This window comes from Streptomyces sp. NPDC055506 (genome assembly GCF_053643595.1).
The window spans coordinates 1-44921 of the sequence record NZ_JBSHKH010000064.1; the positions used below are offsets into that span (position 1 = coordinate 1).

At 71.2% G+C, this 44921-nt stretch carries 48 protein-coding genes and 2 pseudogenes; 28 read left to right on the forward strand and 22 right to left on the reverse strand.

The genetic code is table 11. From position 1 onward, the window contains the following. Window positions 1-52 precede the first annotated feature (52 nt). The 3 genes from ACWIF2_RS23435 to ACWIF2_RS23445 form a co-directional block, all read right to left on the reverse strand. On the reverse strand, window positions 53-841 hold the full coding sequence (locus ACWIF2_RS23435) for a pectate lyase (RefSeq protein ID WP_454362587.1): 789 nt from the start codon (window positions 839-841) through the stop codon (window positions 53-55). Between the two features lie 45 nt (window positions 842-886). Continuing rightward, the gene (locus tag ACWIF2_RS23440) at window positions 887-1864 is read right to left on the reverse strand and encodes a pectate lyase family protein (RefSeq protein ID WP_454362588.1); all 978 of its coding nucleotides are present in this window, start codon (window positions 1862-1864) and stop codon (window positions 887-889) included. Window positions 1865-2114: 250 nt separating this feature from the next. Further along, a complete protein-coding gene (locus tag ACWIF2_RS23445; RefSeq protein ID WP_454362589.1) occupies window positions 2115-2366 on the reverse strand; it encodes a hypothetical protein in 252 nt (83 codons plus the stop codon). Between ACWIF2_RS23445 and ACWIF2_RS23450 the strand changes: the two are divergent. From ACWIF2_RS23450 to ACWIF2_RS23460, 3 genes and pseudogenes are all read left to right on the forward strand, one after another. Then, window positions 2323-2454: pseudogene (locus tag ACWIF2_RS23450) on the forward strand (non-reducing end alpha-L-arabinofuranosidase family hydrolase); the annotation flags it as partial. The gene ACWIF2_RS23445 and the pseudogene ACWIF2_RS23450 overlap by 44 nt on opposite strands. Before the next feature lie 50 nt (window positions 2455-2504). Then, a complete protein-coding gene (locus tag ACWIF2_RS23455; protein ID WP_454362590.1) occupies window positions 2505-2822 on the forward strand; it encodes a non-reducing end alpha-L-arabinofuranosidase family hydrolase in 318 nt (105 codons plus the stop codon). Window positions 2823-2951: 129 nt separating this feature from the next. Beyond that, window positions 2952-4223, forward strand: a complete 1272-nt coding sequence (locus ACWIF2_RS23460) for an extracellular catalytic domain type 1 short-chain-length polyhydroxyalkanoate depolymerase (protein WP_454362628.1) — start codon at window positions 2952-2954, stop codon at window positions 4221-4223. Window positions 4224-4254: 31 nt separating this feature from the next. On the opposite strand, the gene ACWIF2_RS23465 is transcribed toward ACWIF2_RS23460, so the two are convergent. Continuing rightward, a complete protein-coding gene (locus ACWIF2_RS23465; protein WP_454362591.1) occupies window positions 4255-5334 on the reverse strand; it encodes an NADH:flavin oxidoreductase/NADH oxidase in 1080 nt (359 codons plus the stop codon). 123 nt (window positions 5335-5457) lie between these two features. Between ACWIF2_RS23465 and ACWIF2_RS23470 the strand changes: the two genes are divergently transcribed. After that, on the forward strand, window positions 5458-5808 hold the full coding sequence (locus ACWIF2_RS23470; protein WP_454362592.1) for an ArsR/SmtB family transcription factor: 351 nt from the start codon (window positions 5458-5460) through the stop codon (window positions 5806-5808). A gap of 80 nt (window positions 5809-5888) precedes the next feature. Here ACWIF2_RS23470 and ACWIF2_RS23475 read toward each other — a convergent pair whose 3' ends face one another. Beyond that, entirely contained in the window at window positions 5889-7232 is a 1344-nt protein-coding gene (locus tag ACWIF2_RS23475) for an FAD-dependent oxidoreductase (RefSeq protein WP_454362593.1), read from the reverse strand. A 198-nt stretch (window positions 7233-7430) separates the two neighbouring features. On the opposite strand from ACWIF2_RS23475, the gene ACWIF2_RS23480 reads away from it, so the two are divergent. Next, on the forward strand, window positions 7431-7907 hold the full coding sequence (locus tag ACWIF2_RS23480) for a DUF6214 family protein (RefSeq protein ID WP_454362594.1): 477 nt from the start codon (window positions 7431-7433) through the stop codon (window positions 7905-7907). 181 nt (window positions 7908-8088) lie between these two features. Here ACWIF2_RS23480 and ACWIF2_RS23485 read toward each other — a convergent pair whose 3' ends face one another. Together ACWIF2_RS23485 and ACWIF2_RS23490 are read right to left on the reverse strand one after the other, a co-directional pair. After that, the gene (locus ACWIF2_RS23485) at window positions 8089-8460 is read right to left on the reverse strand and encodes a VOC family protein (RefSeq protein WP_454362595.1); all 372 of its coding nucleotides are present in this window, start codon (window positions 8458-8460) and stop codon (window positions 8089-8091) included. Window positions 8461-8530: 70 nt separating this feature from the next. Next, window positions 8531-9184: a DUF305 domain-containing protein gene (locus ACWIF2_RS23490; protein WP_454362596.1), complete on the reverse strand. Its 654-nt coding sequence runs from the start codon at window positions 9182-9184 to the stop codon at window positions 8531-8533. 190 nt (window positions 9185-9374) lie between these two features. Here ACWIF2_RS23490 and ACWIF2_RS23495 point away from each other — a divergent pair, with 190 nt between their 5' ends. After that, window positions 9375-10877 carry an LVIVD repeat-containing protein gene (locus tag ACWIF2_RS23495; protein ID WP_454362597.1) on the forward strand — a complete coding sequence of 501 codons (1503 nt, stop codon included), beginning with the start codon at window positions 9375-9377 and terminating at the stop codon, window positions 10875-10877. Here the strand turns inward: ACWIF2_RS23495 and ACWIF2_RS23500 are convergent. The 5 genes from ACWIF2_RS23500 to ACWIF2_RS23520 form a co-directional block, all read right to left on the reverse strand. After that, complete coding sequence (locus ACWIF2_RS23500; protein ID WP_454362598.1) at window positions 10865-11551, reverse strand: TetR/AcrR family transcriptional regulator; 687 nt, start codon at window positions 11549-11551, stop codon at window positions 10865-10867. The genes ACWIF2_RS23495 and ACWIF2_RS23500 overlap by 13 nt on opposite strands. 174 nt (window positions 11552-11725) lie before the next feature. Further along, window positions 11726-12415 carry an HAD family hydrolase gene (locus tag ACWIF2_RS23505; protein WP_454362599.1) on the reverse strand — a complete coding sequence of 230 codons (690 nt, stop codon included), beginning with the start codon at window positions 12413-12415 and terminating at the stop codon, window positions 11726-11728. A gap of 9 nt (window positions 12416-12424) precedes the next feature. Then, the gene (locus ACWIF2_RS23510; protein ID WP_454362600.1) at window positions 12425-13126 is read right to left on the reverse strand and encodes a phosphatase PAP2 family protein; all 702 of its coding nucleotides are present in this window, start codon (window positions 13124-13126) and stop codon (window positions 12425-12427) included. Between the two features lie 114 nt (window positions 13127-13240). Next, window positions 13241-14176: a M56 family metallopeptidase gene (locus ACWIF2_RS23515; RefSeq protein ID WP_454362601.1), complete on the reverse strand. Its 936-nt coding sequence runs from the start codon at window positions 14174-14176 to the stop codon at window positions 13241-13243. Window positions 14177-14287: 111 nt separating this feature from the next. Next, on the reverse strand, window positions 14288-14821 hold the full coding sequence (locus tag ACWIF2_RS23520) for a DUF5134 domain-containing protein (protein WP_454362602.1): 534 nt from the start codon (window positions 14819-14821) through the stop codon (window positions 14288-14290). A 159-nt stretch (window positions 14822-14980) separates the two neighbouring features. Here ACWIF2_RS23520 and ACWIF2_RS23525 point away from each other — a divergent pair, with 159 nt between their 5' ends. Then, a complete protein-coding gene (locus ACWIF2_RS23525) occupies window positions 14981-16648 on the forward strand; it encodes an FUSC family protein (protein ID WP_454362603.1) in 1668 nt (555 codons plus the stop codon). Between the two features lie 446 nt (window positions 16649-17094). Continuing rightward, complete coding sequence (locus tag ACWIF2_RS23530; protein ID WP_454362629.1) at window positions 17095-17643, forward strand: MarR family winged helix-turn-helix transcriptional regulator; 549 nt, start codon at window positions 17095-17097, stop codon at window positions 17641-17643. Between the two features lie 112 nt (window positions 17644-17755). Here the strand turns inward: ACWIF2_RS23530 and ACWIF2_RS23535 are convergent, their stop codons facing one another. Next, a complete protein-coding gene (locus tag ACWIF2_RS23535; RefSeq protein ID WP_454362604.1) occupies window positions 17756-18808 on the reverse strand; it encodes an aldo/keto reductase in 1053 nt (350 codons plus the stop codon). A gap of 82 nt (window positions 18809-18890) precedes the next feature. Next, a complete protein-coding gene (locus tag ACWIF2_RS23540) occupies window positions 18891-19667 on the reverse strand; it encodes a VOC family protein (RefSeq protein WP_454362605.1) in 777 nt (258 codons plus the stop codon). 172 nt (window positions 19668-19839) lie between these two features. On the opposite strand from ACWIF2_RS23540, the gene ACWIF2_RS23545 reads away from it, so the two are divergent. Further along, window positions 19840-20754 (forward strand): N-acetyltransferase family protein, encoded by a 915-nt coding sequence (locus ACWIF2_RS23545; protein WP_454362606.1) that lies wholly within the window; start codon window positions 19840-19842, stop codon window positions 20752-20754. A gap of 2 nt (window positions 20755-20756) precedes the next feature. Here ACWIF2_RS23545 and ACWIF2_RS23550 read toward each other — a convergent pair whose 3' ends face one another. Continuing rightward, a complete protein-coding gene (locus ACWIF2_RS23550; protein ID WP_454362607.1) occupies window positions 20757-21149 on the reverse strand; it encodes a VOC family protein in 393 nt (130 codons plus the stop codon). A 71-nt stretch (window positions 21150-21220) separates the two neighbouring features. Here ACWIF2_RS23550 and ACWIF2_RS23555 point away from each other — a divergent pair, with 71 nt between their 5' ends. Then, the gene (locus ACWIF2_RS23555; RefSeq protein ID WP_454362608.1) at window positions 21221-21778 is read left to right on the forward strand and encodes a GNAT family N-acetyltransferase; all 558 of its coding nucleotides are present in this window, start codon (window positions 21221-21223) and stop codon (window positions 21776-21778) included. On the opposite strand, the gene ACWIF2_RS23560 is transcribed toward ACWIF2_RS23555, so the two are convergent. Beyond that, window positions 21775-22458, reverse strand: coding sequence for a glycerophosphodiester phosphodiesterase (locus tag ACWIF2_RS23560; RefSeq protein ID WP_454362609.1), 684 nt, complete (start codon window positions 22456-22458; stop codon window positions 21775-21777). The two genes, ACWIF2_RS23555 and ACWIF2_RS23560, sit on opposite strands and share 4 nt — an antisense overlap. 250 nt (window positions 22459-22708) lie before the next feature. Here ACWIF2_RS23560 and ACWIF2_RS23565 point away from each other — a divergent pair, with 250 nt between their 5' ends. The 3 genes from ACWIF2_RS23565 to ACWIF2_RS23575 are packed head-to-tail and all read left to right on the forward strand — an operon-like array spanning window position 22709 to window position 25973. Then, the gene (locus ACWIF2_RS23565) at window positions 22709-24106 is read left to right on the forward strand and encodes a DUF6421 family protein (protein ID WP_454362610.1); all 1398 of its coding nucleotides are present in this window, start codon (window positions 22709-22711) and stop codon (window positions 24104-24106) included. 50 nt (window positions 24107-24156) lie between these two features. Next, on the forward strand, window positions 24157-24906 hold the full coding sequence (locus tag ACWIF2_RS23570; RefSeq protein WP_454362611.1) for an SDR family NAD(P)-dependent oxidoreductase: 750 nt from the start codon (window positions 24157-24159) through the stop codon (window positions 24904-24906). Then, the gene (locus ACWIF2_RS23575) at window positions 24903-25973 is read left to right on the forward strand and encodes a threonine aldolase family protein (RefSeq protein ID WP_454362612.1); all 1071 of its coding nucleotides are present in this window, start codon (window positions 24903-24905) and stop codon (window positions 25971-25973) included. Before ACWIF2_RS23570 ends, ACWIF2_RS23575 begins: the two co-directional genes overlap by 4 nt. Before the next feature lie 10 nt (window positions 25974-25983). Here the strand turns inward: ACWIF2_RS23575 and ACWIF2_RS23580 are convergent, their stop codons facing one another. Continuing rightward, a complete protein-coding gene (locus ACWIF2_RS23580; RefSeq protein WP_454362613.1) occupies window positions 25984-27366 on the reverse strand; it encodes a hypothetical protein in 1383 nt (460 codons plus the stop codon). Window positions 27367-27540: 174 nt separating this feature from the next. Between ACWIF2_RS23580 and ACWIF2_RS23585 the strand changes: the two genes are divergently transcribed. Then, window positions 27541-28113, forward strand: a complete 573-nt coding sequence (locus ACWIF2_RS23585; RefSeq protein WP_454362614.1) for a transglutaminase domain-containing protein — start codon at window positions 27541-27543, stop codon at window positions 28111-28113. Window positions 28114-28122: 9 nt separating this feature from the next. Here the strand turns inward: ACWIF2_RS23585 and ACWIF2_RS23590 are convergent, their stop codons facing one another. Together ACWIF2_RS23590 and ACWIF2_RS23595 are read right to left on the reverse strand one after the other, a co-directional pair. Further along, window positions 28123-28851 carry a lysophospholipid acyltransferase family protein gene (locus ACWIF2_RS23590; RefSeq protein WP_391105485.1) on the reverse strand — a complete coding sequence of 243 codons (729 nt, stop codon included), beginning with the start codon at window positions 28849-28851 and terminating at the stop codon, window positions 28123-28125. Between the two features lie 185 nt (window positions 28852-29036). After that, a complete protein-coding gene (locus ACWIF2_RS23595; protein ID WP_454362615.1) occupies window positions 29037-29453 on the reverse strand; it encodes a DUF4395 domain-containing protein in 417 nt (138 codons plus the stop codon). 78 nt (window positions 29454-29531) lie between these two features. Here ACWIF2_RS23595 and ACWIF2_RS23600 point away from each other — a divergent pair, with 78 nt between their 5' ends. The 4 genes from ACWIF2_RS23600 to ACWIF2_RS23615 all read left to right on the forward strand — a co-directional run bounded on the left by ACWIF2_RS23600 (window position 29532) and on the right by ACWIF2_RS23615 (window position 32732). Next, the gene (locus tag ACWIF2_RS23600) at window positions 29532-29945 is read left to right on the forward strand and encodes a thioredoxin family protein (protein ID WP_454362630.1); all 414 of its coding nucleotides are present in this window, start codon (window positions 29532-29534) and stop codon (window positions 29943-29945) included. Between the two features lie 94 nt (window positions 29946-30039). After that, on the forward strand, window positions 30040-30531 hold the full coding sequence (locus tag ACWIF2_RS23605) for a flavin reductase family protein (protein ID WP_454362616.1): 492 nt from the start codon (window positions 30040-30042) through the stop codon (window positions 30529-30531). 218 nt (window positions 30532-30749) lie between these two features. Beyond that, the gene (locus tag ACWIF2_RS23610) at window positions 30750-31538 is read left to right on the forward strand and encodes an electron transfer flavoprotein subunit beta/FixA family protein (RefSeq protein WP_184595137.1); all 789 of its coding nucleotides are present in this window, start codon (window positions 30750-30752) and stop codon (window positions 31536-31538) included. Between the two features lie 231 nt (window positions 31539-31769). Continuing rightward, window positions 31770-32732, forward strand: coding sequence for an electron transfer flavoprotein subunit alpha/FixB family protein (locus tag ACWIF2_RS23615; RefSeq protein ID WP_454362617.1), 963 nt, complete (start codon window positions 31770-31772; stop codon window positions 32730-32732). A 57-nt stretch (window positions 32733-32789) separates the two neighbouring features. Here ACWIF2_RS23615 and ACWIF2_RS23620 read toward each other — a convergent pair whose 3' ends face one another. Then, a complete protein-coding gene (locus ACWIF2_RS23620) occupies window positions 32790-33695 on the reverse strand; it encodes an endonuclease/exonuclease/phosphatase family protein (protein WP_454362618.1) in 906 nt (301 codons plus the stop codon). A gap of 194 nt (window positions 33696-33889) precedes the next feature. Between ACWIF2_RS23620 and ACWIF2_RS23625 the strand changes: the two genes are divergently transcribed. Together ACWIF2_RS23625 and ACWIF2_RS23630 are read left to right on the forward strand one after the other, a co-directional pair. Then, on the forward strand, window positions 33890-35191 hold the full coding sequence (locus ACWIF2_RS23625) for a DUF6986 family protein (RefSeq protein WP_454362619.1): 1302 nt from the start codon (window positions 33890-33892) through the stop codon (window positions 35189-35191). A 146-nt stretch (window positions 35192-35337) separates the two neighbouring features. Continuing rightward, window positions 35338-37218 (forward strand): serine/threonine-protein kinase, encoded by a 1881-nt coding sequence (locus tag ACWIF2_RS23630; protein ID WP_454362620.1) that lies wholly within the window; start codon window positions 35338-35340, stop codon window positions 37216-37218. Here ACWIF2_RS23630 and ACWIF2_RS23635 read toward each other — a convergent pair. Further along, window positions 37164-37982: a hypothetical protein gene (locus ACWIF2_RS23635; protein ID WP_454362621.1), complete on the reverse strand. Its 819-nt coding sequence runs from the start codon at window positions 37980-37982 to the stop codon at window positions 37164-37166. The two genes, ACWIF2_RS23630 and ACWIF2_RS23635, sit on opposite strands and share 55 nt — an antisense overlap. 8 nt (window positions 37983-37990) lie before the next feature. Further along, window positions 37991-38977, reverse strand: a complete 987-nt coding sequence (locus ACWIF2_RS23640) for a LacI family DNA-binding transcriptional regulator (RefSeq protein ID WP_454362631.1) — start codon at window positions 38975-38977, stop codon at window positions 37991-37993. 271 nt (window positions 38978-39248) lie between these two features. On the opposite strand from ACWIF2_RS23640, the gene ACWIF2_RS23645 reads away from it, so the two are divergent. The 8 genes and pseudogenes from ACWIF2_RS23645 to ACWIF2_RS23680 all read left to right on the forward strand — a co-directional run. Continuing rightward, window positions 39249-40202, forward strand: a complete 954-nt coding sequence (locus ACWIF2_RS23645; protein ID WP_454362622.1) for an ROK family protein — start codon at window positions 39249-39251, stop codon at window positions 40200-40202. Window positions 40203-40233: 31 nt separating this feature from the next. Further along, window positions 40234-40701, forward strand: coding sequence for a hypothetical protein (locus tag ACWIF2_RS23650; RefSeq protein ID WP_454362623.1), 468 nt, complete (start codon window positions 40234-40236; stop codon window positions 40699-40701). 45 nt (window positions 40702-40746) lie between these two features. Then, window positions 40747-41220 carry a helix-turn-helix transcriptional regulator gene (locus tag ACWIF2_RS23655; protein ID WP_454362624.1) on the forward strand — a complete coding sequence of 158 codons (474 nt, stop codon included), beginning with the start codon at window positions 40747-40749 and terminating at the stop codon, window positions 41218-41220. A 10-nt stretch (window positions 41221-41230) separates the two neighbouring features. Then, window positions 41231-41644, forward strand: coding sequence for a VOC family protein (locus ACWIF2_RS23660; RefSeq protein ID WP_215123247.1), 414 nt, complete (start codon window positions 41231-41233; stop codon window positions 41642-41644). A 98-nt stretch (window positions 41645-41742) separates the two neighbouring features. Beyond that, window positions 41743-44160, forward strand: coding sequence for an ATP-binding cassette domain-containing protein (locus ACWIF2_RS23665; RefSeq protein WP_454362625.1), 2418 nt, complete (start codon window positions 41743-41745; stop codon window positions 44158-44160). A 50-nt stretch (window positions 44161-44210) separates the two neighbouring features. Next, entirely contained in the window at window positions 44211-44435 is a 225-nt protein-coding gene (locus tag ACWIF2_RS23670; RefSeq protein ID WP_454362626.1) for a hypothetical protein, read from the forward strand. 66 nt (window positions 44436-44501) lie between these two features. Next, window positions 44502-44744: a hypothetical protein gene (locus ACWIF2_RS23675; RefSeq protein WP_454362627.1), complete on the forward strand. Its 243-nt coding sequence runs from the start codon at window positions 44502-44504 to the stop codon at window positions 44742-44744. 88 nt (window positions 44745-44832) lie between these two features. Then, window positions 44833-44921: pseudogene (locus tag ACWIF2_RS23680) on the forward strand (inositol monophosphatase family protein); the annotation flags it as partial.

Sequence of the window (44921 nt, forward strand, 5' to 3'; positions counted from 1 at the left end):
CGCCGGGACGCTGCGCACGGCCGCCTTCACCGTGGGGGGAGCTACTTGAGGGCTACCTGTAGGTGACGTCCGAGGTGGAGTACAGGCAGTTCTTGCTGTCGGGGCCCGACCCGACAGCGGTGTTGTTGTTGTACTTCTGGCAGGGGACGACCTTGCGGCCTGAGTCATTGCGGATCGTGACGTTGCGCAGCGTTGCCGCGTCGTTGCGGTTGACGTTGATGCCGACGATCCGGGCGGTGGAGCCCGTGCCGGTCACGTCGATGGTGTTGAGGTTGACCTTGCGCGTGTACTGCGTGGAGCAGTCGCCGCAGGAGCGGTACAGCGTCTTGAACTCCTGCACCGCGAAGTTGGAGATGTTCAGCGTGCCGCCGCCGTTGTGCTGGAAGACCTTGTCCGCCGCCTTCTTGGCGCCACCGCCGATCACCTGGTACGTGGCGCCGTTGCCCCCGCGGAAGGTGGCGGCGTCCTCGCCGACGTCCTCCCACCAGACGTTCTGCAGCGTGCAGCTGCCCTCGCAGTGGATGCCGTCGGCCGCGGGCGCGCCGAGGATGACGTTCTTCAGCACCGCGCCGTCCGCGAGCTTGAAGATCGGGTCCTGGCCCTCCTCCTGGCCGTCACCGGCCAGGTCCCCGGTCCCGTAGTACCGCTTCATCCCGTAGTCCTTGGTGCCGGACACGGAGATGGTGGCTGAGGTCCCCTGGCTGCCGTTGGGGGTCGGCCAGGTGGCGGCGCTCGCTGTGGGCGCATTGGTGGTCATGATCATGCCAACCGAGAGGCCGAGGGTGGCCAGTGCGCCGGTCAGTGCGCGCCCCCGGGCGCGCGGGCGTGTCGCAGAAGTCATGTCCCGATTCCTTCTGTCGTCTCGATGAGTGAGGGAGGTGAGGTGTCAGAGCCTTCCGGCGCCCGCACCCGACGTCACCGAGGTGACGACGGACGAGGCCGGCTCCGCCGCATAGCCGTACGGCGGGCTGGTGAAGCTGCCGACGCGCGAGACCTCGGTGGCGGCTCCACCGAGATCGTTGCCGCGCAGGTTGGCGTATCCGTCGACGTCGCTGCTGCGGTTCGTGGTGACCGCGATCTTCGTCGAGCGGAAGACGTTGTTCTCGACCAGCATCTGGGCGCCCATACGCGAGTGGCAGGCGGTGTCGGCGCCCTCGACGTAGTTGTTGTAGAAGTGCCCGGTGCCGAAGCGCAGGCTGGGGATGCGCGAGTACACGTTGGCGAAGTGGTTGTGGTGGTACGTCACCTTCAGCTTGCCGGTGTCCTCGCTCGCGTTGTTGTCGCTGTGGCCGACGAGCGAGCCCTTGAAGTGGTTCTTGAAGGTGTTCCAGGACACCGTGACGTTGTCCGCGCCGTGGTTGACGTCCAGCAGGCCGTCGTAGAAGTCCTTGTCGTGATCGCGGTCGGCCGAGAAGGAGTTGTGGTCGATCCAGACCTTGGTGGACGCCTCGACGGTGATGCCGTCGGCGGGTGCGACGGGCTTGCTGATGTTCAGGTTGCGGACGACGACGTTCGAGACCTTTTTCAGCCGCAGTCCGCCACCGGTGAACCCGGATGCCGAACCCACGCCCAGAACGGTCGTGTTGGACCCGATGTCGACCTGACCGCTCAGCGGGATCAGGCCGTTGACCCGGACGACCTTGGCCGTGTTGCCGGTCACCGCCGACTTGAAGGCGCTCAGCGTGGAGACGGTGACCGCCGAGGCGCTGCCGCCGCCGGTCGTCCCCGCGCCGAACCCGATCGGCGAGGTCTCGGCGGCCCCGGCCGGCTGGGGAACGGCCAGGACCGCCACGGTCGCCAACGCGGACGCGGCGGCGACGGTCAGAGTGGTTCTGTGTACACGTGTACGTGGGGGAGTACGCATGTGGGGTGCGTCCCTTCGTGGTGCCGTCATGGTGCAAGTCGGTCATGTACATGAATGACGTTCGCCATGCTGTTCACCGCACGCGCTGCGTACGACCGGCCCGAAGGCCTCGGTCACACTGCTGAACGGAACGTAGGGGGCAAGCGCTTTCTAGTCAACGCCTCGCGCAGAACACATTCGGCCGGTCCTGGTCAGGGTGGGGGTGTCTCGGGGGTGGTGTGGGAGCGCTTCCATGAAAGCCATGTGCATGTCACCATGCCGACGGACGCTTCCCTTCACGAGAGGGCGGGTCGATGAGGACTCCGCGCATGCGTACGTTCGTCAGTGGACTGGTGTTCCTGCTGGTGGCCGTCGGCGCCCTGGCCGTGGCGCCGGGACCGGCGGCCGCCGGCACCTCGCGGCCCGGCCACGAGAGATCGCTGCCGGGTTCGTTCACGTGGACGTCGAGCGGCCCGCTGATCAGCCCCAAGTCGGACGCGGCCCACCCGATCCTCTCGGTCAAGGACCCTACGGTCTTCCGCTACCGGGACCGCTGGCACGTCTACTTCACGACTGCCGACATCGCCGGACGCTGGAGCCTGGGACACACGAGCTTCACCGACTGGTCGGAGGCCGGTTCGGCGCCCTCGGACACGCTCAGTTGGAGCGCGCCGCGGAACTTGGCGGCAACGTCTACCGGCTCGGCGACGGCTCCGGCTACCTCATGCTCGTCGAGGCGCTCGCGACCGGATCCGACTGGCGGCGCTACTTCCGGTCCTGGCGCGCCGACAGCCCGGGCGGCGCCTGGACACCGCTCGCCGACACCGAGGCCAATTCCTTCGCCCGCTCGAACAACGTCACCTTCGAGTCCGGACAACCGGCCTGGGCCAGGGACTTCAGCCATGGCGAGATGATCCGCTCCGGTGTCGACCAGACCCTCACGATCGACCCGTTGACCCAGACGGACACCACCTGCTGAACCGCCGTACGACGTCCTGCGTGCCGCACTCACAACGGAAGGGACACGGACGTGCCTGCCACCCCCCGCCCCACGGCGAGGAGACCGCTGCGGTCGTTACTCCTCGCGCTCGTCGCCGCGCTGCTGCCGATGCTCGCGGCCACCATGCTCACCGCACCCGCGGCCGCCGCCCGCGAGCCGGCCGGGCCCGCCCGCGAGTCTGCCCGCGAGAGGGCGGTGCCCGCCGCGGCCCTCACCGAGGTCACGAACTTCGGTACGAACCCCAGCAACCTGCGGATGTACCTGTACGTGCCGGAGAGCGTCACGCCGAACCCGGCGGTCGTGGTCGCCGTGCACTGGTGCACCGGCTCCGGCCCGGACATGTACAACGGCACCGAGTACGACACCCTGGCCGACCAGTACGGGTTCATCGTGCTCTACCCGTCCGTCACCCGCAGCAGCAAGTGCTTCGACGTCTCCTCGCCCCAGGCGCTGCGCCGCGGCGGCGGCAGCGACCCCGTCGGCATCAAGTCGATGATCGACTGGGTCACCCGCACCTACGACGCCGACACCGGCCGGGTGTTCGCCACGGGTATCTCCTCCGGCGCGATGATGACGAACGTCCTGCTCGGCGACTACCCCGACGTGTTCGCGGCGGGCGCGGCCTTCTCGGGCGTCCCGTTCGCCTGCTTCGCCACCACCGACGGCTCCGAGTGGAACAGCAACTGCTCGGGCGGCACGCTCACCCGCACCCCGAAGGAGTGGGGCGACCTGGTCCGGGGCGCCTACCCCGGCTACACCGGTCCCCGCCCGCGGATGCAGATCTGGCACGGCACCCAGGACGACGTCCTGCGCTACCCCAACTTCGGGGAACAGATCAAGCAGTGGACGAACGTGCACGGTGCCGGCCAGACGCCGACCGCCACGGACACACCGCAGTCCGGCTGGACCCGCACCCGCTACGGCTCCACGGGTGACCGGGCCCCCGTGGAGGCCATCAGCCTCCAGGGTGTCGGCCACAACCTGTACGCCAACGGCATGGCTTCCCGCGTGCTCACCTTCTTCGGCCTGGACAGGTCGGGCCCGGCGCCGCAGCCCCAGCCCGGAGCCTGCAAGGTGACGTCCACGGTGAACGCCTGGAACACCGGCCTGACCGCGTCCGTGACCCTCACCAACACCGGTACGACGACCGTCAACGGCTGGAAACTCGGCTTCACGCTCCCCGCCGGCCAGACCGTCACGGGCGGCTGGGGCGCCACCTACGCGCCGTCGTCCGGGACGGTCACCGCCACCAACGTGTCGTACAACGGCACGATCGCACCCGGCGCGAGTGTCGGCATCGGCTACCAGGCGAGCCATGGCGGCAACAGCGCCGCTCCGACCGCCTTCACGCTCAACGGGACGGCGTGCACGGCAGGTTGACGCAGCGGATGCTCCGAGATCCGGGTGCCGGTCAGACCGACCGGTGGTACTGGTCCGGCACCCGGACCTCACCGCCGAGTTCCCGCGCCGCGTGCCGGGCCCAGGAGGGGTTGCGCAGCAGTTCCCGGCCCAGCAGGACCGCGTCGGCCTCGCCGTTGGCCAGGATCTTCTCGGCCTGCTCGACGTCCGTGATCAGTCCCACCGCGGCGACCGGCAGGGGCGTCTCCGCCTTGACCCGGGCGGCGAAGGGCACCTGGTAGCCGGGGCCCCTGGGGATCCGGGCGCCGGAGGCGTTGCCGCCGCTGGAGACGTCCAGCAGGTCGATGCCGTGGGCCCGCAGGTCGGCGGCGAAGCGGACGGTGTCGTCAGCGGTCCAGCCGCCGTCCTCGAGCCAGTCGGTCGCCGAGATACGGAAGAACAGCGGCTTGTCGTCCGGCCACACCTCCCGTACGGCGTCCACCACTTCGAGGGCGAAGCGGACGCGGTTCTCGTACGAGCCGCCGTAGGCGTCGGTGCGGTGGTTGGAGTACGGGGAGAGGAACTCATTGATCAGGTAGCCGTGGGCGCCGTGGATCTCGGCGATCTCGAAACCGGCGGCGAGGGCACGGCGGGCCGCGGCGGCGAACTGCTCGACGATGTCCTTGATCTGGTCGGCGGTCAGCTCTGCCGGGACCGGGTGCTGCTCGTCGAACGCGAGGGGGCTCGGCGCCACGGAGTCCCACCCGTACGCGTCCGGGCCGACCGGGGCGCCGCCCTTCCAGGGCTGGTCCGTCGAGGCCTTGCGCCCGGCGTGTGCGAGCTGGATCGCGGGCACCGTGCCCTGCTCGGCGAGGAAGCGGGTGACGCGGCGGAAGGCCTCCACCTGCGTGTCGTTCCAGATGCCGAGGTCGTACGGGGAGATGCGGCCCTCCGGGGAGACAGCCGTGGCCTCGACGATGATCAGGCCTGTGCCGCCGGCCGCGCGGGCGGCGTAGTGCGCGAAGTGCCAGTCGTTCGGGACGCCGGCCTCCGGGCCCTCCGGTGCAGCCGAGTACTGGCACATCGGGGGCATCCACACGCGGTTCGGGATCGTCACATCGCGCAGGGTGAAGGGCTCGAAGAGCGCGGTCACGGCGGACTCCATTCATTACGGGACCGGTGTCGACTCGTACGATAGGCATCGTAGTACGGTGGATGTCAAACTACGAGGGTTCTCGTACTATGGAGTCCCCGAGGAAGAGGAAGTGGAGCCGCCGTGACGTCCCCCGCCGTGAGCAGCCGCGCCCTGCCGCATCCCGAGCGCGACGAGATCCGGCTGGAGGATGTGCTGCACGCGCTCTCCGATCCCATGCGGTCGCGGATCGTGCGGGAGCTTGCCGCGGCGAGCGGGGAGTTGTCCTGTTCGCACTTCGACCTGCCGGTGACGAAGTCCACGACCACGCATCACTTCCGGGTGCTGCGGGAGAGTGGGGTGATCTGCCAGGTCTATCGCGGGACGGCGAAGATGAACGGGCTGCGGCGGGACGATCTGGAGGGGCTGTTTCCGGGGCTGCTGGATGCGCTGCTCGACGCCGCGGGGAGGCAGGCCGGGAGGCTCGGAGGGTGATCGTTCGTGGTTCGCTGCGGGCCGCCGGTGGCTTGTCGCGCCCACGCGGCGGAGCCGCAAATCGACACAGCCCCGCGCCCCTAAACCACTTTGCCCTGCGCGGCGGTCATCAGGGACTGCCAATCCGGAAGCTTCACCACGCCCCTGCCGAGTGACGCTCCCAGCTCCGCCTCCGCCCGTTCGATCGACTGCCAGCCTGTCCATTCGACCGGGTCGATTCCCTCCGCTCGCAGGGCCGTGAGCGTGTCCTCGGGGACGTCCTTGGCGGCGAGGAGCGGGGCGTCCTCCAGCAGGGACATCGCCGTCTCCTTCGCGCAGGGGCGGTTCGTGCCGATCACACCCGTCGGGCCGCGCTTGATCCAGCCGGCCACGTACTCGCCCGGCGTGACGACGCCCTCGCGCAGGACCCGTCCGGCCAGGTTCGGCACGGTGCCGGTCTTGGCGTCGAACGGCAGGCCCTCCATCGGCACTCCGAGGTAGCCCACCGAACGCAGCACCAACTGCGCCTCGATGTCCTCGTACCGGCCCGTGCCCGTCACGCCGCCATGCCCGTCCGGTGCCGTCCGCTCGAACCGCACCGCGCCCACATGGCCCTGCTCCGAGAGCAGTTCGACCGGGCGGAGGAAGAAGCGGAGTCGGATCCGGTGCGGGGCGCCGGCCGGCGGGGACTCGGCCCAGCCGCGCAGCACCTCCACGTTGCGCCGCTGCGGGGCCGGCAGCCCGGACGGGTCCGTGTACCCCGGGTCCGCCGCCAGCTCCGCCGGGTCCGCGACGACGTCCGTCCCCGGCAGGGTGCCCAGCTCGCGCAGTTCCTTGGTGGTGAAGCGGGCCTGGGACGGGCCGCGCCGGCCCACCATGTGGATCTCGGACACCCGGCTCGCCGCCAACGCGGTCAGCGCCCGCTGCGGCATGTCGGTGGGGCTGAGCTCGGCCAGCCCCCGGGCCAGCATCCGGGTGACGTCCACGGCGACGTTCCCCACGCCGATGACCACGGCCGACCGCGCGTCCCGCAGGAAACCGCCGTCCACGGCGTCCGGGTGGGCGCTGTACCAGGACACGAACTGCGTCGCCGACCAGCTCCCCGGCAGGTCCTCCCCGGGAATGCCCAGATGCCGGTCCGTGGCGGCTCCCACGCAGTACACCACCGCGTGGTAGAGCTCCCGCAGCCGGGCGGCAGGCACCCCGCCGGGGCCCGCCTGCACACCGCCGAGGAACCGGACCCGGTCGTGCTCCAGGACCGTGCGCAGATTGTTCTGCAGCGACTTGATCTTCTCGTGGTCGGGCGCCACGCCGTAGCGGACCAGGCCGTAGGGGCACGGCAGCCGGTCCAGGACGTCGACGCGCACCTCGGAGTCGAGCTGGACGAGGCTCTGGGCGGTGTAGCACCCGCTCGGCCCGGAGCCTACGACGGCGACTCGCAGCACGGCGGAACTCCTTACCCGTCAGATCCCGGGGGATCTCAGGAGAGCGCTGATGTCTCCAGCATCGCACCGGCCGGGCTCCGCTGACAGGGTGCTGTGCTCCGACCGGGGCGCGTGTCGGATCTATAGCGAATGTGATCATGCGGTTACGTTCCGTGTGTGCTGGAAGCATCCTTTCTTAATCTTTCCGATCGCTCTCCGGTGGACGGCGCGGTATCCGTGCGGCCCGCGTGGGAAGTGCGGGAGAACGAGGACGCCACGCGGTGGTTCGACGTCCGGCTCGCCTTCACGGACGGCGCCCACGTCGACGCGCTGGCGGTCGTGGCCGGCGGCTGCGTCGGGGTCGAGGAGGTACGCGCCCAGCCCGCGCTGTCCCTCGACGACCTGGCGGTGCTCGCCGACTGGTTCGAGGAATCGCTGGCCGAGGCGTGCGGCGCCGGTGCGGGCGCGGCTCCCGAGGGCTGCGCGGGCCCGGGGCGCCGGGCCCGGGCCGTCTGGCCGCGCGGCGCCGAGGGGCGGTGGCTGGTGGCGCAGGAGTACCGCGCGGCCCAGCAGGGCGGTGCCGACCCGGTCCTCGCCGTGATGTGCGCGACCGGGCACAGCCGCCGCAAGTCGCTGAGGCTGATCGGCCAGGCCCGGGACGCGGGCCTACTGACACCACGCCGCGCACGGCGCTGAGCGGGCCGCGGCGCGACCGCGACCGCGACACTCAGCCTGTCGGTGCGGTGCGGTGCGGTGCGGTGCGGCCTCTCCCAGGGGTGCCGCAGGTCGCGGACGAAGGCCGCCTCAGCGTCCGGCGAATGCCCAGGTCAGCGACCCAGTTCGGGTCGTTCTCGAAGCCGGATCCCGAATGGCAGGGTCAGGCTCCCTCGGGAGTGATCAGGCAGAAGGGATGGCCGACGGGGTCCTCGTAGACGCGGTAACCGATCGGCTTGTCCGAACCATCCAGCAGCGTCGCGCCGAGGGCGAGCACCTGAGCCTCAGCCGTATCGAGGTCCGTGACCATCACGTCGAGGTGCATCTGCTGAGGACGCGCGGAATCCGTCCACCGCGGCGCGCGAAAGTCGTCCACCCGCTGGAAGGCGACCACCGGGGTACCCGCCGCGTTCTGGAGCACGACGAAGTCGCCCGTGTCCGCCTGCCGTGAGAGGGACAGCAGCTTCTCGTAGAAACCGGCGAGGTCATCCGGGTCGGGGCAGTCGATGACAACGGTGTACAGGCGTCCGATCACCGGCACACTCTGCCACCGGCCCCCGAGCGGGCCAAACTGCGGGGGCCCAACCCAAGGTTGAAGAACAAGCTCAGAGCATGTCCCGCATCCGCGTGATCTCGCTGGTCTGCTGAGCGATCACCTCGTCGGCCATCTCCTCGACGCGGATGTTGTTGCCCTGCCCCTTCACGTCCGTCGCCATGGTGATCGCGCCCTGGTGATGGGTCGTCATCAGGGTGAGGAAGAGGTGGTCGAAGGCCTTGCCGTCGGCTGCCCGGAGCTTGTTGAGTTGGGCCTCGGTCGCCATGCCGGGCATCGTGGCGTGCTCGTGCCGCTCGGCCTTCAGTGGCTTGCCGTACGACTTCAGCCAGCCCTTCATGGCCTCGATCTCGGGCTTCTGGCCGGCCGCGACGCGCTCGGCGATCCGCTTCACGTCCTTCGACTCGGCGCGCCTCGGGACGAGTTCGGTCATCACCAGGGCCTGGGCGTGGTGCTCGATCATCATCCGGGCGTAGGAGACGTCCGCCGCGTTGGGGGAGTCGTTCTCCGGATTCTGCTCGGCGGCCTCTTCGGCGGACAGGGTGCGGTTCGCCTCACCCGGCTCACCCGGCGCGATCACGGCGGGCCCGTCGGCGGCGGCCTGCTTCCGGTCCGGACCGGAGTCACAGCCCCCGGCCGCGAGCACGGCCAGGGCGACCAGCCCCGTCGTGACGACGGACGCACGAGACACGCGGCGGAAGAGCACAACGACCTCCTGTGACGGGCGGGTTGGGGCGCACCTCGTGTTGCGGACGGCGTACTGGCACGCTTCCGCGGGTCATTGATCGCAAAACTTCATTGCGATTCTGTTGCCCCCTATTGGTATGTGCATGGCGAAGACGATACTGCGTGGTGCGTGAACCGTTCCGCAGTGAACGGAACCAGGGAGGAAAACAGTGATCCTGTTGAACGACCGCAGAACACGCCGCAGACGCCTGGGCGTCCTCGCCGCCGCCGGTGGACTGCTGGCCGCGCTCCTCACAGCGGCACCGGCAGGGGCCACCCCCGACCCCGGGGACGCGCCGCCCGCGCCGAAGAAGGTCTCCAAGAGCGCCCAGGCCGAGGTCCGTGATGCCATCGAGAAGGGCGAGATACCCGCCCAGGACGAGATCGTCCACTCCGACAACATCCAGCACCTGGCATTCGTCCCCAAGGACGTGCTCCAGGGCACGAACTCGGACCTCGCCTTCCAGGGCAGGTACGCGTTCGCGGGCAACTACGACGGCTTCCGCATCTTCGACATCAGCAACCCCAAGGCACCGAAGACCGTCGCCCAGGTGCTGTGCCCCGGCTCGCAGAACGACATCTCCGTCTCCGGCAACCTGCTGTTCCTGTCCACCGACTCCTCGCGCAGCGACAGCAGTTGCACCAGCACCACCCAGCCGGCGACCGAGAAGTCCTCGTGGGAGGGCATGAAGGTCTTCGACATCAGCGACAAGCGCAACCCGAGGTACGTCGCCGCCGTCGAGACCGCCTGCGGCTCGCACACCCACACGCTGGTGCCCGAGCGCCGGAACGTCTACGTGTACGTCTCCTCGTACTCGCCGAACGCCACGTACCCCGACTGTCAGCCGCCTCACGACGGCATCTCCGTCATCAAGGTGCCGCGCGACGCCCCCGAGAAGGCGAAGGTCGTGGGCTTCCCCGTGCTGTTCCCCGGTGAGGGGCCGGACGGCGGCGGCAACCCGGGCGGACCCACCAACCCGGGCGTCTCCAAGACCACCGGCTGCCACGACATCACCGTGCTGCCCTCGAAGGACCTGGCCGCGGGCGCCTGCATGGGCGACGGCATCCTGTTCTCCATCAGGGACCCAGAGCGTCCGAAGGTCATCGACCGCGTGCAGGACAACGTCAACTTCGCGTTCTGGCACTCGGCGACCTTCAACCAGAAGGCGAACAAGGTCGTCTTCGCCGATGAGCTGGGCGGCGGCGGAGCGGCCACGTGCAACGCGGAGATCGGACCGAACCGCGGCGCCGACGGCATCTACGACATCGTCGGCAAGGGCGACAAGCGCAAGCTCGTCTTCCGCAGCTACTTCAAGATCCCGCGCCACCAGGCGGACACCGAGAACTGCGTGGCCCACAACGCCTCGCTGATCCCGGTCAAGGGCAAGGACCTGATGGTCCAGGCCTGGTACCAGGGCGGTGTCTCCGTCTGGGACTTCACCGACTCGAGCAACCCGAAGGAGATCGCCTACTTCGACCGCGGTCCGCTGACCACGGACACGATCAAGTCGGGCGGTTCGTGGTCGGCGTACTACTACAACGGCTACATCTGGTCGAACGAGTACGCCAGGGGCTTCGACGTCCTGAAGATCGACGACCGGCGCACGGACCCGGCCCGCAAGGTCCACATGCGCGAACTCAACGTGCAGACGCAGCCGGACTACTTCGACTGACCCTCCGGGCCGTGCCCCGGTGCGGCCCCGGTCGCGAAGAACCGTGACAGATCCCTGTCACCCGTCCCGTCGGAGGCTCCGGTCTCCGGCGGGACACCCAGCTCCCAGTCGAGCCGGTAGCGCTCGAACAACTCGGCCCGCAGCACCGGGACCGGCATCGGCACCCCGGGCACCAGCGCCGCGTACACGGCACCCATCAACAGGGCGCGCAGCATCGGGTAGTCGCTCTCGACGTCCCGCGAGCCCAGCCGGGCGACGGTGTCCCGCAGCAGTTCGGCCAGCCGCCGCTGCTCCGGGCAGGGCACGAAGCCCTCGGCCTGCAGCAGCCCGGCCATGTGCTGGCGCATCAGTACGGGCCGGTCCCCGGCCAGGCCCAGGATCGCGTCGATGGCCCGCGCCATCCGCTCCCGGCCGTCCTCGGTGCGCGGCTCGCGCTCCAGGGCCTCCTCCAGCGTGCGGTGCATCAGCCGGTGCACGGCGGACTGCACGAGCTGGCGCTTGCCGGGGAAGTAGTACGAGACCAGACCGCGCGCCGAACCCGCCCGGTCGGCGATGTCGCCGAGCGTCGTCGCCTCGAACCCGCGCTCGTCCACCAGCTCGACCGCCGCCTGCAGAAGCCGCTCCTTCGAACGTCTCCGCAACTCTTCATTGACCGAGGCGCTGCGCGGGGACATGCTGAAACTCCTGCGTTGGCTGGCTGCCAGCCAACTATACTCGGAGCATCCGGCCGGGCCGCGCGGTCCCAGCCGGGGATGCCGTCTGCCTCGGGCGACACGGGGGATCGTCCGAGGCGGGCGAGCTGAAGACCGGATGGTCGCCTCGGGCTGCTTGTTCCGGCGGTGCGACCCTCAGCTCACCAGGTCGAGGACCGGCCGCAGTCCGTCCGGCCGGTCGGTCACCGGCAGATGGTCCACGAAGTGCACCCCGCAGCCCAGAGCCGTGGCACCACCGTCCGCCCTGCGGTCGTCGCCGACCATCAGCGTCCGGCGCGGATCGGCGCCCAGCGCCTCGCAGGCGGCGGCGAACAGCCGCGGGTCGGGCTTCTGGATGCCGTGCTCGTACGACAGGACGTATGCGCCGATGTAGGGGTCCAGGCCGTGCGCGCGGAAGACCGGACGCAGGTCCCAGCCGATGTTGCTGACCACCCCGACCGGGATGCCCCGCTCGCGCAGAGTACGGAGCACCTCGACGGCGTCCGGGTACGGGGCCCACGCGGCCGGGTCCATATGGCGCTCGTACAGCGCGTCGTGCAACGCCGGGTCGGGCAGCGTGACTTGGCGGGAGACACCGGTGTACGCGGCCCGGTGCAGCTCGGCGCTCTGGTCCCGGATCTGCCAGGCCTCGGCCAGCTCCTCCGGGACCCGGGCGGGATCGCCACCGCCCGGCAGTGCCCCCGCCGCCTCCAGAGCACGCGCCGCGGCGGCCATCTCCGCCTCCGCGAGCCGGATCGCGGTGCCGGCCAGGGTGCCGCGCAGCCAGGAGTCGGTGGACTCGACACGGAAGAGGGTCCCGGAGAAGTCGAACAGCACGGCGGTCATGGGGTGATCCTACGAGGGCGCGCCCGGCTCCCGCGGGTGTTCACGGATGCCGGCACGCTGGTGCACCCACACCGCCACGGCGACCACTGTCGCGCCCAGCAGCCAGCCGCCCACCACGTCCGACGGCCAGTGGACACCCAGCCAGACGCGGGTCAGCCCGACCCCGATCACGGAGACGACGGCCACGACCAGGGCGGTACGCCACACGGCACGGCTCACACCATGACGGTGCAGGAGCCACAGCAGGAGACCGCACACGACCGTGGCGGTCATGGCGTGGCCCGAGGGGTAGGCCGAGTAGTGGGCCGAGTCGACCGGGTCGGGCCAGACCGGACGGGGACGGTCCACGGCTGCCTTGAGGCCCTGCTGAAGCAGCGTGCCCAGCGTGACGGCCAGTGCCAGCCACACGGCCGTCCAGCGCGCCGCGAGCCGTACGACGAGCCAGACGACGACCGCCGCGCACAGCAGACGCATGGTCCACGGGTCCCACACCCAGTCCGTCAGGATGCGGAACGCCTGGGTGATGCCGGCCTCGTCGACCGCCCAGCGGTGGGTGGTGCCGGAGATGTCCTTGTCCGTGGTGATCAACGGGCTCCATCTGACCGCGACCAGGGTCAGCAGCAGAGCCGAGCACAGGGCCAGGACACCGGCGGAACCGGCGGCGGTGCGGTGCTCGGGACGGGGCGGGGAGTCCACGGACGAGGTGTGCATGATGCGATCCTCGCCGAACCGGGGGCTCCGGATCCAGTGCGGTGGTGATCTTCGGATCCCAAACCCCGGACTTCGGCCACATCGAAAGCCCCGCGCCCGTGTCCCGTGCGCCGGCTATCCCAGCGCCCGCAGCCCCGGTATGAACGCCAGCAACACCGGCACCACGGGCACCAGCGCGGCCGCCGCCGTCAGCCGCAGACGGTGTGCGGCGGTCAGCCGGTCCGGGGGAGTGAGCAAGCGGTGCACCCGCGCCGGGACATGGGCCTGCGGCGTCGGGCAGGGGCCGAACACACCACGGTGGTCGTTCAGTTCGACCAGGGCCAGGGCAGTGGTCAGCCGGCCGAAGCGGCGGGAGGCCGTGTCGTCGGCGGCGAGTTCGACCAGGCGGTGCATCTCGTCGCGGAAAGCGGCGAACACCGGCACCTGCGGAAAGCCGCCCGCCAGGGCGGAGGAACAGTTCAGCAGCCAGTCGTGCCGGGCCCGCGCGTGCCCCTGCTCATGGGCGAGCACGGCATCCAGCTGCCGTCCCTTCAGCCGGCGCAACGCGGCCGTGGTGACGACCAGTCGAGGCGGAGTGCCGGGCAGCCACCAGGCGTCGGGCCGCTCGCTCTCCAGGACGACGAGCCGACCGGACACGGCCACCTCGCCCGGCAGCAGCGGCGCCCGGACCAGCAGATCGGCGCGCCGGCTGCGGCGCCGGGCGCGCGCCCGGCCGACCTCGCGGACCAGCATCGCCGCGCTCCACAGACCCCCGCAGGCCAGCGCCACCGCCGTGGTCGCCGCCCAAGGGCCCGCCGTACCGAGGGCATAGGCCTCGACGGCCGCGCTCGGCGCCGTCGCGAAGACATGCCCGCCCACCGCGTGCCAGGCCGCCGCCGCGCTGAGCGTCATCGACAGCGCACAGCACACGAGCACGGCCGCCACCGCGCACTGCCACACCCACAGCGCCACCACCGGCTCCCGATCGGGCCAGTCCGCCCGGGCGAGCAGCCGGGGAGCCACCACGGCGGTCAGGGCGCCGAGCAGCAACAGTGCCGCGGGGAGCATCATGGGAGGCAGCCTATGAGCGCGGCGCCGCCCAGCGGTACGACTTGTGCCGCCGAAGTGACGCAGGCAACGGATCCGTACGGCGATCCGCACGGTGCCACGAGGCGTCCCGGCTCACAGCGTCAGCAGCATCGCCACCATCGCGATCCCCATGGACAGCCGGCAGGCCCGTGCCAGCTCCGGCCGGTCGCCCCACCCGGCGGACCCGCCGCTCGCGGCCCCGCTCCCGGCCACGGCGGGCACCGGCACCAGCCGGACGCCGGCCAGCAGCACGTATCCGGCGAAGTACAGCAGCAACGCCCCCGTCAGCAGCGGAACTCCCGACCCGCCCTGACCATGCGCGTGTGCGGGGGAGCCGGCCATGACGACGGACATGTAGACCATCGCAGCGGCTCCCGCCAAGTGATGCAGATGGTGTGCCCCGGCCCGCGCCGCCCACAGCGCGTGGACCGCGGCCGCGCCGAACACGAACGCGTACGCGAGCCAGGCCCACGAAGGCGGGGAGAACACCGCCGCCGGAACGGCCATCGCGGCCATCCCGAACCCCATCAGCGCCTCACCGCCGCTGCGCATCCGCACCAGGCAGTAGGCGCCGGTCACCGCGCAGAGCGCCACCAGCAGCCAGCCGGACGAAGCCGGTCCGTGCACCCGTACCTCCCCGCTCGACAGTCGGTCATTCGATGCCCGGGCCATGCGGCGCGCACGCGAGCGCAAGGGTGTACACGGGGAGCATTCGGCGGAGCACGCCAGGTGAGCGGCGCGGAACGAATCTGTTTTACGAGTAAAACACCTGCTAATCTTGTGGGAATGAGCAGCGCGAACCCCACCCCCGCCTCCCCACACGCCCGGCGACTCCCGCTGGCGGGTGTGCTGCGCGTCGGCCGGCCCTCCGAGATCTGGTTCAAGCCCGCGCTGAGCGTGGTCGCGGCGATCGCCCCGCCCAACCTCACCCTCCTGGCGCTCGGCCGGCTCGACCTGGCGATGTACACGATGGCCGGGTCCCTGTGCGCGCTGTACGCCCACAACCGCCCCTACGCCGCGCGGGCCGTGGCCCTGGTGTGGGTGGTGCTCGGCATGCTCGGCGGGCTCGCCGTCGCCCTGGTCGCCGCCTCGCTCACCGGCAGCGCCGTCGTGCTGGTCACGGTCGGTGCCCTGCTGGCCGCCGCGCAGAAGGTGCTGTGCGACGCCACCCGGGTCGGCCCGCCGGGCAATGTCGTCCTCACATTCGTCAGCTCCGCCTCGCTGTTCGCGCCGGGGACCCTCGACCGGGTCCCTGGCCATCTGGCGCTGGCCGCCGCGACGGGTGCCTGGGCCTGGCTGGTCTGCATGGCGCCCGCGCTGGTCCGTCCGCACGGCCCGGAACGCCGCGCCACCGCCGGTGCGCTGAAGGCCGCGGCTGCCTACGCCGAGACAGGCGGCACGGGCGAGGGCCATGCCCGGGCCCGTGCCGCCGGCTACGCCGCCGTCCAGGCCGCCTGGCAGTCACTGCTGTCCACCGGCGCGCCCTCCCGGACCCGGCGCGCTCTCGAACGGCTCGTCGTGCGGGCCGAGGTCGCCCTCGCGGCGCCGGGGGAGTCGGATGCCGGCCGGCTGCGTGCGTGGGCGCGCGCACTGCGCGGTACCGGGCCCGTCCCGCAGGCCGGTCTGCCCCGGGCTGCCGCCGATGAACTGCTCGGTGTGGACGCGGCCCGTTCCCTCTGGGCGCGGCTCGGCCCGCTGACCCCGCTCGCGGTGCGCACCGCGCTCGGCTGCGCACTCGCCGGCTACGCCTCCCTCGCCCTCGGAATCGGCCGCCCGTACTGGGCGCTGGTCACCGCCGCCTCGCTCTACCAGGCCAACATCGCCCTGACCTGGAGCCGGGCCGTCCAGCGGGTCGTCGGCAACGTCGTCGGCGTGCTCGTCTTCGCGGCCGTCGCACCGCTCGCGCACCTGGACCAGGCGGTCCTCGTGCTGTGCTGCCTCGCGTTCAGCTTCGGTGCCGAGATGCTGATCAGCCGCAACTACTGGCTCGGCAGTGTCTGCGTGACCCCGATGGCCCTGCTCATCACCGAGTTCGCCGGATTCCAGGAGCCCGGCGAGCTGATGACGGAGCGCGTCGTGGACACCGTCGTCGGTGCCCTGGTGGGCTTCGTCGCCGCCGTGGCCGTCACCAACCGGCGCGCTGGCGACCGTGTCGAGCGGGCCCTGGTTACCGCGGACCGGGCGCGCGAGCACGCCGCCCGTCTCCTGGCCGAGCCGGACCCCGGCACCGCCGCCTTGGATTCGGCCCGTCGCGGCCTCGCCGTCGCTCTGGCCGATCTGCGGGCCACCGCGGACGCCGCGGCCGGCGAATGGTGGCAGCGCGCGCTGCCCCAGGAGCGGGTCGTGCTCGCCGAGCAGTCCGGACACCGTACGCTCGCCGCTACGGCACGACGCCAGGGGCTGCTCCCGGAGCGGGGTACCACCGGCACTGAGACGGAGGACGCACGGCCATGACGGCGACGGAGGGACCATCGCCCACGGGGGACGACCCGGGACCCGGACCGCAGTCGGCGTCCGAGGCCCGACGGGCGGGCGACGACCTCGCCGAGGGGCGTGCGGCCGACCGGGCGCGGCCGGCCGGAGGGGACCTGGCCGCCGGGGCCCACGAGGCCGGGGAGCAGCCTGCCGACGATGTCCCCGTGGTCCGGGAGCAGCCTGCCGACGATGTCCCCGTGGTCCGGGAGCAGCCTGCCGGCCGGTGGGCGGCCGACGGGATCCGTACGGCCGGAGGGGAGTCGGCCCACGATGCCCACGAGGTCGGGGAGCAGTCTGCCGGCCGGTGGGCAGCCGACGGGGTCCATGCGGCCGGAGGGGAGTCGGCCGACGAGGCACCCGCGGTCGGGGAGCAGCCTGCCGACCGGCGGGCAGCCCGCGAGGCCCGTCCGGCCGGAGGGGATTCGATCGGCCAGGCCCCCTCGGCCGAAGGCGCCCCGGCCGGTGGCCGGCGGGGCGACACCGTGGCCGGTGTCGTGCGGCAGTGGCAGGCCGTGCACCCCGGGCTCGACACCGGGCCGATGGAGGTCATCGGCCGGATCAACCGCTGTGCCGCCCTCCTGCAGCAGGCCGAGGACGCGCCGCTGCGCCGGGCGGGTCTGAGCCGCCCGGAGTTCGATCTGCTGGGCGCGCTGCGCCGCACCGGGCACGAACTGACCCCTGGGGAGCTGGCCCGGGAGACCTTCTCCTCGGGCGCCGCCGTCACCAAACGCCTCAAGCAGCTGACCGAACGCGGCCTGGTGGAACGCCGGAGCGACAGCAGGGACCGCCGCGTCGCGCACCTCCGCCTCACCGACGCCGGACGCGAACTCGTCGACGGCGTCCTGCCCGCCCAGCTCGCGTACGAGACAGCGGTCCTGTCCGGCCTGGACGCCCCCGAACAGGGCGAACTCGCAGCCCTGCTCGGGGAGTTGCTCGGCCAATTGGAGGGCCGCCTGGGCGTGCTCCGGGCCTGAGCGGCCGGGCCGCGTCGCTGCCGGTCGGGAGTGGTTCGGCTGCCGATCCGAGCGGGCCCGGTCCGGCCTCGGCCTGGGCTGCGGATGCCGGGCCGGGGGGCCGGGCCGGCCGTCAGAGGATCTCGTGTGCCGTGCGGCGGTGCGTGGAGCGGCGGTCGTCGATGGCCCGCCAGCGGTCGCCGTAGATGTTGCGGGTGATGGCCGGTTCGCGGACGAAGTCGTGAGGGAAGCCGAGCGGTACCGCGCTCACCTCGTCGAGGCGGGCGAGGGCGTCCTCGTCCAGGCGGACGTCGACGCTGCCCAGGTTGTCGGCGAGCTGGCTCTCCTTGGTCGCCGCGATGATCGGGACCACGTTGCCCGGCCGGGCCAGCAGCCAGGCCAGCGCCACCTGGGCCGGACTCCAGCTGCCCTGCTCGGCGACCTCCAGGACGGCGCTGATCACCGCCTCCTCGCGCGGGTCGATGTCACCGCCCGTCGTGTCCAGCCGCCCCGCCTCACCCCTGCGGTACTTGCCGGTCAGTTTCCCGGCCGCCAGCGGCGCCCACGCCAGCACCGCCTGGTCGAACGCCCGGGCCTGGGGCAGCAGTTCACGCTCGGGGGTGCGTTCCAGCAGGCTGTAGCGCAACTGCGATCCGGCGAACGCCGTCCAGCCCCGCAGCTCCGCCAGCGTGTTGGCCTGGGCGATCTCCCAGGCGGGCCAGTCCGAGACCCCGACGTACAGCACCTTGCCCGCGCGGACCAGGTCGTCCAGCGCCCGCATGACCTCCTCGACCGGTGTGAAGTTGTCCCGCGCGTGCACCCACAGCACGTCGAGCCGGTCGGTGCGCAGCCGCTCCAGGCTCGCCTCCACCGACTGGACCAGGTTCTTGCGGTGGTTGCCCGCGGCGTTGACATCGCCGTCGCGGATCCCGCAGGTGTACTTGCTGGCCAGCACGAACCCGTCGCGCCGGTCCTCCAGCAGCTCCCCGAGGATGCGTTCCGAGCTGCCGTCGGTGTAGTTGTTGGCGGTGTCGATGAAGTTGCCGCCCGCCTCCGCGTACGCGTCGACGATCCGGGCGCTGGTCTCCTTGCCGGCGCCCCAGCCCCAGTCGTCGCCGATGGTCATGGCGCCGAGGCACAGCTCGCTCACGCGCAGGCCGGTCTTGCCGAACAGTGTGTAATGCACGGTCTCTTCCCCTCCGGGCAGCAGGTCGTACGCACGACGCTAGGAGCTGGAGCGCACTTCAGCACAAGCCACGCCCCCGGGCTCACCCACCGTCGCCCCAGCCGTCCTCGCCTGCCCGGTACACGCCGAACATCGCCCCCTGCGGATCCCGCAGCACCGCGATGCGCGGTCCGTCGGGCACGGAGGTGGGCACCATCAGGACGGTGCCGTGCCGCTGGACGACAGCGGTCGCGGCGTCCACGTCCGCCACCGCGAAGTACGGCAGCCAGTGCGCCGGCACCTCCGGCGGGAACTTGTCGTCCATGGACACCATCCCGCCGAAGTCCGCACCGCCGACGCCCCAGCGCCGGTACCGCGCCGAGGCGTTGACGCTCCAGCCGAACACCCGTGTGTAGAAGGCGACGGCCTGCCCGGGTTCCCGCGTGAACAGTTCCACCCAGCCCAGCGAACCGGGCGCGTTGAACAGCCCGGCGCCCGGGAAGGTCCCGGCCTGCCACAGCTGGAAGACGGCACCGCCCGGGTCGGCGGCCACCACGAGACGGCCCACGTCGAACACGTCCATCGGGCCGAACAGCACCGCCCCGCCCGCCCCCGTCACCGCACGCGCCGTGGCGTCCGCGTCGGTCACCGCGAACGACACGTTCCACGCGACCGGCTGCGATGGCTGGTACAGCGGGGTGAGCGCGGCGACGGCCGCTTCCCCGAGGTGCGCGACGGTGTAGCCGCCCGCCTGCTGGCGCGGATCGGTCTCCGGACGCCAGCCGAACAGCCGCGTGTAGAACCGCTGCGCCGCCTGGAGATCACTGGTCCCCAGCTCGGCCCAGCAGGGCCCGCCGGTCACCGGTGCGTCGAGCTTCATGGCGTTCCTTCCGCGAGCGGCGAGGCAGCTCCCTCCAGCACGCTAAGCCGCGCCCGGGGCTCCCTGCCATCCGGGAAAACCCACTGGTGTGCTCCACCGGCCCCGGCGTACCCTCACCCCGTACCGCACCGCGTGGCGGCCTCCAGCTCCTTCACCTGCCCGGAGGTTCCCCATGCCCGCACTCGAGGTGCGCCCCTTCCGCCGAGCCGACCGCGACCAGCTCACCGAGCTGGTCAACATGCACGTGGCGGCGGTCGTCCCCGGCGTCTCCGTCTCCGTGAACACCGTTCTCGGCGAGCTGGAGCGGCAGCCCGGCGAGTTCATCACCGACCCGTGGGTGGCCGAGCGGACGACGCTCGTCGCCGAGCAGCGCGGCTGCGTCGTCGCCGCGGCCCATCTGCTCCGCTACCGCGCGGACGCCGAGGTCGGCGAGACCTATCGGGACGTCGCGGAGATCAATTGGTTCGTCCACCGCCCGACGGCGTCGCACTGGCCGGACGCCGACCGGGCCGCCGACCTGCTGATGCGGGCCTGCCTGGCACAGCTGGCCCGCTGGAATGTCCGCGTCCGGTACGCCGACGGAGCACTGCCCGCCCCGCTCGTCCACGGCCTGCCCCGCAACTGGCCGCACATCCGGGCCGTCTACGAGCGCGCGGGATTCCAGCACGTCGGCGACACCGAGGTCATCCTGATCGCCCGGGTCGCCGAACTGCCGGCGCACGAACCCCGGCCGGGCGTCACGGTCGAACGGACGCTGGGGGAGTGCGGCACCCGGTTCACGGCCTTCGCCGACGCGCGCCCCCTCGGCTTCGTCGAGGTGGACACGGCCCTGGCCCGCCCCGAACGGCACGCCCGCGCCGCGGGCCTGGCCGACATCGGCAACCTCCATGTCGACCCCGCGCGGCACGGCACCGGCCTGGAGCACTGGCTGCTGGGCCAGGCCGCCGACTGGCTCCGCCTGTGCGGCGTCGACCGGCTCGTCGCCTACGAAACGGCCGCCGACAGCGCCAGGCTCGACCTCCTGGCGGGCGCGGGCTTTTGCGAACTCACCCGTACCGACCGGGGCTGGGAGCACCGCCCCGGGTGACCTCAGATGCCGGGCCTGTACCGCATCGGGTGGTCCGCCGGGACCTCGACGAGCACGATCGGCGTACCGTCCGGGTCCGCGATCCACATCTCGACCAGTCCCCACGGCTCCTTCACCGGCGGCCGCACGATCTCGACGCCCTTCGCCCGCAGCTCCTCGGCGGCCGCGGCCACGTCGTCGACCTGGAGCCAGAGCCGTACGGCGGGCGACGGGGGAGTCTCGGACCGGCCCGCGACCTCGAGGAAGCCACCGCCCGTGAAGTAGACCGTGCCGCGCTCGGGACCCGTGCCGAACTCCCGGTAGACGGCAAGGCCCAGCTGTTCGCCGTAGAAGGCACGGGACCGCTCGGGGTCGGACGGGCGGAGCAGGATCCGGCTGCTGAGTACATGCACCATGCACGAGAGCCTAGTGTCGGCGCTACTCTCGTCCATGCCCCAGCCACGCCCGGAAAGGGAGACGTACGCCCATGGACACCGCCGACACCGCCGCCACCGGACTGACCTTCCGCGATGCCACCGACGCCGACGTGGACGAGCTGGTCGCGCTGATCGAGTCGGCGTACCGGGGCGACGACAGCCGGGCCGGGTGGACCACCGAGGCGGACATTCTCGAGGGGCAGCGGACCGACCCGGAGGGCGTGCTGGCCGTCATCAAGTCGGCCGACAGCCGGTTGCTGACCGTGGAGCGGGACGGCGGGATCGTCGCGTGCTGCCAGCTCGAGCACCGCGGCGACCACGCCTACTTCGGGATGTTCGCCGTTAGCCCCCGGCTCCAGGGCGAGGGCCTCGGCAAGGTGATCATCGCGGAGGCGGAGAGCCTGGCCCGCGCGGCATGGGGCGTGACGGAGATGCACATGACCGTGATATCCGTACGCGACGACCTCATCGCCTGGTACGAGCGGCGCGGCTACCGCCGTACGGGACGGATGACCCCCTTCCCGTACGGCGACGAGCGCTTCGGCATCCCCCAGCGCGACGACCTGAGGTTCGAGCTGCTGGTCAAGGAGCTCGGCCAGTCGGCCTAGGCCGTGAAACGGCCCGTGCGCTTGATGTCCGGGTGGTCGGTGGTCGCGCCGTCCAGGCCGAACGCCCGGACGAGCCGCAGATGGTCCTGCGTGTTCACCACCCAGCCGATGATCCGCAGGTCCGCCTTGCGCGCACGCTCGACGACCTCCAGGGTGAGCCGCCGGATGTTCAGGCAGACGGTCTCGGCGCCGACCACGACGGCGCGGTCCACGATGTCGGTGCCGTAGCGGCTGGCGATCAACGCGGTACGCACACCCGGTACCAGTGGCTTGATCTCGGCGATCGCCTCGTCGTGGAACGAGGACACCTCCACCCGGCCGGCCAGCCCGCGCTGGTTCATCACCTCGGCCAGCGCCCGCGCCGCCTGCGCGTCCTTGATCTCCGCCTGGAGCGGTGACTGGACGGCCTCCAGGACCTCCTCGAACACCGGCACCCGCTCGCCCCGGCCCGCGTCCAGGGCGCGCAGCTCGGCGAGTGTCTTCTCGGCGATGGGCCCGCTGCCGTCGGTCGTGCGGTCCACGTCCGTGTCGTGCATGACGACGAGCGCGCCGTCCTTGCTCAGATGCAGGTCGAGTTCGATGGCGTCGAGGCCGGCCTCCTGGGCGGCGACGAAGGACCGGAGGGTGTTCTCGGGTTCCACACCCATGATTCCGCGGTGACCGATGGTGAGGAAGTTCAAGACGCGACTCTCTTCCGTCGACAGGCGGCACTGGGGGCCTTACGGCCCACCTGGACCGTATCGCCTGTACCCGCCCTCTGCAGAGGGCGAGGGCATGGTCGGCGCACATAGGGGCAGAAGCATGACCGGCAGGAAAAAGTGCGGTGACCCACAGGGTGAGGCAGGATAATTTTCGGAGACTGCCCTTGCTGGGAGGAACCTCGTGTGTATACGGTCGAGGTACGCGAGATTCTCCCGTGGAAGGTGGGACATGACGGAAATTCTTGTGCAGGTGGGTTCGGAGGACCTGGTTCCTCCCGTGGCCAGGGTGGTGGAGCACCCGGCATGGCCCGTGCTCAAGGATGCCGTGGAGCGGATCCGGCCATGGCAGTCCAAGGACGGGTCGATCGACTTCGACGCCGAGGGCGCGCCGGACCCCGCCGACGCCGAGCTGGCCGTCCGCAGGGCCGCCGACGCGGTACTCGAGCTCTCCCCGCTGCTCCCGCACGACGCCGCCTATCACGAGGCCCTGGTCAAGGACCTGCGCCGGTGGGCCGACGGCGGCTTCCAGGTGCCCGACTTCCTCGACTCCCTACTGGCCTTCCAGCCCGCCGCGAGCCGCGCGGACGGCCTCCAGCACCTGGTCGTCTTCCCGATGTACACGCAGAACGGCAACCCGGACCGCAACCTCGAAGCGGTCGTGCTGCGCATGGTCTGGCCGGACTGGCTGTCCGAACTGGAGCGCACGCGCTACGACAACCCGCTGTTCTGCGGCATCAAGTTCGAGGACTTCACGGCCGGCTACGACACCAACTCCGCCGTCCTGTTCCCCGAGACCATCGCCGTGCGCGAGGCACCCGAGCGGTTCAGCTGGGGCGGCATCTTCTGCGACCGCGAGGCCGCCCGCTTCCGCCGGGTGACCGACGCCGCGGTCGACATCCTGGGCCTCGAGCTGCCCGAGGACGTCGCCGCGATGGTCCACGACCAGAAGCGCTGCGAGGAGGCGTTCGTCCTGTGGGACATGGTCCACGACCGCACCCACAGCCACGGCGACCTGCCCTTCGACCCGTTCATGATCAAGCAGCGGCAGCCGTTCTGGATGTACGGCCTGGAGGAGCTGCGCTGTGACCTCACCGCCTTCAAGGAGGCCGTGAAACTCTCGGGCGAGGGCGTCCCGCAGGCCCGTGACGTGCAGGTCGCGGTGCTCTTCGACCGTATGTTCCGCTTCCCGGTCACCGGCGAGCGCGTGCGCAACTACGACGGCCTCGGCGGCCAGCTCCTCTTCGCCTACCTGCACAAGCACGACGTCGTCCGCTGGACCGACAACAAGCTGACCATCGACTGGGAGCGCGCCCCGCAGGTCACCAACGAGCTGTGCGCCGAGATCGAGCAGCTGTACCGCGACGGCATCGACCGCCCCAAGCTCGTCCACTGGTTCGCCGGATACGAGCTGGTCTCCACGTACGTCTCCCCGCACCCGGGCTCGAAGTGGGCCAAGGGCCCCGAGGCCCTGGATGTGACGCAGCCGCCCCGGAAACTCGTCGATGACGTGCTTCCGGACGAGTTTCCGCTGAGCATGTTCTATGAGGCACTGTCCAAGAAGCTGAAGAACGTGATCGCCTCGACCAAGGGCATCACGGCGGACGGCGCCGAGCGGATCGCCGCGTGAGCGGCGGAATCCTCCGCGGAACCGAGAACACTGCTCAGGAGGCGAAGAAGATGGCGGGGAACGGAGCTCTCAGCGGTGCGGTGATCGCGGTGGCCGGCGCGGGTGGGCCCGCGGGCCGCGCGGCGCTGCTGCGACTGGCCGAGGCGGGGGCGACCGTCGCCGCCGCCGACAACGATCCCGAGCGGCTCGCGGAGGCCGTGGACGCGGCCCGCTACGCGTCGGGCGGCGCGGCCGTCACCGGCGAACCGGTCGACCTGCTGGACCTCCAGTCGACCCGTGACTGGGCCGCTCACATCGAGAAGGAGTTCGGCCGCGTCGACGGCCTGGTCCACCTCGTGGGCGGCTGGCGCGGCAGCGAGACCTTCATCAAGACGAGTCTCGACGACTGGGACTTCCTGGAGCTACTGCTCATCCGCACCGTGCAGCACACGTCGCTGGCCTTCTTCGAGGCCCTGCAGCGCAGCGAGCGCGGACGGTATCTGCTGATCAGCGCGGCCGGTGCCACCAAACCGACCGCGGGCAACGCCTCGTACGCCGCGGCCAAGGCCGCCGCCGAGGCCTGGACGCTGGCGCTGGCCGACGCCTTCCGCAAGGCGGGGGGCGCCGAGGGCCCGACGTCCGCCGCTGCCATCCTGGTGGTGAAGGCGCTGGTGCACGACGCGATGCGCGCCGAGCGACCCAACGCGAAGTTCGCGGGCTTCACCGACGTCAAGGACCTGGCCGAGGCCGTCGTGGGTGTCTGGGACAAGCCCGCCGCCGAAGTGAACGGAAACCGTCTGTGGCTCACCGAGAAGCCGTGAACCCGCCGAAGACCGACGCGCGCCGTCATCACGACCCGGAAGTCCGTGGTTTCGCCAGCGACAACTACGCCGGCGCCCACCCGGAGGTGCTCGCCGCACTGGCCCTGGCCAACGGCGGGCACCAGGTCTCGTACGGCGAGGACGCGTACACCGAGAACCTGCAGAGCGTCGTCCGCAGCCACTTCGGCGCCACGGCCGAGGCGTTCCCCGTCTTCAACGGCACCGGCGCGAACGTCGTCGCCCTCCAGGCGGTCACCGACCGCTGGGGCGCGGTGATCTGCGCCGAGAGCGCGCACATCAACGTCGACGAGTGCGGGGCCCCGGAACGGGTCGGCGGCTTGAAGCTGCTCACCGTTGCGACGCCCGACGGCAAGCTCACCCCCGAGCTGATCGACCGGCAGGCGTACGGCTGGGACGACGAGCACCGCGCGATGCCGCAGGTCGTCTCCCTCGCCCAGACCACCGAACTGGGCACGGCCTATACGCCGGACGAGATACGCGCCATCTGCGAGCACGCCCACGCGCACGGCATGAAGGTGCATCTGGACGGCTCCCGGCTGGCCAACGCCGCCGCCACCCTGAACGTCCCGATGCGGGCGTTCACCGACGCCGCCGGCGTCGACCTCCTCTCTCTGGGCGGCACCAAGAACGGCGCCCTGTTCGGCGAGGCCGTCGTGGTCCTGAACCAGGACGCAGTCCGCCATATGAAGCACCTGCGCAAGCTGTCCATGCAGCTCGCCTCCAAGATGCGCTTCGTGTCGGTGCAGCTGGAGGCCCTGTTCGCCCGGGACCTGTGGCTGCGCAACGCCCGCCACTCCAACGAGATGGCCCAGCGCCTCGCCGAGGGCGTACGCGCCGTGCACGGGGTGGAGATCCTCTACCCCGTGCAGTCCAACGCGGTGTTCGCCCGTCTGCCGCACGAGGTGACCGAGCGTCTGCAGAAGCGGTTCCGTTTCTACTTCTGGGACGAGGCCGCGGGTGACGTCCGCTGGATGTGCGCCTTCGACACGACCGAGGAGGACGTGGACACGTTCGTGGCGGCGCTCAAGGAGGAGATGGCCCGCTGACCCGTGCGGTTCACCGGTTGACGACGATCTCCGTCCTGTTGTTGCGCAGGTTCGGGTCGAACTCCCTGATGCTCAGTTCGGGATCGTCGTTGACGGTGACGACCGTGGCGCGTGCGCCGCGCACCACACGGTCGATCCGCAAGGGGATCTCGAAGGTGTACGACGCCTTGTCGTGCAGGTAGATCGGCGTCCGGCAGAAGTAGGTCGTGACGGAATCCTCCTCCGGCTCTTCCGGCTGCGTCCAGCACTCCGCCTCCGGCGGGAGCACGACCGTGGTGCCCTCCGGCGCCCGGAACCTCACCGTGGCCACCGACGCGCCCGCGCCCAGCGACGCCACCCAGGCCGGGCCCCGGTTGTGCACGGTGACACGGGCGGTCACGGTGTCACCTGCGCCACCGCTCACCCTGCTGCCGGTGAGCTTCAGGTCGGCGGTGTTCCGGGCGTCGAGGATGACGGTCCGGTAGTTGTCCTGAGGGTCGATGTCGGGATCCGCCGCCGTGGCCCCGGCGGCGGTCACCGGACGCGGGTCGAGCTCGGCCGCCGTGCCCCGGGTCCAGGTCCACTCGCCGCGCATCTCCGCGAGTGCCTCGTCCGAGTAGGGGTGGACGGAGTGGTCGAACCGCTCGTACATCGCCTTGCGCCCGACGCCCAGTCCGGTCTTCAGCGCGTACTGCTGCCCGGGCGCCACCGATTCGTCCAGCACGCACAGGGCGGACGTGCCGGTTTCGTGTTCCCGGTACTCGCAGTTCGCGTGCCGCTCCTTGAAGCGCAGCCCGTACGAGGCGTTGAGCCAGAGCAGGGTGCGCTCCGCGGTGCGGTTGCCGCTGTTGGACAGCGTCGCCCGCACGCTCGTCTCCGAGCCCGGCCTGAGGTCTCGCTGCCAGTCGTCCTGGCTGAGCCCGAGGTCCGGCCCGTTGCCCACGCCCACCCGGGTCTCGCCCGGGTGGGACGTCGCCTCTCCGGCGGCGGCCGAGTAGCGCACGTACCCCGAGGCGCTGACGTCCGCGCCCGGCAGCGCGCGCAATTCGAACGTGGCGGCCTGCACGGTGTCCGTCCCAGCGGGCATCCCCGGGACGGCGCAGACCGCCCGCACATCCGACTCGGGCACGCAGTTCGCGGGCCACGACACCCGCGCGAACGAGGCGATCTCGCTCACGTCGACCGTCAGCTGCCCGGCCGGCAGGCTGTCGTCGGCGACGTCGCGGCTGACCTGCACGGCCAGGGTGCGCGCCCGTGCGTCGCCGTTCGCGTCCGCGCCGGGCAGCACCGTCTCGTACGGTGCGCTGATCCACAGCTGGTTCTCCATGGCGTACGCGGGCACGGCCCCGGCTCCGGCCGCCGCCAGGGCGCAGGAGACGAGTGCGGCGGCCAGTAAGCGGTATGGGTGTTTCATGTCTTCCCCCTAGTCACGGATCTGCGGAGGCCGAGACCGGTGGCGCGGGGGAAGGGTTGTGGTCGGGCAGGTGGTTGCGGCGGTGTTCAGCCGTTCTTCTCATGGATGCATAGGTATACGGCTCATCGAAAATACATTGACCGAGGAGTGGTGCCGTTCCTATGCTCTGTCCGTATGCAGCTGATCCAGGAAACCCCAGACCTGTCTGCCTACTTGGCCGCTGACGAAGTGATCGACCACCATCATCCGCTCGTTCGCGCCACGGCGGCCGAGCTGGCCAAGGGTGTGGGGGACTCGTATGAGTATGCGCAGGCGGCGTTCGAATTCGTGCGCGACACCATCCCGCACTCGCAGGACTCGGGCGACCTCCGCGTCACCTGGCGCGCCTCCGACGTCCTGGAGCAGGGCACCGGGATCTGCTACGCCAAGGCCCACGCGCTCGCGGCGCTGCTGCGGGCCGAGGGCATCCCGACCGCGTTGTGCTATCAGCAGTTGGAGGTGGTGCACGGTCTGGTCGCCGTGCGGTTCAACGGCGCGTGGCACCGGCAGGACCCCCGGGGCAACAAGCCGGGTGTGGACGCGCGGTTCTCCCTCGACGCCGAGCGGCTCGCCTTCACGCCCGATCCGGCGTCCGGCGAAACGGACTGCCCGGTCCTCTATGCCGCGCCTCATCCGGCCGTGCTCGACGTCCTCACTTCGGCCCGTGACCGGCCCCACCTGTGGGAGACACTCCCCACCGTGCTGTGAGGCACCCGGTCAGTGCGCCTCCGCCGCCCGCACCTGCTCCGGAGTCGGTGCCGTGCCGCCGAGGTGGGCAGGCATCCACCAGGTGTCCTCCGGGCCCTTCGGACGCACGGGGTAGGCGCGCTGGGCGGCCTCGAGGAGCTCCTGGACGCGCTCGCGCAGCTGACGCGTGATCGCACCCGCGTACTTGTCGCGGGAGGCCTCGATCGCCTCGCCGACCCGGATCGTGATGGGGATGTGGCTGCGCTTGAAGTTGCGGGGGTGGCCCTTCGTCCACAGCCGCTGAGTCCCCCACACCGCCATCGGGATCAGGGGGACGCCGGCCTCCTGCGCCATGCGCGCGGCGCCCGACTTGAAGCTCTTCAGCGTGAACGACTGCGAGATGGTGGCCTCGGGGAAGACCCCGACGATCTCGCCCGACCGCAGCGAGTCCAGGGCGTGTGCGTAGGCCGTCTCGCCCTGCTTGCGGTCCACCGGGATGTGCTTCATTCCGCGCATCAGCGGGCCCGAGACCCGGTGCCGGAAGACGGACTCCTTCGCCATGAAACGTACGAGACGTTTCTGCGGGAGGGCCGCCAGGCCGTCGAAGACGAAGTCCAGGTAGCTGATGTGATTGCTCACCAGCACGGCGCCGCCCGAGCGCGGGATGTTCTCCGAACCCTGGAGGTCGATCTTGAGGTCCCACACCTTGAACAGCGTGCGGGCGAAACCGACGACGGGACGGTAGACGAGCTCTGCCATGGGCGGGCCGGACCCTTCCTGCTCTGCCTGGGAAGGGATTCCCAGCGGAAGTTACGCAGCCGTAGGTTTACGGCTTGTCGCAGATCGTGCCCGAAGAACGGCCGGGTAGCCAGTCCTCGTGCCCGCCGGGGAGGAGATTCTCGTCACGTCGCCGCGTGATCCCACCTCGTGCTTTTACGCCCGTATTACTCCGCGCGTACCGCCACTCGCCGTACGAGCAGGTACAACTCGCAGCCCAGGCAGTACCCGAACGCGGCGTTGAGGAAGGCCGCCGCGAGCGCCGCGCCGGTCGCCGCGAGTCCCAGCCAGTCGGGTCCCAGGGTGTAGCCGACGAGCCCGAGCCCGGCGAAGAGCAGCCCCACCGCCTGGGCGAAACGCGGCGGTTCGGGCGCCTCGAACTCGGTCGGCGGCCCGAGCCGCGGCCGTACGGCCTTCCGGAACAGCCAGCCGTAGGGGGACCGGCTCACCCCGCCCGCCGCGCCGAGCAGGAACGCCAGCGTCTGCCAGGCCAGCAGCCAGGCGCTTCCCGTGACCAGAACGACCGCCAGGACGACGGTCGTCACGGCCGCGCCGAAACGCGGCCCTCTTGCGTCGATGTCCATGGGAACCAAGCATTCCGCAACACGGCGCCGTTGAGGGCGCGGGAATCTTTGCGGTCTCGTGAACGCTAGAAGCAGATGATGACCGGACTGGTGGTGTGTGTACTGGTGCTCGCGGCGGCGAGCGCCTACGGAGTGCTGCAACGGCGGCGGAGCGGGAGAGTGCGAGTGCGCGGGCGGGACGACGGCAAGCGGCTCGATGCGTCGGAGCTGGGCGCGGAACTCGGCGAGCGGGCCACGCTCGTGCAGTTCTCCAGCGCGTTCTGCGCGCCCTGCCGGGCGACCCGGCGGGTCCTCGGAGAGGTCGCCGGTGTGGTCCCTGGAGTGACCCACGTCGAGATCGACGCCGAGGCCCATCTGGACCTCGTACGGCGGCTGGACATCCTCAAGACCCCGACCGTGCTGGTCCTCGACGCCGACGGCCGGGTGGTGCGGCGGGCCACCGGGCAGCCGCGCAAGGCCGATGTGATCGCCGCGCTGGGGGAGGCGGTGTGAGGTGCGGGCGCGGCCGGAGGGTGCGCCAGTGAGCCATCTCCCACATCACGGAACGAACTTGACTGCGCACACCATTTATCGTCAGCCTGACCCCATGCCTTCGGACCTTCTCGCCACGCCCGACCTTCTGCGCTCGGTCTTCCGGCGGCACGCGGCGGGAGTCGCCGTGATCACCGCTCGTGGCGACACCGGTCCGGTGGGCTTCACCGCCACCTCCCTCGCCTCCGTCTCCGCCGAACCGCCCCTGCTGTCCTTCGGTGTCGGCACCGGCTCCTCCAGCTGGCCCGCGATCGCGGCGACCGATCATGTCGGCGTCCACATCCTGGGAGAGCACCAGCAGGAGCTGGCCGCCACCTTCGCCCGCAACGGAGCCGACCGCTTCTCCCCGCCCACCGTCTGGCGGGAGGGGCCCGAGGGCGTCCCCCTGCTCGACGGCGTGCTCGCCTGGCTGGTGGCCCGGGTCGTCGCCCGCGTGCCCGCCGGAGACCACCGGCTCGTGCTCGCCGAGGTCCTGCACGGGGACCCCACGGGCACCGGCCGTCCGCTCCTCTATCACCAGGGGCGTTTCCTGAGACTGCCCGACTGAGGGGCGTGCCCCCGGGCTGCGGGACCGTCGAGTTCCGGTTACGCTGCGTTGCGAAGGTCACAGTTCAAAGCGCTTGCTTAGCGGGAATGAACTAGGTGTACTGACGAGTAATATTTCGCTCGGAGCGTGGGTCGCCCCGACCGGAATCGGCCGCTTGAGGCACCTATGCTGCCTGCAAGTAGGCAGCCGAGAAATGACGATGCAGTAGGAGAGCCGGCGTGAGCTTGAGGATCGTTGTCACTGTGAAGTACGTGCCCGACGCCACTGGCGACCGGCACTTCGCCGATGACCTGACCGTCGACCGGGACGACGTGGACGGTCTGCTCTCCGAGCTCGACGAGTACGCGGTCGAGCAGGCGCTGCAGATCTCCGAGAACTCCGACGACGACGTGGAGATCACCGTGCTGACGGTGGGCCCCGAGGACGCCAAGGACGCGCTGCGCAAGGCGCTGTCCATGGGCGCCGACAAGGCGATCCACGTCGAGGACGACGACATCCACGGCACCGACGCCATCGGCACCTCCCTGGTCCTGGCCAAGGCCGTCGAGAAGGCCGGCTACGACCTGGTCATCTCCGGTATGGCCTCCACCGACGGCACCATGGGCGTCGTCCCCGCGCTGCTGGCCGAGCGTCTGGGCGTCCCGCAGGTCACCCTGCTGTCCGAGGTGTCGGTCGAGGACGGCACGGTCAAGGGCCGCCGCGACGGCGACGCCGCCACGGAGAGCCTGGAAGCCTCCCTGCCGGCGGTCGTGTCGGTGACCGACCAGTCGGGCGAGGCGCGTTACCCCTCCTTCAAGGGCATCATGGCGGCCAAGAAGAAGCCGGTGGAGTCCTGGGACCTGTCCGACCTGGACCTGGAGGCCGAGGAGGTCGGCCTGGAGGGTGCCTACACCACGGTCGACAACGCGGCCGAGCGCCCGGCCCGCACCGCGGGCACGATCGTCAAGGACGAGGGCGAGGGCGGCAAGCAGCTCGCTGAGTTCCTCGCGGGCCAGAAGTTCATCTAGGGCCTGTTCTGAGTTTCCCCGCCTGCGCCCCGACGCCCGGCACGCGCCCTCGCCGCACGCCGCCCCTGGACAGGTGGCTCCGCCACATGACCAGGGACGGCGCACAACGAGGCCACGCACCGAACGCCGCTGCGCCCGTGCTTCGCACGGACGACGGGGAAGCTCAGAACAGACCCGCCCGGCATTCGCTGACCGCCCCTCATCTTTCGCAAGCAGGAGAGAAGAAGTCCCATGGCTGAAGTTCTCGTCTACGTCGACCACGTGGACGGCGCCGTCCGCAAGCCCACCCTGGAGCTGCTGACCCTGGCCCGCCGCATCGGCGAGCCGGTCGCCGTCGCGCTGGGCAACGGCGCCGCCGACACCGCCGCCACCCTCGCCGAGCACGGCGCGGTGAAGGTCCTCACCCACGAGGCCGTCGAGTACGCCGACTACCTGGTCGTACCGAAGGTCGACGCCCTCCAGGCCGCGCACGAGGCCGTGTCCCCGGCCGCCGTGCTGGTGCCGTCCTCCGCCGAGGGCAAGGAGATCGCCGCCCGTCTGGCGCTGCGTCTGGGCTCGGGCATCATCACCGACGCCGTCGACCTGGAGGCCGGCGACGAGGGCCCGGTGGCCACCCAGTCGGTGTTCGCCGCGTCCTTCACCACCAAGTCCCGTGTCTCCAAGGGCACCCCGGTCATCACGGTCAAGCCCAACAGCGCCGCCGTCGAGGCCGCCCCGGCCGCCGGTGCGGTCGAGGCGCTGTCCGTGACCTTCTCCGCGCAGGCCACCGGTACCAAGGTCACCGGCCGCACCCCGCGTGAGTCGACGGGCCGTCCGGACCTGACCGAGGCCGCGATCGTGGTCTCCGGTGGCCGTGGCGTCAACGGCGCGGAGAACTTCGCGATCATCGAGGCCCTCGCCGACTCCCTCGGTGCCGCTGTCGGTGCCTCGCGTGCCGCGGTGGACGCGGGCTGGTACCCGCACACCAACCAGGTCGGCCAGACCGGCAAGTCCGTGTCGCCGCAGCTGTACATCGCCTCCGGCATCTCCGGCGCGATCCAGCACCGCGCCGGCATGCAGACCTCGAAGACCATCGTCGCGATCAACAAGGACGCCGAGGCCCCGATCTTCGACCTCGTCGACTACGGCATCGTCGGCGACCTCTTCGACGTCGTCCCCGCCCTCACCGAGGAGATCAAGACCCGCAAGGGCTGATCGACCCCGGCTGTGGAAGGCCCCCGTGACCGCGCGAACGGTCATGGGGGCCTCTTCTCATCCCAGGGTCATCGAGGCCTGCACCGGCAGGTGGTCGCTCGGGTACGTCCCGTCCACGGAGAAGGTGTTCATCCCGGCCCAGTGCGTGGTCACCCCGGGCGTGGTGAGGATCCAGTCGATGCGCCGCCCGCCGGGCCTGAGCTCCCGGTAGCCGTGGTGCGTCCCGTACGCCGGACCCCGCGAGGCCGCCGCGTCCCAGGCGTCCACCAGTCCGATGTCCAGCATGAGGTCGTACACCCGGTTGTCGTGAGCGGCCGCGTTGAAGTCGCCGGTGACGACGACCGGTAACGACCGGTCCCACCCGGCGATCGTCTCGCCGATGAGCCCCGCCGAGCGTTCCCGGGCGTACTGGCTGACGCTGTCCAGATGGGTGTTGAGGACGTAGAACTCCCGTCCCCCGTCGGCGAGATCGGCGAAACGGACCCAGGTCACCATGCGCAGCCAGTCCGCGTCCCAGGTGTTCGAGGCGATCGTGTACGGAGTGTCGGACAGCCAGAAGTGATCGAACTCGATCGGGTCGAGTCTGCGCGTGTCGTAGAAGATCGCCATGAACTCGTCCTTGCTGCCGCCCCCGCGTCCGGTGCCGATCCAGTCGTAGTGCTCGCCGAGATCCTTCTCGATCGCGCGCACTTGCCGGTAGAGCCCTTCCTGGGTGCCGATGATGTGCGGTCGCTCGCGGCGCAGCAGTTCTCGCATCACCGGTCGGCGTACCTCCCAGCGCGGTGTCCTGTCGACGACGGTCCCGAAGCGGACGTTGAACGTCATGACGTCCAGGGCGCCCGGGTGCTCGCCGGCGGAAGCGGGATGTGTGGGGCCCGCGGTGGTGAGCAGCGGTCCCGCGATGGCGGCGGCCGCCGCTGCCTTGAGCCCGTGGCGGCGCGTCACTCGGACCTCGTTCGGCACGTGGTCTCCCTCCCCTTGCACGTCAGGATGAAGCTTGCCCTCTGAATACGGAAGATGAGGGCGGGTCGGCAGTGATCAAGGGTGAAGGATGGGGAATCCCACCTCGAGACGGTGTTGACCAGGGCGAAGGTCGGCCGATAACTTCACTCTACGGACTATTGATTCCGTACAGCGGAAAATAGGAGGGTCTCGGAATGGGTCAGGGCCAGCAGGAGAAGGTGGCGACCAGCCTCGCGGGCGCCATCAGCGAGGAGATCAGCGCCTCCCTCGCGCCGGTCGACGCGGAGCTGGAGCGCCGCTACCCCGGGGACCCCGGCACCCGCCAGCCCGTCCACACCGTCTACGTACCCGGCGACGTCTTCGCCGCCGACACCGTCCGCTCCTGGGGCGACCGGGCCCTCGCGGCCCTCGACGAGCACGCCCCGGACGCCGCTTCCTTCGCCGCCGTCCTCGGCCTCGCCGAGGAACTCGCCGAGCCCGTCCACGCGCGCGTGCGCGCCAAGCTGGAGCGCGAGCCGATCGAGGACCTGCGCGTCGACTTCGAGGACGGCTACGGCAACCGCCCCGACGCCGAGGAGGACGAGGCCGCCGCCCGCGCCGCCCGGCTGATCGCGGAGGCGTATGCGGACGGTACCGCGGCGCCGTACATGGGCATCCGGATGAAGTGCATGGAGGCGCCCGTACGCGACCGGGGCATCCGCACCCTCGACATCTTCCTCACCGGCCTGATGGAGGCCGGCGGCCTGCCCGGCGGGCTGGTGCTCACCCTGCCCAAGGTGACGTACGCCGAGCAGGTCACCGCCATGGCGCGACTGCTGGACGCCTTCGAGAAGACCCACGGCCTGGAGCCAGGCCGGATCGGCTTCGAGATCCAGATCGAGACCAGCCAGTCCATCCTCGCCGCCGACGGCACCGCCACCGTCGCCCGTATGATCCAGGCCGCCGAGGGCCGCGCCACCGGCCTGCACTACGGCACCTTCGACTACAGCGCCTGCCTCGGCGTCTCCGCCGCCCACCAGGCCGGCGACCACCCCGCCGCCGACCACGCCAAGGCCGTCATGCAGGTCGCGGCGGCCGGCACCGGCGTCCGCGTCTCGGACGGCTCCACCAATGTGCTGCCCGTCGGCCCCACCGAGAAGGTGCACGCCGCCTGGCGCCTGCACTACGGCCTCACCCGGCGCGCCCTGGCCCGCGCCTACTACCAGGGCTGGGACATGCACCCCGGCCACATCCCGACCCGGTACGCGGCCGTCTTCGCCTTCTACCGCGAGGGCTACGAGCAGGCCGCCGCCCGTCTCGCCCGCTACGCCAACCGCACCGGCGGCGACGTCATGGACGAGCCCGCCACCGCCAAGGCCCTCAGCGGCTACCTGCTGCGCGGCCTGGACTGCGGCGCCCTCGACATCGGCGAGGTCGCCCGGCTGACCGGCCTGACCCGTGCCGACCTGGAGAGCTTCGCGACGCCCAGGCGGGCGGACCTGACGGCCTCTGCCTGACGGCCTGCCTCCCGCGGTCGTGGAGGCACGTACCGGCCCTGTCACAGCCGTCACCGCCGGCTGTCGTCGTCATCGCCGCCCCGTACTCTGTACGCCACGTACTGACGTGTCGGTGGATCCAATGGGGTCTCAGGAACGGGGCAGCGGTGTCAACGGGGGAGCACGGGCAGACCGAGGGAGCCGGCCGGCTGCTGGCGGGCCGCTATCGCGTCACGGCCCAGCTGGGACGCGGCGGCATGGGCGTCGTCTGGAAGGCCGTCGACGAGGTCCTCGGCCGCGAGGTCGCCGTCAAGGAACTGCGCACCTACACCGACGTGGCCGGCCCCGAACTGGCCGCTCTGCGGCTGCGGATGCAGCGCGAGGCACGTGCGGCGGCCCGGGTGCGCCACTCCGGCGTCATCGCCGTGCACGACATCGCGGAGATCGACGGCCGGCCGCTCATCGTCATGGAACTGGTCGACGGGCCGTCCCTGGACGACGTCCTGCGCGAACGCGGCACGCTCGACCCGGGCGAGGCGGCCGGGATCGGCGCCAAGGTCATGGACGCGCTGTCCGCCGCCCACCAGGTGGGTGTCCTGCACCGAGACGTGAAGCCCGGCAACATCCTGCTCGACCGCTCGGGCCGGGTCGTCCTCACCGACTTCGGCATCGCCACCATGGACGACCCGGGCGACGGTTCGGCCACCCACCTGACCCGCAGCGGCGAACTCGTCGGCTCCCTCGACTACCTGGCCCCCGAGCGTGCCCAGGGCTCCGACCCGGGCCCCGCCTCCGACATCTGGGCCCTGGGCGCCACGCTGTACGCGGCCGTCGAGGGGGCCTCGCCCTTCCGCCGTACGTCCACGTTCTCGACGCTCACGGCGATCGTCACCGAGCCGCTGCCGGAGCCCGCGCGAGCCGGCGCTCTCGGCCCCGTCCTCCAGCAGTTGATGGACAAGCGTCCCGAGGCCCGCCCGGAGGCCGACCGGGCCCGAGAGCTGCTCCAGTCGGTGGCGGACTCGGGCGGTACGGACACGCCGACCTCTCCGCTGCGCGACCCCGCGGCGTCGCCCTCGCCCCCGCGCCCGGAGACGGAGCGCAGTGTTCCGGCGGTACCGCCGGGGTTCGGACCACCGCAGCAGGTACGGCCGGGCACCGCCGGGCCTGACGAGGCCCCGGGCACCCCCGGCCCCGGGACGCCGGCGGCTTTCGGAGCCGGCGCACCTGCCGGGGCGGCCGGATCAGGGTCCGGCCCGTACGGCTCGGGACCCGGCCCGCACGGCTTCGGGCCGTCCGACCCGGAGAACACCGCCCCCGGCGCCTCCGCCCCCACGGGTCCGGTGAACTCCGGCCGCCCGCCCCGCCGTAGGTCCCGTGCCCTGCTCGCCGCCGCGGCCGCCACCGTGGTCATCGCCGCCGCCGGTGTCACGGCCGCCGTCCTCAGCGACTCCGGTGACAAGGCGGCGGGCGCCCGGCCCGACGCCGCCCGTGCGGATGCCGCGGCCTCCTCCGAGCCGGGGCGCACCGACGACGGCTCGAACGCTCCCCGGCCCACACAGCAGGGCGACGAGAAGGGCAAGGCCCCGTCCGAGAAGCCCGGCGACAAGAAGGACCCCGAGCCCACCGGCCGGGCGGCCACCCCGGCCCCCGCCGAGTCCTCCGGCGGCGCGACCGGAGGGACACCGGGCACCTCAGGAGGCAGCGACACCGGAGGCGGTGCCGGCAATGGCGGGACGGGCGGCGGTTCGGCAACCCCCGCTCCCGAACCGGCCTGCCACGCCATCGGCGGCGGCAAGTACAACTGCCAGGTCTGGAAGACCGCCGACTCCTACACCGCCTCCGGCACCAAGGTCGGAATCCTCAACGCGGGCACCAACTACTTCTACTGCCAGCAGAACCTGGGCCGCCGCGAGACGGACGGCCGGTGGACCAACGTCTGGTGGGCGAAGACCGACGACGACAGCGGCAACACGGACGTCTGGGTCAGCGACGTCTACGTCAAGGGCGGGGACAACGACGCGCCGGTCCCCGGGCTCCCGGTCTGCTGAGACCCCGTCGCCCCGGAGCCGACGTACCGCTCCAGGCCGGAGGCGGTCACCAGCTTCTCCTCGATGAACAGCCGTGTGCCCCGCTCGCACAACCGCCGGTCACCCCGGGCCCGCGCGCTGAACTCCTCGGGCACGACGCCGAAGAGCTCCCTGAACCGCGGCAGGCCGGAGAGCAGCTCGGTGAGCAGCGCCCGCTGGCCCGGGTGGGTGCGCGGCGCGCCGGTGCCGTCGTGCAGGACCCCGTGCCGGTTGACGTACGCGTACGCGCCCGGCAGCCGGGTGCCGTCCGCGAGGTCGATCCGCACATCGGGCGCGGGCAGCCAGGCACGGTTGAAGTTGCCGCTCGGCACGGGCGCGCCCTCGCTCGCGTCGATCACCGCGAGCTGCTCGTCGTCGAGCCAGAGGACGAACAGCTCCCGCACGGTGTCCGGGGCGCTGACGGGTGAGGCGGACATGTACCCCATGCGGCTCACATGCGCCGAGACGCCCGCGTCGACACCCCGCACCCGGGTCTTCACCATCGGGAGCGGGGACATGATCCCGAACTCGGCCATCTTGTGCCGCAGTTGTCCCGGACAGGCGTTGGAGCCGATGGCGAGGACCGGCGTGCGGTCCTCGTACACCAGCCGTTCCAGCGGCAGGAAACGGTCCCCGTCGAGGAGCCCGGAGTCGGCCGGCCACGCGCCCGGATACAGCAGCGGATGCTCGCGCGGCGCCTCGGCCAGGCCGAGTGCCCGCAGCGTGCGATCGGTGGGGTGATCCATGGGCCGCCTCAGTCCGCCGGTGGCAGCTCGCCGGAGCCGCGGGTGATCAGCCGGGTCGGCAGCTCGATGCGCTCGGGGGTGAGTTGGGTGCCGTCAAGCTGCCGGAAGAGACGTTCCGCCGCGGTGCGGCCGATGTCCGCCGCGTCCTGGGCGACGACCGTGACACCCGGCTGGAGCAGGTCGGCCAGCTCGATGTCGTCGAAGCCGACCAGGGCGACACGGCGGGCGTGCCCGGCGAGCACGCGGATCACGGTGACCGTCACCCGGTTGTTGGCCGCGAAGATCGCGGTGACCGGGTCCGGGCCGGACAGCATGTCCCCGGCCGCCCTGCGGACCCGCTCGGGGTCGGTGACGCCGAGGGACATCCAGGAGTCCGCCACCGGTATGCCCGCGTCCTCCATCGCGGCCCGGTAGCCGCGCAGCCGCTCGGCGGCGGTGTGGATGCGGGGCATGTCGCCGATGAAGCCGATCCGGCGGTGCCCGTGCGCGATGAGATGCGCGACGCCGTCGCGGGCGCCGCCGAAGTTGTCCGACAGGACCACGTCGGCGTCGATGTACCCGGCCGGCCGGTCCACGAACACCGTGGCGACACCCGCCTTGAGCTCCGGCTCCAGATACCGGTGGTCGTCACCGGCCGGGATCACCACCAGCCCGTCCACCCGCCGCGCGCACAGGGCCAGCACCAGCTCCTGCTCGCGTTCCGGGTCCTCCGCGCTGGAGCCGTTGATGAGCAGGGCGCCGTGCGCGCGGGCCACCTCCTCCACCGAGCGGCTCAGCGGCCCGTAGAACGGGTCCGCGAGGTCCTCCAGGACCAGTCCGATGCTGGCCGTACGGCCCTTGCGCAGCACCCGCGCGCTGTCGTTGCGGCGGAAACCGAGGGCGTCGATCGCCTCCTGGACCCGTCGCTCCGTCTCCGGGGTGACCCCCGGCTCCCCGTTCACCACCCGGGACACCGTCTTGAGCCCGACTCCGGCGCGTGCGGCGACGTCCTTCATGGTCGGCCGGGTGCCGTAGCGCGTTGCGGATCGGAGGGGGGTCTGGGGCACGGTGTGCTGTCCTGTCCTGTCGTCCACGGGGGTGCGTAGGTCCTGGGTTTGTATGAGGATGTGGCGTCGAGCATAGAGCCTGGACAACGTTGTCAGGCTCGGGGGAGACTGTCCACCGCAATCTCCGGCCCGCGCACCTGTGCGGGACCGGTCCAGCGCTTGCCCTGCCCGATGTTTTTCTCGGCGTTTTTCTCATGGTTGACGGGGAGATCCGACACTGATGCACACCGACCTCGTGGCCGCGCTCGACATCGGCGGCACCAAGATCGCCGGCGCTCTGGTGGACGGCCACGGCCGGATCCTGGTCCGCGCCCAGCGGGCGACGCCCGCCCGGGAGGACGGCGACACCGTGATGCGGGCCGTGGAGGAGGTGCTCGGCGAACTCACCGTGTCTCCGCTGTGGGAGCGCGCCACGGCCGTGGGCATCGGCAGCGCCGGGCCCGTGGACGCCTCGGCGGGGACGGTGAGCCCGGTGAACGTGCCCGGCTGGCGCGGCTACCCGCTCGTCGGGCGTGTCCGGGCGGCGGCCGGGGATCTGCCCGTCGAGCTGATCGGCGACGGTGTGGCGATCACGGCGGCCGAACACTGGCAGGGCGCCGCCCGCGGCCATGACAACGCGCTGTGCATGGTCGTCTCCACGGGTGTCGGCGGCGGCCTGGTGCTCGGCGGCCGGCTGCACCCCGGGCCGACCGGCAACGCCGGCCACATCGGTCACATCAGCGTGGACCTCGACGGCGATCTGTGCCCGTGCGGCTCGCACGGCTGCGTCGAGCGCATCGCGAGCGGTCCCAACATCGCCCGGCGCGCCCTGGAGAACGGCTGGCGGCCGGGTCCAGACGGTGACACCTCCGCGGCCGCGGTGGCCGCCGCCGCCCGTTCCGGCGACCCGGTCGCCGTCGCCTCCTTCGCCCGTGCCGCCCAGGCCCTGGCCGCCGGGATCGCCGCCACGGCGACCCTCGTGGAGATCGACATAGCGGTGATCGGCGGGGGGGTGGGCAAGGCGGGCGAGGTCCTCTTCACCCCTCTGCGCAAGGCTCTGAGCGCCTACGCAACCCTGTCCTTCGTCCGGCAGCTGACCGTGGCACCGGCCCAAATGGGCACCGACGCCGGCCTGGTGGGGGCAGCGGCGGCGGCGCTCGCGAAGCGGACGGACGCGGCCGCGGCGGGGGTGTGAGACCGGGCAGGAACGCTCAGGCGGTCCCGATGTGAGTGCCGGGATGCTGTTCTTCGGGCTGTTCTTCATGGGCGGGTGGGCAGCGGCTCTCGGGGCGCTGGTGTTCGCCGTCGTCACGCTGGTGCGGGTCAGGCGGAGGGAATGGATACGCCGCCAAGGACACCCCGCGGTACGGCTGCTGCTGCCGGCGCCCGCGTTCCTGCGCTGCGACGTGGCGCTCGCCGTGACGGCCCTCCTGGCCGACCTGTGGCTCGTGTCGGCGGCCATCGTGCTGGGGACGGAGGGCATCTTCACCGAGGACTGGATGGGCTACCCAGGCATGGTCGATTCCACCGGGCGGGGATACCAGGCCGCGGTCGTGAGCGCGCTGCGCTCCACCGCGTGGTGGACCTTCGGGATCGCGGTGCTCGGCCGCTGCTGGATCACAGCTGGCGTGCAGGTGTGCCTCCTGCCGCTCGCGGCATGGTGGATCGGAACGTTCGACACGTACTTCACCTGACAGGCCCCGGGCCGGGATACCGGCTCTTCCGCCGAAATCGACCGAATGTCCGTGCGATGTGGCACGATCCGGCATGTGAGCAGCAGACCCACCTCGGCGCAGCGCCTGCGTGACCTCGCGCGCCTGCGCCGGGTCAAGGACCGGATCGACCGGGAGTACGCACAGCCGCTGGACGTGGAGGCGCTGGCCCGGGGCGTGCACATGTCGGCCGGGCATCTCAGCCGCGAGTTCCGGCAGGCGTACGGCGAGTCGCCGTACAGCTACCTCATGACGCGGCGCATCGAGCGTGCGATGGCCCTGCTGCGCCGTGGCGACCGCAGTGTCACCGAGGTGTGCTTCGAGGTCGGTTGCTCGTCGCTGGGCACCTTCAGCACCCGCTTCACGGAGCTGGTCGGCATGCCGCCCAGCGCCTACCGGCGCGAGGCGGCACGGGCGACCGCGGGGATCCCGTCGTGCGTGGCGAAGCAGGTCACCAGACCGGTCAGGAATCGAGAAGCGCCCGCCCCGGGCCGAAACTAGCGTGGTGGCCATGGACCTCAACATTCACGCCAGTTTCCTGCCGCACGACGACCCGGACGCCGCTCTGGCGTTCTACCGCGACACGCTCGGCTTCGAAGTCCGCAACGACGTCGGGTACGAGGGCATGCGCTGGATCACGGTCGGCCCCGTCGGGCAGCCCGGCACCAACATCGTCCTGCATCCGCCGGCCGCCGACCCAGGCATCACCGAGGACGAGGGCCGCACCATCGCCGAGATGATGGCCAAGGGCACCTACGCGAGCATCGTCCTGGCCACCACCGACGTCGACGGCGCCTTCGAGCGGCTCCAGGCGGGCGACGCCGAGGTGGTCCAGGAGCCGGTGGACCAGCCGTACGGCGTCCGCGACTGTGCCTTCCGCGACCCCGCGGGCAACATGATCCGCATCCAGCAGCTGAAGCCGTGACGCCGTAGCGGCGGCCCGCCCCCCCCGAGCCCATCCCCCGCACCGCACCCCCGGGTTCGGTGCGGGGAAAGAACGTCCGAGCGACAGATGGAGACACGATGAGCAAGGCCACGACGACGGACAGACGGTCGCCCGGGCCGCACGCTGCCGACAGCCATGACGTGATCCGCGTGCACGGTGCGCGCGAGAACAACCTCAAGGACGTCAGCATCGAGATTCCGAAGCGCAGGCTCACGGTGTTCACGGGCGTCTCCGGCTCGGGCAAGAGCTCGCTGGTGTTCGACACGATCGCCGCGGAGTCGCAGCGGCTGATCAACGAGACCTACAGCGCCTTCCTGCAGGGCTTCATGCCGAACCTCGCCCGGCCCGAGGTGGACGTGCTCGACGGGCTGACCACCGCGATCACCGTCGACCAGCAGCGCATGGGGTCCGACCCGCGCTCCACCGTCGGCACCGCCACCGACGCCAACGCGATGCTGCGGATCCTCTTCAGCCGGCTCGGCACGCCGCACATCGGCCCGCCCGGCGCGTTCTCCTTCAATGTCGCCTCGGTCTCGGCGAGCGGCGGGATCACGGTCGACCGGGGTACCGACAAGACCAAGACGCAGAAGGTGACCTTCAGCCGCACCGGCGGCATGTGCACGCACTGCGAGGGCCGGGGCAAGGTCTCCGACATCGACCTCACCCAGCTCTTCGACGACTCCAAGTCGCTCTCCGAGGACCCGTTCACCATCCCCACCTACACCGGGGACGGCTGGGTGGTGCGGGTCATCGCCGAGTCGGGCTTCTTCGACAAGGAGAAGCCGATCCGCGAGTACACCAAGAAGGAGCGGCACGACTTCCTGTACCGCGAGCCGACCAAGGTGAAGATCAACGGCGTCAACCTCACCTACGAGGGGCTGATCCCGAAGATCCAGAAGACGTTCCTCGCCAAGGACCGCGAGTCGATGCAGCCGCACATCCGCGCCTTCGTGGACCGGGCGGTCACCTTCACCGAGTGCCCCGAGTGCGACGGCACCCGGCTCAGCGAACTGGTCCGCTCCTCGAGGATCGGCAAGGTCAACATCGCCGACGCGTGTGCGATGGAGATCCGCGACCTGGCCGAATGGGTCCGCGGGATCGACGATCCCTCGGTGGCTCCGCTGCTCGCCAAGCTCCGGCACACCCTGGACTCGTTCGTGGAGATCGGCCTCGGCTATCTCTCGCTCGACCGGGCCTCGGGCACGCTCTCCGGCGGCGAGGCGCAGCGCACCAAGATGATCCGGCACCTCGGCTCCTCGCTCACCGACGTCACCTACGTCTTCGACGAGCCGACCATCGGACTGCACCCCCATGACATCCAGCGGATGAACAACCTGTTGCTGCGGCTGCGCGACAAGGGCAACACCGTGCTCGTCGTGGAGCACAAGCCGGAGACGATCGCCATCGCCGACCATGTCGTGGACCTCGGCCCCGGCGCCGGCACGGCGGGCGGCACCGTCTGTTTCGAGGGCACCCTGGAGGGGCTGCACAAGAGCGGGACCGTCACCGGCCGTCATCTCGGCGACCGGGCGGCGTTGAAGGAGGCGGTCCGCAAGCCCACCGGCACCCTCGCGATCCGCGGCGCGACCGCGAACAACCTCCGACACGTCGACGTCGACATCCCGCTCGGCGTGCTCACCGTCGTCACCGGCGTCGCCGGCTCCGGCAAGAGTTCGCTCGTGCACGGTTCGATCCCCACCGAGGAAGGCGTGGTGTCGATCGACCAGACCGCGATCCGCGGCTCCCGGCGCAGCAACCCGGCGACCTACACCGGCCTCGCCGACCCGATCCGCAAGGCCTTCGCCAAGGCCAACGGGGTGAAGCCGGCGCTCTTCAGTGCCAACTCCGAGGGCGCCTGCCCCACCTGCAACGGCGCCGGTGTCATCTACACCGACCTGGCGATCATGCAGAGCGTCGCCACCCCCTGTGAGGTGTGCGAGGGCAAACGGTTCGAGGCGTCGGTGCTGGAGTACCGCTTCGGCGGCCGCGACATCAGCGAGGTGCTCGCGATGTCCGTGGCCGAGGCGGAGAAGTTCTTCGGCGCCGGTGAGGCGCGCACCCCCGCGGCCCACCGGATCATCGAGCGGATGGCGGACGTCGGGCTCGGCTACCTCACCCTCGGCCAGCCGCTCACCACGCTCTCCGGCGGCGAGCGGCAGCGGCTCAAGCTGGCCACGCACATGGGCGACAAGGGCGGCGTCTACGTCCTCGACGAGCCCACCACCGGCCTCCACCTCGCCGACGTGGAGCAGCTGCTCGGGCTGCTCGACCGGCTCGTCGACGCCGGCAAGTCGGTCATCGTCATCGAGCACCACCAGGCGGTCATGGCGCACGCCGACTGGATCATCGACCTCGGCCCGGGCGCCGGACACGACGGCGGCCGGATCGTCTTCGAGGGCACCCCGGCCGCACTCGTCGAGGCCCGCTCCACCCTGACCGGGGAGCACCTCGCGGACTACGTGGGCGCCTCGGAACAGGCACAACGGGTCGGCTGAACGGCCCACCCCGGCGCGCGCCCGGCGCCGTCCCCGCGCACCCTGGTGCCATGGCGTCCGTGAAACCCGTCGTGGTCTACCCGCCAGCCGCGGACGGTGGCCGGCGGGTCCGTGTGGACGACCAGTTCCTCGGGATCGCGTACGGGCTGCTGGACGTCGCCGAGTTTCTGCGGCGGGCGGGGATCGAGGACGCGGACGAGACGTATGCGGCGTCGTCGGGGCTGATCGAATGGCGCGGCGGCGGACCCGGGACCTGGAACACCGGTCCCGAATGAGGCCGTCGCGTCCCCCGAACGGCCCAGTGGCGTGACCCCGGAGCGGGTCGGGCCGTTGTGTCGGTCATGAAGAAGCGCAGCATGCTCGCCATCGCCTCCCTGGCCACCGGCTTCGTCGTCGCGGCGGTCACCCCGTCGCACGCTGTCGGAGAGAAGCTCCCCGGGATCAACGTGGACGAGACCCTCAACACGCTCAACCAGGCCGTCGGCAAGGACGGCCTGTCCGTGGCCGGGAAGGACGGCCTCCAGAAGAAGGGCGCCCAGAAGAAGGCTGCCCAGAAGAAGGGCGTTCACAAGAAGAAGGGCTGACGAGCCGCTCCGGTCTCGGCCCACGGCGCCGGCGCTCCCCGCGTGAGGGGGGCGCCGGCGCCGTCGTCATGCGCCCTCAACTGGGGCTGGCGTGACCCCCCGGCCCTGCGGCTCGGCGGGCCTGGAGTATCTCGCGGTGGCCCGCGGCGAGTTGGACGCCACCGCGTTCAGCTGGGA

What these genes read in the sequence shown, in the direction of transcription:
- ACWIF2_RS23675 (WP_454362627.1), top strand. Translation starts at nt 44,502, where the DNA reads ATGAAGAAGCGCAGCATGCTCGCCATCGCCTCCCTGGCCACCGGCTTC.
- ACWIF2_RS23440 (WP_454362588.1), bottom strand. Translation starts at nt 1,864, where the DNA reads ATGCGTACTCCCCCACGTACACGTGTACACAGAACCACTCTGACCGTC.
- ACWIF2_RS23545 (WP_454362606.1), top strand. Translation starts at nt 19,840, where the DNA reads ATGCCCGCACTCGAGGTGCGCCCCTTCCGCCGAGCCGACCGCGACCAG.
- ACWIF2_RS23660 (WP_215123247.1), top strand. Translation starts at nt 41,231, where the DNA reads ATGGACCTCAACATTCACGCCAGTTTCCTGCCGCACGACGACCCGGAC.
- ACWIF2_RS23580 (WP_454362613.1), bottom strand. Translation starts at nt 27,366, where the DNA reads ATGAAACACCCATACCGCTTACTGGCCGCCGCACTCGTCTCCTGCGCC.
- ACWIF2_RS23590 (WP_391105485.1), bottom strand. Translation starts at nt 28,851, where the DNA reads ATGGCAGAGCTCGTCTACCGTCCCGTCGTCGGTTTCGCCCGCACGCTG.
- ACWIF2_RS23460 (WP_454362628.1), top strand. Translation starts at nt 2,952, where the DNA reads ATGCTCGCGGCCACCATGCTCACCGCACCCGCGGCCGCCGCCCGCGAG.
- ACWIF2_RS23570 (WP_454362611.1), top strand. Translation starts at nt 24,157, where the DNA reads ATGGCGGGGAACGGAGCTCTCAGCGGTGCGGTGATCGCGGTGGCCGGC.
- ACWIF2_RS23615 (WP_454362617.1), top strand. Translation starts at nt 31,770, where the DNA reads ATGGCTGAAGTTCTCGTCTACGTCGACCACGTGGACGGCGCCGTCCGC.
- ACWIF2_RS23565 (WP_454362610.1), top strand. Translation starts at nt 22,709, where the DNA reads ATGACGGAAATTCTTGTGCAGGTGGGTTCGGAGGACCTGGTTCCTCCC.
- ACWIF2_RS23585 (WP_454362614.1), top strand. Translation starts at nt 27,541, where the DNA reads ATGCAGCTGATCCAGGAAACCCCAGACCTGTCTGCCTACTTGGCCGCT.
- ACWIF2_RS23525 (WP_454362603.1), top strand. Translation starts at nt 14,981, where the DNA reads ATGAGCAGCGCGAACCCCACCCCCGCCTCCCCACACGCCCGGCGACTC.
- ACWIF2_RS23505 (WP_454362599.1), bottom strand. Translation starts at nt 12,415, where the DNA reads ATGACCGCCGTGCTGTTCGACTTCTCCGGGACCCTCTTCCGTGTCGAG.
- ACWIF2_RS23540 (WP_454362605.1), bottom strand. Translation starts at nt 19,667, where the DNA reads ATGAAGCTCGACGCACCGGTGACCGGCGGGCCCTGCTGGGCCGAGCTG.
- ACWIF2_RS23670 (WP_454362626.1), top strand. Translation starts at nt 44,211, where the DNA reads ATGGCGTCCGTGAAACCCGTCGTGGTCTACCCGCCAGCCGCGGACGGT.
- ACWIF2_RS23550 (WP_454362607.1), bottom strand. Translation starts at nt 21,149, where the DNA reads ATGGTGCATGTACTCAGCAGCCGGATCCTGCTCCGCCCGTCCGACCCC.
- ACWIF2_RS23510 (WP_454362600.1), bottom strand. Translation starts at nt 13,126, where the DNA reads ATGCACACCTCGTCCGTGGACTCCCCGCCCCGTCCCGAGCACCGCACC.
- ACWIF2_RS23625 (WP_454362619.1), top strand. Translation starts at nt 33,890, where the DNA reads ATGGGTCAGGGCCAGCAGGAGAAGGTGGCGACCAGCCTCGCGGGCGCC.
- ACWIF2_RS23665 (WP_454362625.1), top strand. Translation starts at nt 41,743, where the DNA reads ATGAGCAAGGCCACGACGACGGACAGACGGTCGCCCGGGCCGCACGCT.
- ACWIF2_RS23655 (WP_454362624.1), top strand. Translation starts at nt 40,747, where the DNA reads ATGTCCGTGCGATGTGGCACGATCCGGCATGTGAGCAGCAGACCCACC.
- ACWIF2_RS23635 (WP_454362621.1), bottom strand. Translation starts at nt 37,982, where the DNA reads ATGGATCACCCCACCGATCGCACGCTGCGGGCACTCGGCCTGGCCGAG.
- ACWIF2_RS23595 (WP_454362615.1), bottom strand. Translation starts at nt 29,453, where the DNA reads ATGGACATCGACGCAAGAGGGCCGCGTTTCGGCGCGGCCGTGACGACC.
- ACWIF2_RS23500 (WP_454362598.1), bottom strand. Translation starts at nt 11,551, where the DNA reads ATGTCCCCGCGCAGCGCCTCGGTCAATGAAGAGTTGCGGAGACGTTCG.
- ACWIF2_RS23515 (WP_454362601.1), bottom strand. Translation starts at nt 14,176, where the DNA reads ATGATGCTCCCCGCGGCACTGTTGCTGCTCGGCGCCCTGACCGCCGTG.
- ACWIF2_RS23645 (WP_454362622.1), top strand. Translation starts at nt 39,249, where the DNA reads ATGCACACCGACCTCGTGGCCGCGCTCGACATCGGCGGCACCAAGATC.
- ACWIF2_RS23640 (WP_454362631.1), bottom strand. Translation starts at nt 38,977, where the DNA reads ATGAAGGACGTCGCCGCACGCGCCGGAGTCGGGCTCAAGACGGTGTCC.
- ACWIF2_RS23435 (WP_454362587.1), bottom strand. Translation starts at nt 841, where the DNA reads ATGACTTCTGCGACACGCCCGCGCGCCCGGGGGCGCGCACTGACCGGC.
- ACWIF2_RS23555 (WP_454362608.1), top strand. Translation starts at nt 21,221, where the DNA reads ATGGACACCGCCGACACCGCCGCCACCGGACTGACCTTCCGCGATGCC.
- ACWIF2_RS23605 (WP_454362616.1), top strand. Translation starts at nt 30,040, where the DNA reads ATGCCTTCGGACCTTCTCGCCACGCCCGACCTTCTGCGCTCGGTCTTC.
- ACWIF2_RS23600 (WP_454362630.1), top strand. Translation starts at nt 29,532, where the DNA reads ATGACCGGACTGGTGGTGTGTGTACTGGTGCTCGCGGCGGCGAGCGCC.